Genomic DNA, 57,671 nt, shown 5'->3' on the forward strand with positions numbered 1-57,671 from the left:
AGCGTTGTGGGATTTTCGCGGCGGAACAGCACGTGCAATCGCCCGACGTCTTCGGGGTGTTGGTCTCCCAATGTGTAGTCAATCTGGTAAAAGATGGGCGGTGCTCGTTCGCCTTGAGTTTCGTTGGTCAAGGTGATGCGCGCCCGTTTCGTGAACGGCATGGGCAGCCAAATGTTCATGCCGCCGGTCGGCCCCACGGAGTGGACCGACGAGAAGTAGGGCATGACCTTGCCGTGGGCGAACCCGAAGAAGTCGCCCAACGGACACTCGATGCCGGGGTGTTCTTGGCCATCCCAGTAGGCGCGGAGGACAAGGCTGCGAAGATTCTCGGGCGCGCGATCCGTGGTCAGCCAGATGTGGCGTATTGTCCCCGGCCCTTCGATGTCGCAAAGTTGGAGAGTTTCGCCGGGCTTGATGTTACGAGCAGGCGCCCCTTTGCGCCCGACTCCCAGATGGCTTGCCGCCTGGCCGCCCTTTCCCGGCTCGCCTGTGGGGTTCTCGAACGAAATCGACCGCGAAACCAACCCGGTGTCGAGCAGATAGGGTTGATGGATCACATCCGGTTGCTGTCCCGCCGCCACCGTCGCCCAGCCGAGGACCAAACCAATGCCCAGTAAGGTGAGGCTGTTCAAAACTCGGTTTCTGGACATACGTTGCTTCATGATGTCTTCTCCATGCTCTAGGACCGACAAAAACCCCCGCTTTGCACGTTGAACGGCGGCCGGCGCCGAATCGCAGGTCGTTCGTTCGGAAACTCCCATTGAGAGCAAGAGCACCGGCCGTTGTTCAGAATCAAATTGTGGCGGTCGAGCAGTCGAATTGCAAGCAACGCGATGATCGCCAGGCAGGCGGAGAGAAGCCGAGCGGGTTCGTCCGGGACGCAGTGCGGCTATCGTCGAAAGAACCATTGGCGGCTAAAGACCAGGGCGAAGATAGCCGCCATGAGCACGGTGAGAAACAGCAGGGTCCGGTCCGGTTCGATTCCCCAAATCGCCAAAAGCAGCCAGGGGACGATGAGACAAGTGAGAAAGATTAGAACGAGAAGGATCACCATATCGCGAGAGACCAACGGCTTGTCGCCGGGGGCGAGGCGGTCGATTCCCCGCTCGACCAGGATGCGGTTCAATTGCCGCTTCTTGGCATCGCGTCGAATGGTCTCGACGACCTGTTCCGCCTCTTTGCGACCCTCCAGCAGGCGGGTCAAGGCCAGGGCCGAGTCTTCCCGGCCGCGAAGATGCAGGAACACCGCCATGGCGGCTTGGGCCTGCACGTCGTTGGGATCGATTTGCAGGGCATGCTGGAGCGATCGTTCGGCATCGGACCATTGCTTCATGCGTAGCTGGGCCTGACCCAGGATGGTCCAGGCCGCGGCATCGCGAGGGAGCAGTTCGACGGCGTGGCGAGCGACCTCCAAAGCGGGTCTGGGACCGCGATGGGTGGTCATAAATCGGGCGTATTCGCGTACGATCTCGGGGTTTTCGCGGCTCAGATCGACGGCAGCCTCCCAGGCCTGTTGTGCCCGGCCCAATCGCCCCGCCGCCTCCGCCGCCTGCGCCAGCAGGAGTTGTGCGTGGAGATCGCGGGGGGCCAGACCGACTGCGTATTCCGCCTCTTCCAGGGCCTCTTTACCGCGGTCCAACCTCAGCAAGGCGTCCGCGCGCAACAACCGACCGATCAGCAGGTCGGGATATCCCGTGACCACTTGCTCGGCCAGGCTCAACGCGCGAATGGGTTGGTTCTCGTCCAACGCGGCAATGGCCTGAAGGATGCAGTTTTCGGCATCGGACCACTCCATGGGCGATCTCCCATGCCTGTGGGGGGCTCCGTCCACCCAAGGTTTCCGCGTCCGGGCCGCTGTGGGCCGCTCAGCGACTCACTACCGGCTGCAAGTCGGGCGTATCCGCGACGCTTCCTCTCTCGGAATGCGCCAACCATGGCCGCAAATCAATAGGCCGGTACGGACCGGCTGTCACGGGCGGGCTTCCCAGGGCCAAATACAATTGCCGATTCTGCGGTTCGAAAACCATCGACTGCACGGTCAAGAATCGCATGTTGACTTCGTCCAGTTTGCGCATGACATCCGAGCGTGAGACGGTTGGTAGTTCCGCCGCCTCGCGGAGGCGGGGATAGCGCGAGCACCACGTCAAACTTCGCAACTCCGGCATGCGGAAGTGGTTGGTACAGGCCAAAATACCGTCCTCAGCTTGGCGGACGGCAAGATTTGTGGGCGTAAACTCCACCACCTGCGCCTGCCGAGGATCCGCCGTCACGATACTCAACCGGGTGCTCCGCGCCGATGCCCGCAACAGCTCGGCGGCTTCATCCACGTTTCGGCAGGTCTCCAAGACTTCCCGCAGCAGCATGGTGTAAGGGACGGCCTCGTGCGCGACGAAGGGGGAACCGTCGGAGGACAGATGCACTTCGTGCACCGCCAACGCCAGTCCCGCCTCGTTGATGCCGCTGAGACACCCCACCATGCCCGGGAAGCCGATCGAGGCGAATCGCAGTTTTCCTTCCTCGGGCAGATAAACCTTGACCACGCTGAGGCGATCGAGGACGCCCACCGAAAAGAAGTCCAAATTCCGGCCGAATCGCAGGATGCCGTCGTCGCTCTTGTCGGGTAAAACTACCAGGGATGAGCAAGCGAAGGAGCGGTAGAGATCGGGAATCACGTTGGCGGCCGCAATGTCTTCGAACACCACCCGGCCGTCCGCCATCGACACCATGCCCTCGATTTCGCGGCGTTGATGTGCGGGGATTCTGGCCAAATAGGGTCGGCTTTTTTTCAAGAAGGCATCCCAACCTCCGGGATAGTGCATCAACTCCAGCAGCTTCCGCGGCGCGCGGAGCATGCCCTCGGCACTGTTCAAGGCAAAGGCGGCCTCTTGCCGTCCCCGTTCGTCGGCCGATCCCCGCAGAATGAAGATCGGCACGCCCTCGATGTAGCGCAACTCGCCTTTGCCGTAGGTCCGCGGCGGGCCGAAGACTCCATCGTCCGCGCGGACCCGCTGCGGTGACGCGAGCGGCAACAGAATCGGGAGGGTGGCTAAACAAAGTGCGATCAAGCTGAAAGAAACGATTCGTCTGCGCCCCGGAAAGATGCCTGTCATGTCATTCACCAAAGAGAGAGCATGGATCACCGAGAAGAGTAGAGGCTTCCGCCTCCCCAATGTGATGTTAGGGATCGGAGCGGACGTTTTCAAGCGAGCGGGATGGGACGTGGCCGGAGGGCGGGCCGGGCAAGGGGAGGCCGGCCGATCACGAGTTCCCGAATGCGGCGGCGGAAGCGCTGCCGCGAGGCGAACGCAGGATCAAGAGACCGTCACGCATCGCAGGCCGCGGCGGTCGGAGGCATACTTGGACACGAGCCGAATCAGCGCGTCCTTGGACAGCGGTTTGGAGGCGAAACCGTCGCATCCCGCTTGCAGGCAGCGGCTGCGGTCTCCCGCTTCGACGTTCGCCGTCAAGGCGATGATGGGGCTGTTATAACCGGACTCACGAAGGACGTGAACCGCCTGATAGCCGTCCATTTCCGGCATTTGCATGTCCATCAAGATGCAATCGAAGGGGCGAGACTCCCGGAGTGCTTGCAGTGCCGCGCGAACCGCTTCCTTGCCGTTCTCGGCCGTTTCGACCTCGACTCCCGCGCCCTGAAGAATGTGCATGAACAGCCGCCGTGTGTCGGGGGCATCTTCGGCCAAGAGTATTCGGGCGGAGAGCCGGAGGGGCGATTCGGTTCCCACGGCGGTTTCCGACTCCGTCGCCGGTGCCGCTTCCAAGTCGAACGTCGGCGAGGTTTCCCACTCCAATTCCGCTTGATGGCCGACGGGCAGCGTAAGGCGGAAACTACTTCCGAAACCGACCTCGCTGACGACGCTGATTTCGCCTCCCAGTCGTCGTGCCAGGTTGCGGCTGATGGCCAGCCCCAAGCCCGTGCCGCCGTGGCGCCTCGCCGAACCGCCGTCCACCTGGTAAAAAGGCTCGAAAACGCGCTCGAGCTGGTCGGATGGGATGCCGATGCCCGTGTCGATGACGTCGAACTCCAGGCGGCAGTCGCCGCCGTCATCCGTCACGGCCTTGACGATCAGCCGCACGGAGCCGCTTTCCGTAAACTTGATGGCGTTGCCGACGAGATTGATCAAGATTTGCCGTACGCGGAACGGATCGGAGCGAATCAACCGGGGCAGGGGCGGCCTCGCCTCCAGGAGCAGCGGAAGCCCCTTGGCGTCGGACTTGACCCGCAAGAGGGAAAGCACGTCGGCGGCGACGCGAGTCGGCGAGAACGCCTGAGTCTCCACCGCCAATTGACCGGCTTCGATCCGCGCGATATCCAGAAGATCGTTGACAATCCGCAGGAGGTATTGGCCGTTGCGAAGAATGGTCTGGATGGCGCCGATGCGTACGGGGGGAGCCTTCGAGACATCTCCCTCGACGAGCAGGGTCTCGGCGTAACCCAAGATGGCCGTCAGAGGCGTCCGCAGTTCATGGGTCACGTTGGCGAGGAATTGATCCCGGACGGCGAGGGCGCGTTCAGCTTCCGCGCGGGCCGCTTCCAGTTCCCGATTCACCCTTTCCAAGTATGCGGCATGCTCGCAGACGGCCGCTTCGGCTCGCTTCTTATCCGTGATATCGCTCAACAATCCCAAGCCGCCCACTTGCTTTCCGAACCGGTCGTACACGGGGTGCACCGCCGCCAAGAGGACGCGGATTTCCCCGTCGGGCCTCGCGACACGGAGTTCGTACGCCCCGGAAATGCCTCGTCGTCGCCGTCGGAGTTGTTCCCGAAAGGATTCGTGGTCGTCGGGCGGGATGAACTCCCAAGCCGGCCTTCCGAGAACTTCACCGGGTGTGCGGCCCAGAATGCGGCACAGATGGTCGTTGATCGTGCGCACGCGCCCGTTGCGATCCACCATCGCCATGGCGGCATCGGCGAACATGACGGCCTGCTCGCCGGCGCGGACGTCGAGGGCATCGAACAGGGTAATATCGGAGTGTGCCCCCTCGCACAGCCGTCGTCCGACCAGCAGAATGGCGGCGAATACGGCAAGCCAAATCAACCCCAGACTGGAGACCGCCGCCGGGGAGTTCAGGCCGGGATCGGCCAGCGCGATCCCCAGCATCGCAGCGGCGACCAGGCAGGTCCAAATCAGGGCCGTCGCCCAAATGAACCTTCGCCCAAACAATTGCCGGGGCAGATTCTCTTCGTTACTAGCAGAGCAAGCGGAGCCGTTGGTCAAAGAATTCCCCCCTCTGAACCTACCTCTCCCGATTCCGTTTCACAGGTGGCCCGAAATCACGAGCCGCGCAACTTCCACAATCAAATGTCCGCAAGACCTCGGCACGCCGGCTTGTGTAATCCGCCCTCATTGCCAAAGCATTCCGGTATCTTCCGAAAGTATAAGTTCTAAAAACGGGTATTCTCGCTCAAATTGCCGGATAAACACCGAGGAGAAAAAGGTGAATCGCGAAGACTTGAACGCTTCGGCAAGGAAAGAGGGTTTTAAGAGTCGTGCGGGTAATTCCGATATAGTATTCCGATGCGGCTAACTCCTTTGGCTGACGATTGAATCGCGCCGATAGGCCGGTTTCCGGTATCGGTCAGCGGTGGGGAGACGCGTTTTCCCAGATGCCTTGCCGCACGGATGAGCACGGCACGTCACCGGCCGAGAATCCATGCTTGCCGGTGCTGAATGGAGGGACGGCCACTCGTGCGACTGAAGACGAAATTGCGACGGATGCTCACCGGCGCGACGCTGCTGGGTGTTTTGACGCTGTCCTGGCACGGCGAAGTCAAGGCTGCGGAACCACTATCGCCGAGTTCCTATTCGCGGCCATGGCTTTCGCCGCGCGACAGTGGTGTCGCTCGGCCGCAGCCTTGGTACGTGCTCCCTGCGCCTGCCAATCCCGTTTTCCGAGGAGCGCCCCGATTCCGGTGGGGCGACCTCGGAGTCGAACGCTCCGTCCCTCAATGGAGCAGTCGAAGCGACTATTACGGTCGCTGGAAGCAGTGGCAAGGCTTTTGACGACGGGTCTGCGGGAACGCAATCGAAGGCCTGCCGCTTGCCGGCCGTCTCCAGCCGCCGATCGAGCCGCCGCCGCCACGCGATGCGCCGCCCGAGCTACTTTCGCTCTTCACGAACCGGCAGCCTCGGAACGCGGCCGTCCCTCGGTCGCCCCGAACCGGCTCAGGTATTCTCGGGTTGCTTGGCGACCTTCACCGCGCCGCCGCTTCGGGCATAAAGCAACCAGTAGACGGTCGGAATCACCACCAGCGTGAAGAGCGTGGAGGCGAAAATTCCGAAAATGATGGCCCAGGCCAATCCCGAGAAAATCGGGTCCAGGGTAATCACCCAGTTTCCCAGCAAGGTCGTCGCGGAGGTCAGCAAGATCGGCCGCAATCGCACGGCCACGCTCCGCACAATGGCCTCGCGGAGGTCCAATCCGTCGGCCAAACCATGGTGGATGAAGTCGATCAGCACCACGGAGTTCCGCACCACGATGCCGGCCAGGCCGATCATCCCGATCATCGCCGTGGCGGTGAAAAAGACCGGGTTGGCGAACCCGTCGATCGGGCGGTTGACGATCCAGTTTAACAACAGGAAGCCCGGCATGATCCCGATCATCGTGAGTGGAATGGCCAGCATGATGATCAAGGGCAGGGCGCGGGACTGGGTTTCGAACATGAGCAGGATGAAGATCACGACGAGGGCGGCGCCGAACGCGATACCGAGATCGCGAAAGACGTCGAGCGTGATCTTCCATTCGCCTTCGCCGTTCCAGACCACCTGGAATCCGTCGGGCACCGACCAGCGATCACCGCCGCCCGGCCGAAACCACGTTCGCGACTCGATCGGCCGAATCTTCGCGGGCGCAGCAGCCTGGTCTGCGGCGATTTCCGCGGGCGAGACGCGATCCATCTCCATGTCGATGATGGCGTCGGCGGGGGGGCGACCGGCGACTTCGCCGAAGACGTAGGCCACCCGTCGCAAGTTCTTGCGATAGATCGTCTTGTCCTCGTGGATGGGCGTTCCGTCCGGGTGCGTGGTCGTGAAATTGCCGAGCGCGCCGAGCTGAACCATGCGGCCCGTCCGACCTTGGATGTACAGCGACCTAAGGTCGTCCTCCGATGATCGCTCCGATCGCCGCAATCGCAGCACGACTTGCAAGGGATTCACCTCGGAGGGGATTTGCAGCTCGGTAGCGGGATAGCCGGACAACGCCAATTGCAGCAATTGGGCGATTTCTTGTTTCGCCACCCCGGATAGCGCGGCCTTCGGCTGATCCGTGACGAAGACCAGTTTGGGTTGATCGGCCTCCGCGCTGACGTCCACGTCCACGACTCCCGGTTCCCGCAACATCCGGGCTTCGACCTGCTTGGAGGCTGCGATCAGTTCGTCATACGTCGCGTCCGGCGGGCCGTACACTTCAGCCGTGATGGTCGAGATGACGGGCGGTCCCGGCGGCACTTCCACCAATTTGATGTTGGCGCCCGTCGCTTGCGCGATGGCCGCGATGTCGTTGCGAATGCGCAGGATCAACTCGTGCGATTGCTGCGCGCGATGATCCTTGTGCAAAAGATTGACGCGGATGTCGGCGACGTTGCTTCCCTGCCGCAGAAAGTAGTGCCGCACCAACCCATTGAAGTCCATGGGAGAGGACAGGCCGGTGTAGATTTGGTAGTCGCGGACCTCGCGGAGCGACGCCAGGTATTCGCCGATCCGCCGCGCCACGGCGTCGGTCGTTTCCAGCGTGGTGCCCTCCGGCATGTCGATCACGACCTGGAATTCGTTCTTGTTGTCGTAGGGGAGCATTTTGAGCGGCACGACCCGCCACCCCGGCAAGAGCAGCGATCCCGCGAAGAGCAGGGCCGTCAGTCCCACCACGGCCCAGGCCGCCGCGCGATAGCGGAGGATCGGGCTGAACAGGGCGCGGCTGAAACGATAGACCGGCCGTTGGGTGACATCGAATCCGCACTCATCGTGCGAGGACAGCGTTGCTCCTCGCAGGGCGTACATGGCCATCCAGGGAGTTATTACCAGCGAAACAAGCAAGGACGCCAACAGAGTGACCGGCACGTTGAGCGCCATCGGCGCCATATAGGGGCCCATCATCCCGGTAATGAAGGCCATGGGTGCGAAACTGGCCACGATCGCCAAGGTGGACATCACCAAGGCGGGCCGCACCTCTTGCACGGCGCGAAGCACCGACTCCCGAGGCGGCAAAACCTTCATCGAGAAGTACCGGGCGATGTTTTCCACGTCGGTGATCGGATCATCCACGAGAAGCCCCAAGGCCAGAATCAGCGCGAACAGCGTGACGCGATTGATCGTGTAACCGAACATGTAATTGACGAAGAGGGTCATGCTGTAGCAGATGGGCACGGCCAACGCGATGACCACCGCCGCCCGCCATCCGATCGTCAACCAGATCAGACCGATTACGGTCAAAACGGCCACGACCAGGGCCTCGACCAACTCGTTCACCTTTTCGTCGGCGGTTTCGCCGTAGTCGCGGGTGATGCGGTAATAGACGCCGGTCGGAAGAATCTGGCCGGCCAGCTCTTCCATCCGTTTCTCGATCGCTTGGGCCACCCAAACTGCGTTGCTACCCTTTTGCTTGGCCACGGCGATCGTCACGGCCGGATGCACGGACGTCGGGGGCGACGCTTCGCGGGCCTTCAGTTGCTCCGCCGTGACATGATCGCGGGGGGCCGTGCTTTCCAAAGCCGCCGGACCGAAGCCGATCCAGGTGTACGAGGTCGCCTCGGCCGGACCGTCCGTGACGTCGGCCACGTCCTTCAAATAGACGGGACGCCCGCCCGCTACGTTGACGACCAGGTTCTCCAGCTCCAGGGCGTCGCGGACGAAAGTGCCGGCGTCGACCACAAACTCGGTGTTCTGTTGCTCGAATCGTCCCGCCGGGACATTGACGTTTCCCGCCCGCAACGCCTGCGCCACCTGCAAGGCGGACGTGTTTCGCGCCGCCAATCGAATGGGATCGATTTCGACCCGAATCTGTCGCGGCCGGCCGCCCACCACCGTCACACGGTTGGTTTGCGGCACCGCCTTCAACTCGTTTTGGGTCTGCTCGGCCAAGCGGCGCAGCTCGTAGTCGCTGATGTCCTCGCGCTGCGACCATAGCGTCAACGTAACGATGGGCACGTCATCGATCTCGACGGGCTTGATGACCCAGGCATCGACGCCTGCCGGCGTCTCGTCGATGTAGGCCGAAACCTTGGTATGCAGCTTGACCAGCGAGTCCTCGCGGTTCTGACCCACGTAGAAGCGGACCGTGATGACGGCTTGGCCCGGGCGCGACATGGAATACACGTATTCCACGCCGTCGATCTGATAGACGATCCGCTCCAAACGGCTGGTGATCTGCTGCTCGATCTGTTCGGCCGAAAGTCCCGGCGCCGAGACGAAGACGTCGGCCATCGGCACCACGATCTGCGGTTCTTCCTCGCGCGGCGTGATGGCCAGTGCGCCAAGCCCCAAAAGGAGCGATACCACGGTCAGCATGATCGCGGAGTCGCCGCGGAGAAAAACATCCACGACTCGCGTCAGAAAGGGAACTTTTTGCGTCGTATCCGTCACGGCTGGATCTCTCCTTGCTGCAAGTCGGCATGCCCGGGGATCGCTCGACGCTCGTCCCGGGTTTTCTCGGGGGCCGAAAACGTTCCCGCGAAGCCCTTACCCGCTGGAAGCACTTGATGCGGCAAAACAGGCTTTCCCATCCGCCTCAACCGGCGGCCGTGATCTTTTGGATTCGCGAAATGGATCACGGTTGAGGCTCGGCCGTGCCCGCCGACGAAGTCTCCGGAGCAGTAGGACCGGAGGCCGGCATGATATCGCACGCGGCGCCGACCGCACCCTTGGGCACGGCCACCTTTTCTCCGCCGCGAACGCCGCTGAGCACCTCCGTGTGGCCCGGCCGTCCCAAGCGTCCGGTTTGAATCAAGCGGCGTTCCTTCGTCCCGTCTTCGCGGACGACTTCCACGAATTCCAGTTGCCCGACGCGGCGTATGGCCGCCACGGGGATGCACAGGTGGTCCCGCACGGCCGCCTCCAGCTTGACTCGTCCGAACATGCCTTCGACCAAGCCGGGTGTCTCCGGCAAAGCGATCTTGACCAAGACGGTGCGGCTCGCGGAATCGGCCTGCGGGACCTTTTCGTCGACCGTCCCGTCGATTTCGCGGTCCAAGGCGTCGATGTACACGCGGACGCGGTCGCCGATGGCAAGCTGCGTCGCCAGATTTTCCATGATGGGAACCTCGAGCCGAAGCGAACTCGGATCGTACAGCGTCAGCAGGGGCACGCCCGGCGAAACCGTGTCTCCCTCCTCCGCGAGCCGATCGACGATCTTGCCCTTCCGCGCGGCCGTGATGGTGCAATAGGATAAATTGACCTCGATTTCCGCCACGGCCTGGTGTGCCTTCTCCACGTTGGCCTTGGCTTGCTCCAAACGCGTCTTGAATTCTTGGAACTGCTGCTCGCTCAAAGCGCCGGGGTTTTGCTGCCGCAAACGAACCGCCCGGTCGTAGTCGTCCTGGGCTTGCTTCAGCGCCGCCTCCGCCGCAGCCAAGGACGCCTGAGCTTGATTCAACTGGCGCTCCACGGCCGCCCGATCCAGTTCAATCAAAACGTCGCCGGGCGATACCTCGCTGCCGGCTCGCACGTGGATCTTGCGGATGGTGGACATGATGCGGCTCGAGATCGTCGTCCGCTCCGCCGCCCGGACCGTGCCCACGGCCTCCTCCACTACCGGCTTGCGAATGATGTCCACCGGCTCAACGGCCTCGCTACCGGGATCGAATTTGGCGACCGACAGTTCGGTCCGACCCGGCGGAACGGTTTCGTTGAAGAAGCCGGACAGCCAAAGCACCACGCCCACCAAGACGACGATTCCCACGAGGAAAGGCACGACCTTCTTCACGAAAACTACCACGCCCGCTATCTTCATGACGCCGCTCCTATTGCTCGAAAAGACGTTAAACGATTATCTCGTTAGAGAATCGGATGGGGTCCGGGGTTACAGACCGGCTGCACAGGGTTGCAACTTTTCGGCCCACGACGGCGGAGTTTTCGGCAAGGCGAATCGGGCCGCGCGTGATTGTATCGCCTTGAAACACAACTGAAAAGATAAAGTATTCACGATTTCGATTTTCGGGTTCTCGGTCGGGTGATTACCACGCGGAAGAAACCGGGACCATGAAGGGAGGAACGTCGCCCGCGGTACCACCGGCGCGCGAAGCAGCCGACGCAACAAAAACGACCGAGCCGAAGGGGCCCGGTCGTGCACGCTGACTCGTCAGCGGCTGGAGGTATCTTCCTTAGGGCGAAGAATCCCGCGCCTCAATCGGTTGCTATAAGACGACTTTCAGGAGCCGCGGCGAGCACCTCGTCCGGGAGCGGTACCCGGAGCGCCGGGATAACCGGGTGGAGGACCGGAGGCGCCCGGATAACCGGCTGGCGGTTGCGAGGTTCGTGAGCCGGTGCCTCGGGCACTACCGGTTGTTCTGCCAGGGTTACGGCCTCTAGGGGCGGAGCCGGACATATACGCCTCGTATTCACTGCCGTACTCGCTGCCGTACTCCGATCCGGTCGTGGGATAGCCGTACATCCCGCCGTACGGAGTCTGCGGCTCCGTGAATCGCTTGTACTCCGTCTCGTCGGCGATCTCATCTCGGACAAAAAGATTGCCTTCGGGATCGACGAGAACGACGGAGGCCGGGAAGGCATCCTTGGTGGGCAGCGTCTCTCCGCCGGAAATGTCGAGGATCATCATGCGGGAGAAGAAGTCCAGTTCCGGCTCAGGCTTGGCCGCGGCGGGACCGCCCATGCCGTAGCCCATCTCTCCGCCGTAAGGACTCTCCCCGCCGTAAGGACTCTCAGGGCCGTAACCCGGCGGGCCGTAGGCCGAACCGGTGACGGTTCCCGGCGTCGATCCCATTTCCGCGGAACCGGTGGATCCCCTTGTGCCACGCCGCCTCTGGCCGGGCATGGCTCCTTGATAACCCTCCTCGCCGTACATGTATTCCGCCGGATACGGACTTGCCGTCGCCGGCGTCTCCTTCTTCGGCGGCGTCAACTTCTTAACCTCTTCGGCGGTGAAATCCACCACGGTGCCGCGGATCATATCGGCGAATTCTTGGAACTTCTTTCGGCCGCTACCCGGTTGAAAGACCGTCACGCCCAAGGTGATCTTGGGATCGGATGTGGGGATGCGGCCGGGCTTGGCAGGCCCCGCCAAAACGCTGACGTCGGCCGGCACGCGAACCGTGTTACTGGCTTCGCTCCATTGGGTAATGAGGAAGGGTTCCTGAGCGTAGGATTCATCTTGGAGGTATTGCGGCGGCACCCGGTAGTTAGGATTGGTCAGATACAGTCGTACCCGATAACGATATTTCTTGCCCGGCTCCACCTGGTAATCGACAAACCGGAAGAGTTTGAGCGGGGCCTCTTTCATCGCCGCCCGCAGCGGGATCGCCCCGCTAGGGGCACCGTAGCCGTACGGCGTAGAGCCTTCCTCCCCCATGTAACCCTCGCCCATGTAGCCCGCAGGCGGACCGTACGGCGACGCAGCCCCGTAGGGCGAAGCGCCGTAGCCCGGCATCATGCCGGGAGCTCCGGGACGTACTTGGCTCGGGTCGATGGGTGCGTCGGGAATCTCCGGAGCGGGAGGCTGCGCCGCGGGACCGGGTTGCTCGGCCGCTCCCGCCGCCCCCGGTTGTAGCGGCAACATGGTCGGCATGACGCTGCCGGACCCCATCGGCCCGACCGACCCCGACATCTCGCTGCCGTACATGCCGTAGCCGCCGTACATTCCGCCCATGCCGGTGCGCGGTCGTTCGACGAAAGGAATTTCGGGGTCATGCGCGACCTCCGGCCCCCAGGTATCGCCGGCGGCAAGCTGAGCCAGCGGCCAGGTCAGAGGGACCTGGCCCGGCGGCATCACATATTCCGGGCTGACGTAGTTGAAACCGTCGCGTTGGATTCGGGAGGCCTCCGCCCAACGCACGCGCGCATTGATCGCTTCCCACTTGAGGGAATCCGGCGATTGATCCTCGTCGGTGATTTCGGCACGTTCGATGTTGTAATACACGTATTGAGGGCGTTCACCCAGTGCGGTCGCGGCCGTGCCGTAGGCCGTCCCGCTTGTGCCGTAACCCGGGTACCCCGACGCGCCCGGGTAGCCGCCCATTTCGCTCCCATATTCGCTACCATAGGCGGATTCCGGGCCGCCATATCCGGTAGGCATGGCGGTGCCGTAACCCATCGCGGAGGAGGCTCCACCGGCCATGCCGGGGACCCGAACGGCGTTTTGAAACACGTCGCGGAAGGCTTGAATCTGCTTTTCCCATTCAATGAGGCCGGTTACCACGACCCAGCGTCGGCCGTGGGTCACGCCCCCTGAGTAACCGCCGTAGCCGGCCATTCCGTAGGCGGATGCTTCGCTGCCGTATTCCGATCCGTAAGCACTCTCTCCGGTCATGACGGGCATGGGCGGGGCGCCCATCGGCCCCGCCGCAATACCATATCCCGTTGAACCCATGGCTCCGGGATAACCGGCGGCTCCCGCCGTCGTACGCAGGGTGCTGGGATCAGCCCCCGCCACCGCCCCGTGGCCGGCGCTCGCTTTCAGGCCCGTCACCGGAAACACCTCCGGTTGCCCACGCTTTTCCAATTGCGCAAACAAAGGCGGATCGAAGGGGGCCGCCAATTGGTATCCGGTGGAAGAGACGGCTTCCTTGATCCGTTTCGCCACTTCAGAGTAACCCGGCACTTCGCGAGTCGGAATCGGTTCCGTTCTCTGGAAGTTCTGCTCCGCCTGCGAGGCCAAGGTGGTAAGTTGCTCGGGCGTCAGGTCCACAGCCTTGGTGCCGGTGAGCGACATCCCGACGAGACCGAGCGCGGCCAGGACCGCTAAGGCCAACACGATCTTTTCCCAGTTTTCCGCCAGAAGTGCCTGCGCGCCTTTGCCTTTGGTTGCGGCCATGACTCGTTCCTCGCTTTCGACTCGGTTCAACGGCTGGTGCCGATCCCCTTCACTTTCGGAGTACCTTCCGGCGTCACCGGTTTAGCACGAAAGCCCCCAACGTTCTCGCGGTCCTGTGCGGCTCCGCATGGGTCCCGTTGTTCCCATTCCCTGATTTGCAGGCTCGGTGGATGATTGCCTTTTTTCTTTTCCGCGCTCTAAATGAATTTCGCTCGGGTAATCCTGACCAACGGCGGCGTCTCCACGATCAAGGCTGGTTGCTCGCCGGCGCGCCGGGCGCGGTACCGGCGGGCGGAACCGCCGGCGCCCCCGTTGCCGGTGCAGGAGCCGCCGGCGACGTCCCGGGAGCCGCCGTTGCGGGTTCCGTGGGGGGCGCGGTCGCAGGGGCTTCCGCAGGCGGAGCCGTCGGCGGAACAGCCGGCCCCGGCGCGGCCGTTTCCGGCGCCGTGCTCGTAGGTTGAGCCGCGGGGGGCTGAACCGCGTCGGCGGCTTCTCCCGTCGGCTGCTCGCCCGGGGTCTCCGCCGCGGCGGTTTCGGGCGGCGCCAGGGATTGACCCGACACCAATTCGCGTCCGCCTTCCTTGCCCAACATGCTGAAGTCCGGCGGATTAAAGATGTAAATCACGCCCTCGATCAGCACGGGAACGTCGTTGCTTCCGGTCTGGCCTTGGGTCATGCCCGGGCCTGCGGCCGAAGATCCGCCGGACCCGTACGCAGCGGCACCGTATCCGGCGCCGGAGGATTCCGGGCTGTAGCCTTCGCCCGTGCCGTAAGACCCGCCTTCACTGCCGTAGTCGGATCCCATGGTACTCATCGGCGACATGCCGCCCATCATGCCGCCGGTTTGTGTGCCTTGACCCGGGCGAATGAGCACGCGAACGATCTTGATCGGCATATCGGAGTTGGCGCAGTTGACGAGCAACTTGTCGAGCTTCCGCTGATCGACGGTCAGCCGCATGCGGACGGGCATCATTTTGAATTCGGCGAACGGTTGAGTAGCGCTAGGCGGCAAGGGATTGCCGGTCGCATCGACGTACCGGCCGAACTGGCTTCGCCCGCCCCCCATCATTCCCCCGTAGCCGGCCCCATATTCCGCCCCGTATTCGCTTTCGCTCTCACCCATGACGCCTCCGGGGTAGGAGCCGCCCGACCCCATGGGCGAGCCGGAGCCCATCGGCGACCCGGAACCCATTGGTGAGCCGGAGCCCATCGTCCCCACGGCGTAACCGCGCCGTGCTCCGCCGAAGCCGCGTGCGGCGTCCGGTCCGATTTCCAAGGCGTCGATGCGTTTGACGACGGCGTTATGTTGCCCCGACGCGCCCTCATTGGTCTTGCGGATAACGCGTAGCAACGCTTCGTAAACCCACAAGTCCTCTTGAGCGTTCCAGATCTCATCGGAAGTCGGTACGCGGATCCAATTAAAGCGGGACTTGAGCTGGGCGATGCTCTGCGGGTTCCAATCCACGGTACCGACCATCTCGACTTGCTGGGAAGCACCGGGAGCCCCGCCGTAGGTGCCGCCGATTCCGGTACTCAGCGCGCCCGCCCCGGGGTATCCGCCGTAGGCTTCGCTGCCGTACTCCGAACCGCCGCCCATCCCAGGATAGCCCATCATACCTTGGGTGCCGCTCCGCAAGCTGCCCAACTGCCGCAAGTCGGCATCCTTGGGCCGGCGCAGGTCCACGATTTCGAACAAGGTGGGAAAGTGCTGTTCGATGAAGTTCAAGTAGATTTCGCGAAATCTATCGGGGATGGGATCGCCGGGCTTGCGGTTCGGCGCTTCGACCCAGGTCAAAAACTCTTGCCCCAGCGCGGCCGGCCATTTGTTCTTCTCTTTTTGAGCCGCGTACATGGCGACCCAGGCCTGATAAACATCGTTGCGCAGCTCGTCGATCTTGCTTCGCGTGGCATCCACGACCTGCGGATTCGGTGCGCCGACCTTGATCTGGCTCAACTGCGAACGCAGTCCCTCCAGTTCCGTCCTGCGGGCTTCGATGTTCTTGCTAACGGAGGCCTGCGCTACGAACCAGGCGGAAAGGCCGACCACGACGGCCAGACCGCACACGACCCAAAAGAGATGCTTGTAGACACCGGCGAGGATCTGTTTGAGTTGATCCATGAGTAATTCCTCAACAGCAGGGCGACTGCCTTTCGAGGCAACCGGATATTTCGGATTCGGGGAAAGCTCCTAGTGCAAAAAACTCAAGGTTGCGGCTGAACGGGCGCGCCGTTCGCGGGCGGCGCGGCGTTTCCACCATCTGCCGCCGGAGCAGCGGGGGCCGCCGGGGGCGGCACCGGGGCGTCCGGTAAGTCAGCGGGATCGACCGGAACGCCGGCGTCCGGGGGAACGGGCATGGGCTGCGGTCCCGCGCCCGGCACTGCCGGAGGTACCCCGGCCGGACTGGGTGCCGGTGCCGCGGGTTGACCGCCCGGGATTCCCGCCGGGGGGATCGCCGCGGGCACCGTGCCTGCCGGTCCGGGAGTCGCGCCGGGAATCGCGGCACCCGGTGCCGCAGGACCGGGGACGCTGCCGGGCACCGGGGTAGCGGGAACTGCCGGCGCACTCGGTGCGGCCGCAGGGCCGCCCGGCTCGACGTTCGTTGGACCGCCGGTCGCCTGAGCGGCCGCTTCCGCGGCCTGTTGTTGTGCCTCTTCCCGTGCTTGCTTCCGCTCCGATTCCGTCTTGGGTTGCCAGACGAACTCGATCACGAAATCAAATCGCTTCAGTTCGATTACCCCCGGAATCGCCATGGTTGCGGAAGAACCCGGCGCGCCCGTCCCCAAGGCTCCGGTTGCTCCGCCCGGGATCAGGCTGCCGGTGGGAATGCCGGTCGGTCCCAGGGTGCCGGCGCCCGGCGCCAGGGTGGAAGGCCGCACGTTCGGGTCGGTCACGCGCACGGTCCGAATCCGGCCCGGGTTGATCAGGCATGGAAAACCGATGCCGAGTTCCTTGGGGGACAACCATTCGCCGTTGACGAAGAACGGGCCGGTCTCGAGATTCTTGATGAGGGTGTTGCGAACGTACTCGGCACCTTGATTGGTCTGTGCCGTGTCGCTGTTGTGGTAATGATAGCCGGTCAAGCGGATGACGTATCCGGCACCCGTCGGCCCGGGTACGGACGGCGGGGGCGCAGCCGGAGCAGCGGCCCCGTACGGCGACGTGCCGGGATACATCGAATCGCCCTCGCCGTAGGGCGAGGACGTTCCGTAAGGCGACGAGCCCGCTGCTCCCATCGGCGACGCTGCCGGGGCGACCGTCGCAGGCGCGGCGGGCTGGGCAGCCGCGGATCCGGCCTGGCCTTCAGCTCCCTCCGCGCCTTCGGGGACCTTGTACCAACCGCCCGTTCGTTGCCACCACATCGACAGATCATCCAAATAGTTGGCGTCCAAGCTCGTGATGTGGATTTGCTCGCGGGCCTCCAGCACTTTGGCCTGTTCCTTGGGATCTTGAGTCGCGGCGGCTTCCGTCTCCGCGGCGATCTGAGCGGCCGCGGCTTGTGCCTGCAAACGGTATTGCGGCAGGGCCTGATTGATGGCGGTCAGAAGTTCCAGCCACAGCAACCGGCCCTCCACGTTTCCCGTCAAGTTTTGACCGATGGCCTTGATCCGGTCGAACTCGCTTTCCACCGACGACAAATCTTGTTGGTGACGCTTGGCCGTATCGACGACCTGTTTGGCGCGCTGCTCGGCCGAGCCGAACCGATTGGGCGACACGCTGCTCAGCGCCAGGGATGAGGCCGCGAAGCTCACCGTGCAACCCAACAAGAGCGTGGCCGCGGCCGCCAAGGCCCACGGCTTCTTGGCGCGGATGAAGCGGTCCTTGACCACTTCGTCGGGCAACATGTTGATCTTCATGTATGCCCGATCGATGCCTTGCAACGCCAGGCCGTAGACCACCCCGAAACACGAGAGGTTTTCCCGGAAACCGGTCGCATCGACGACCTCATTGCCGACCAGGTGCGGGAAGGCTTCGACCCGCTCGATGGGAAATCCCAGACCTTTTTCGATATAGCCTCGCAGGCCCGGCAACTTCATCGGGTTCCCCAGGGCGATGCCGCGGGCGATCTCCGCCGAACGCTCGATGCTGCCGTAGTAGCTGATGGAGCGTTGCAGCTCCGACAGCAGTTCCGAGAAGACCGGCCGCATGGCCTGGAAAACGGCCTTGGAGTCGGGGTGCGACGTGGGATTCTTCTTGAGGTGCTCCGCCTTCGAGAACGTCAGCTTCAACTCTTTGCTTAGCGCCTTCGTGAAGTGATTTCCGCCGAGCGGGATGTTGCGTTGCCATACGCGGTAGCCGTTGGTGATCACCAGGTCCGAGCTGTCCGTTCCCATCGAGAAGACGCAAATCGACGGCGGCGGATTGTCCGGATCGTAGTCGTCCGGCGAGGGCAGATCGTCCATCGCGTCGAAGCGGGCATAATTGAACAGGGCCAAGGGGCTGAGCTGGATGACGTCGACCTCGATACCGAGCTTGCGGAACGGCTCCAAGGCGGCATCGATCTGATCGCGCTTGAGCGCGAACAACCCAATCGTGGAACCCAGCGCGAAGCTGCTTTCCTCGCTTCCCACGTCCATCCGCTGGTACCGCCAGACCACGCTGTCCAGATCGTAGGGAATCTGCTGCTTGGCTTCGAATCGGACGACGTCCACCAATTTGCTCAGCTCGACCGGCGGCAGCTTGATAAAGCGTGCCAGCCCCGTCGCCCCGGAAACGGAGATCGCGACCTTGTGGCCGCGGACCTCATTGCGGGACAGGAACTGCTTCAACGCCGTCTCGATCAAACTGGGGGGATCGGCCGCCGGCTGCGTCAACAGCATCGGATATTCGATGTAATCAAACGCGTCGGCCTGGACGATGTTGGGGGTCTCGGTCGGCCGAAGACGCAGGGCCTTCAGCGACGCATTGCCGATATCGATTCCCCACGCGGATTCCTGTCTTGCCATAATCTGCTACCTCAGCCCTTCGACGGCGCAGCACGGATGGAATTGCCTTAGCCGGATCGGCCCTGTTTGGCTGTGGGCCTTGTAATAGATTTCCCCGATCGTGATTTCCAGCGTCCCGGCCGAGACGGTGCGTCGCGGACCGAACCGGAGACCGTGCGAGCAGTTCGTGTTACGGAACGGTTCCCCGACACCTGTCTTCCGCCGTACGTGGAACCTTGTGTGAAGTGCAAACCGGACCGAAAATGTCTACCAAAATGTGATGAGAATACGGTTACCCCACACCCTAATTTATCCCCGATTACCCCGGGGTGTCAACTTTCAAATCGTCCAAAGGTGGGGAGCCTGTGCGGCGGCTCCGCGGCGAGTGCGTGAACGGCGGATCGAGGGATATGCGACCGTCCCGAAGTCCGCACTGCGGGGGTATCTTGCAGGGGCTCCGGCCGACCAAGGTCCGCCAAGCCGAAACGCCGCGTTCGCGATACGCGAAACCGTGCGCAGGCCGGCGCGAAAAAGGCTCAGCGGCCGGTCACTCGCCGGAAACCAGGTCTCCCGGATTGGACGGCCGGTAGATAAACGAATCCCAGTAAGCCCGATCCACGGCGTAGGGGTCGATGGCAGCATTCGGTGCGAGATCGACCGGCAGAAATCCAAACCGCTGCATCTCTCGGATATAGTGCGGGTTGGGCCGGAAGCCGGGCATGTCGAACCGCTTTCCCTCCTGAAGCCGCCGGTGGGCGTCCTCGATCGCGGCCAGTGTTTTTTGGTATACCGCGTCTTCCTTATCTTGGAAGACCGCCTTGCCGCATAACTCCAGTCCACCGGCCGCGCGGGCCAGCGGCGCGCGGAGGATATAGGATTGCTCGGGCCGATCGAGATTCATGAGCGGTTCCGTAGCACCGGGCCAGCCGCCGTTCATCACAATGCGTCGTTGCGGGCCTTCCGGCGTCGGCACCTCCTGCGAATGGCACGACCCGCATCGCCCCCCGATTTCACCCCAAGGCAAATTCACGGGATAGAAGCCGCACCCCAACGCGGCATAGGTGCCGGGATAGCAGGCGCTGGTTTCGATCCACAGCCGAATCGTCTTGACTTCCAGCGGGGAAGGCTTGGCGCCGTAGTGGCTGCCGTCTACAAGCTGCATCAACCGGCTGGCGGCGCTGCCGTAGCTATACGGAGGGCGATTCCCTCGCGGCTCGTTCCGCCCGTCCGAGACCAGACCTCGCACCGTCATCGTCCAATAGCTGATCGAGTACCGCGCCGTGTGATCGCCCGTCAAATCGATCTTTCCCTCGCGTTTGTCGGGGTTATGGCAGGCGACGCAGTGGCGGTCTAGGATCGGCTGGATGTCGCGAGGATAATCCAGCACGGAAGGCACGTCGGTGATGGGTTGCACTTGCGACGGGCGGCGGCGCAAGGCCATCACGTCCGTCACAGGGTGCGGGGCATGGTGACGCGGTTCGTGGCAGCCCACGCAACTGGTCTTTTCCCCCGGCTGCATCGTCACGAAGCTGTGCATGCGCTTCACGGCGATATCGTTCTCGTCGAGCGCCACGAAGAAAAGGGATTGCAGGGCGGGCACATCGAAGTTGGCCGAGCCGTCCGGTTCCACCGGCACCTCTCCCACGATTTCCGCCAGGGTGAATGAGCCGCCGATCGTCAAAGGCTCCATCCCGCCCGAAAAATTCACCGGCTTGGGAAGCTGTTTCAAAATCAGCAGTTTCTTGACCGATCCGCGCGGTACGCCTTCCATGTTGCGACCGCGGTAAATGTCCTCCAGCACCAGCGTGCCGGTCGGCTTGGAGAGATCCACCCGCGGCGGAATGATGCGCTCCCGCGGTCGAGCCGTCAGCGGTCGCGGTTCGTGACACTGCAATCGCCCCCGCTCTTCCTCCGGCAACTGGTAGATCAATTCGCTCCGCCCTTGCGAGTCCAGAACGTGCAGCCCCTTCGGGCTTGCGACGAAGAAGCAATCCTCATTGACGGCGTAAGGATCCTTGAAATCGCCGCTTTTGCTGATAATTCGGACCGCTGCTTGATGATCCGGACCGAGGCTGGGATCGACCACGGCCACGGGTCCCAGGTGCTCCGGCCGACCGTGACCCGGCGACCAGGAGACGACCACTTTGTTGGACTCGGGAATCGGCTTGGCGTCCAGCATCGCCACGCCGCCGTACATGTTGCCGAAGAAAACCGTCTGGAACGTCCCGTCCGGGTTCGCCGTCCAGAGATGGTGAAAGTGGACCTGGCTGCGGTCCACATACTCCCAGCGCATGTAAAGAATCCGGCCGTCGGGCAACATCCAGGGCGTGTTGTCGTGGTCATTGTTGCTGGAGATCGGCCGGATGTTGCCGCCGTCGGCGTCGCAGCGGTAGAGCACCGCGACCCGGGTATACCAACAGTTCACGAAACGCCGGCAGCGCGATGAGCAGAAGATGATGCTGCCGTCCGGGCAGTAGGTCGGCTCGATGTCGTCGTCGGGGCCGTCCGTCAATTGCCTTAGACCGGTGCCGTCGACGTTGATTTCGTACAAGTGGAACGGATGCTCGCCGCCCTTGCGATACGAGAACAGGATTTTCCTTCCGTCGTAATGGATCTGCGGATCACGGATTCCGCCGCGAGGATCCTCCAAGATCACCCGGATGTTCCCCGTCCGGAGGTTCAGGGCGCACAAACGCGCGCCCTCGCCGTATCCCCAATACACCCCATCCTCGAACTTGAATCCGAGGTTCTTTGGGTAATCCGAGTGGTCGGCGTAGTTGGCAAAGGTGACGTACCAGTGGTCGCGGCCGGGTACCCGGACGGCGAAGACGATCTCTTCGATGTTCGCCAGCGGACCGGACAACATCTCGCTCAGCAGGGGGCCGGGCTTCCATGAGGATGCCGCCGTGTCATCGGCCCGGATCCGCTCGCTCCAGCCCCAAAACGCGATCCCTATCGTCAGAAGCGCGAGGAACGCACGAGTGCACGATTTCCAGTCACGGCGCTGCGGGAGAGAAAACCGAGCGCGCGACGAATGCGTCGGATGGGCATGATACGACATGGAGGGCCTCCCGGAGCTCGGCGGTCTTGGTCCATCCCGGTTCGTGGAATGAATCCCAGCACTTTCTTGGAAGGGCGACAATCCCTTTCGCTCCCTCAGTCTGAATCCGGCGACGGCGGATGTCAACATGAATCGCCGCACTCGGAGCCGGCGGCCCGGATGCAGGAGCTTGCAAGGGCAAGGCTTACTCCTCCGCCGCGCAACCTTCGTCGAGCCGCTACCGGAGGGGCCCGCTCCGTCGCCTCCGCAGCGCAAAGCGCGGCTCCGCGCACGGCCGCGATGGCCGGGTTGCTATTTGCGTCGCTCGCCCCAGAGGGTCAAGACGACGTGCCGGCCCGACGCACGGCGGCGGTGTTCGCACAAGAAAATGCCTTGCCAGGTACCCAGGGCGGGGCGACCGTCGCACACGGGAACGGTGACGGAGCTGCCGAAGAGCGACGCCTTGCCGTGGGCCGGCATATCGTCCGGACCCTCGATCGTGTGCTGATAGGGAAACGTCTCCGGGGCCAGGCGGTCGAAGAGATTCTCCAAATCGGCGGGGACGTCGGGGTCCGCCGCCTCATTGATGGTCAACGAAGCCGACGTGTGCTGAATAAAGACGTGCAGGATGCCCACCCCGAATTCCGCCATCTCGGGCAAGGCATCGCAAATATGGCGCGTGATCGGATGCAACCCTTTTCGCACGGCGGGAAGTTGAATCCGGCGTTGAACCCATTCCATCTTGGAGTAATTTCCTTTTCCAATCGCATCGTTCGATCGATATAATGTCTTCAGCCGCCGACAAACGGAGGCTCTCGGAGGCCCCGTCGGGCGCCGCGGGCCGCACGAACCGGCCACGGTTTGGGGAACGGCCTTGTAATCGTGGCGGCTCGCACGGGGAAAAGCAAGCGGGGTCGAGAGCGAACTTCCACCGAAGACCGCCTGTCTTCACAAATGGAGGTCGTTCTCCTACGACACGTGGCGGAAACCGACGAGGGACGAGGGAGGACCAGGCGTGCCTTGTACGCACCTGCAACAATTGTACACCCTGTGCGAACAGCACGGGCTGAAGCTGAGCAGCTCGGAAGTAATCCGATTGGTTTGTCCGACTTGCGGATTGGAGGATAACTGTCCGGACAACCTACTGGCGGAATACGACAAGCGGCACGGCGAGCAGCAGGAAAACGGCGTGACGGGCGCGAACTCCCAAGGTGCGGGCGGCGTAAAATGATTTTCACGCCTTGGGGGCGGCGCGGATGGCGAAAGGGGATCCTTTCCGTCACCGTTTTCGGCGGAGCGGGCCGTCGAGGAGCGTGCATCAAAGGCCCCGGCTTGCGACCGGACCAAGGATTCTCGGGATTCGCTGAGAAGACCTATTGACGGATTCCGATTAGTTAGTAAGATGTAAAGTTTCATTCATCCCGCCCCATACAGCGGCGCCTTGAGTCTTCCTACCGAAAGCCTGGGTCGGGGATGAACGTCGGCTAGCAAGTTACGGCAGTCGCTCGACGGCTGCCATCGCGGACGGGTTTTCTGCAAGTTCAGCCGACATAAAGCGAGTCTCCGCTGCGTTTCGGCTTTCGGTCGCCTGTCGCGTGCCTATCCAACCCGCTGTGGGTACGTCATAGGCGCGGCGAGGCATCCCATCGTTAAAAGCACGGACTGCGTACGCCGTGTTGCGTGAAGCGTTGTGAGAATGTTGGTTTGTTGTTTCAGACTCTGTTGAGGAGTAGAAAGCGAGGTGTACCATGCGAAACGTCTTCGATGCCATTACCGAGTTCGGTCACGACGAGGACTTCACTCCGGTGGAAACCGAGGAGTTCCTTCCCACGGATGCGCCGGCGGGTTCTCGGGCGAAGTTGGAGGTCTTGGCGGAGCGAGTTCGAAAAGGCCTGCCGCTCTGGCACCCCTTGGATCGCAGCGATTACAGCGGCTTGACCGGAGCCGTGCCTCCGCAAGAGTGATTCTCTTACTGTGACCGAGCGCCCGCCGGGGACCGCAAGTCGCATCTCCTTCGCTCTCAGGGATTAAGAATCCCTGACCGTGGTTCAAGGAGATCGACCTCCCCGGCGGCAAACGGTTTTCTTCCCACCCTTCGCGTCTCGCATCATTTTGCATCTCTAGGCGAGGGTGTCCCGGCTCTCCGAAAACCGCGGGTCCGCGAACCAGCGCGCAACGGGCCCAGGCGTGGCAAGACCGATTCGGATCGCGGCGGCTGCCGAACCGCTTTTGACAGTAGCGAGGCACGTCGTCGGTGTTGTGCGCGAGACGCTTTCGGCCACAATTGGTCTGACTGGAAAGTGTTTGTGAATAGCTGCGCGCGGACGCCAAGGGCCTGCGAGGTCGCAGGTCCGTTCAACGGTGTCCGCGGCTCGGCCGAGACTGTTTGCGTCCCAATTCACGTCCCAATCGAGGCGATTGCTCCGCGCGGTCCGCTACCTAGCGAGTCCTCATCGCAATCGCGCGGATTCAATTCCTCGCGGACGATGGGGATGGTCTTTGGGGCGTCGATACCCAGCCTCACCTGGTCGCCTGCCACTCGCACGATCGTTATGGTAATGTCGTTACCTAGTCTTATCCGTTGGTTTTCTTTGCGAGAAAGAACCAGCATCGCTGCATACTCCCTGCGTTCAAGCATCTGTAGCCGGTCGGCTGTTGAAAATTCAATGCCACGGTGCGATCGACGCTGAGTCGATCGGCTTCGGTCGTCTCTCTGTTGCTTGCTCCGTTGGCGGATTCGCCCAAGTCGCGTCCTGCCGTCGGATCCGTCGGGTTACCGGCCGAGTCGGCGGCACGGTCCCGAACGGTCCGCCCGACGCCCATCACGGCACGCCGGGCGCGACCCGTTGTCGCTCAGGCAGCTTCGTCACCATCTGCGGGCAGGACGGGGGCTTCCGCCAAGGGAACGGTGAGATATCGTTCGCCGGCTGAATCATAAAAGAGGACTTGCCGACGGTCCGCGTCCCAAATGGCCGTCAAACGCACTTGACGTGGGCCGGATATCCAAAATAGCACCCCTTGGGGCCTACCCCCGCGAAGCAGGATCCGTTCGGCCATGGGGAATTGATCTTCTTGCAGATAGTTCGAATCGCATAACGTCTGTTTCACAAATCCACGGAGATCGCGCAAAGTACCCAATCGCAACGATTGGTATGCCGCCACGGCTTGCCCTCCCAAAAATAGGTTCTCTGAAAATATAAAGAAATTGAGATGTATGCGTAGTTTACGTTCTCTTGCTGTAATAAGAAGTATCGGATAAATAGGCGTGATTATTTGGCGGATATGGTCAATCTGAGCCATCTTCTCGGGGGCTCTATCAGGCCTTTCAGGCCCTGTCCGGCGTTGCAGCAAGAGTCAGCTCGTGATTTGATTGCGTGGTACCCCGGCAGGCCCCCTCGCGCTTTCCTTGGTTTTGCACGAGGACAGGGCCGGCGTAATTTCGCCCGTTTCGACTGCGAGGGTTGCGTTTCTCCTAACCGCTCGCATGAATCCAGCCGCGCCGGAATCTAGCAGGTGGTCCTCCAACCAGCAGCCCGCTTTGCAAGGGCGAGGCGCCGGGCGGCATTGCCAGGTGGATTGCGGTCCGACAAGCGGGTTAGGCCGCGTTTGCGCCGTGCGTGTGCCGCTGGTTCACGCGGGCGACAATTCCGCTTGTGCCGATCGAGCACATGGTCTTGCCGACCGTATTCCTGCGGATAACAGAGAAAAGCAGTTCTTACGGCGGGGTTGCGATCTGCCCGTTTGTGTGGTCTTCCCGAGAGCTGATCGGGCGACTGCGTTTCGTGGGGGCACCGAGTGGTTCGGCAAACGCAGCGAACGGCTCGTACCTGGGGTCGCTCGTTTGAGCGGGGCCCCGCGGCGGTCACCGTGTTGGTGCTTGCCGATCCTTAAACCGGGCCGGCGAGTCCGATAGACCTTTTGCGATGCGCGGCCGGCTGTTCCGCCGTTTCGAGAGGAGGAGAATCTCAAGGCGCCCAAGTCGGGGTGGCCGGATTCGAACCGGCGACCCTCTGCTCCCAAAGCAGATGCGCTAGCCAGGCTGCGCTACACCCCGCGTCGGCATCGCGGCTCCGTCGCTCCATGCAACCCGCTGTCGCTCAATCGCGCACGGTTGAGGATGCTCGGAGTCCGCTCGTGCCCTCGGCCTTTTTCAGGCCAATCGTTATCGTAACGTGCCGGTGTGAGGCGGACAACGCCCGGTCCACTTCCCTGCCGGCTCGGAACGAGGTTGGCCCGACGTTGAACAGACCCTCCGCCGCGGCGGGACTACATCGCGTCGGCGCCGAGGTCCGCTTGGCCGCAAATGTGTTCGCGAATGCGTTCGAACTCCTCGTGGGAGCGGAAGTGGATCACGATCTTTCCGCGTCCGCGTCCGTTGTGCGAGAGGACCACCTTGCTACCCAGGGCGGCGCGAAATTCGCGTTCCAGTGCCTCCAGGTGTTCGTTGGCGGCCGGCCGGACCGGTGCGGCCGTGCCGTCACGGCCGACGACGGACAGCAACGGGCCGGATTGCCGTCGCCGCTCTTGGACGAACGCTTCCACCTTTCGAACGCTCCAACCCTCCGCTTCGGCAAGGCGGCACAGCTCGATCTGCTCCTCTTCCGATTCCAGCCCCAAGATCGCCCGGGCGTGTCCCTGCGTGATGCGATTTTCCCGTAACGCCTGTTGCACCTGCGGCGGCAAGTCCAGTAGGCGGAGGAAGTTGGAGATGGTGGACCGGTCCAAGTCCAGCCGCGAAGCCAGTTCTTCCTGGGAAACATCGTAGGTCTCGATGTAGCGCTGGAAGCATTCCGCCTTTTCCAGGGCGTTCAAATCCTTCCGTTGGAGATTCTCGACGATCGCCAATTCCGCCATTTGGCGGTCTTCGGCCTCGACGACGCGCACCGGGACCTCGGTCCAGCCCGCTCGAATAGCGGCGCGGAGGCGTCGTTCGCCGGCGATCAATTGATAGCCGTTTCCGGCGCGGCGGACCACCAGCGGCTGCAACAAACCGTGTTGTTGCAGGCTGTCGGCGAGTCGCCCGATTTCTTCCTCATCGAAGTCGCGGCGAGGCTGGAACGGGTTCTTTTCGATCTCGAACACCGAAACGCTCCGCAGCTCCGTTCCCGGCCGGCCTCCCTCCTCGACCTGATCCTGCGTCCCGGCCGTTCCTACCCCGACGGCGGCGAGCTCTCGCTCGAAACCGGCTTCCGGCGCACCGACACGGCCCAATAAGGCCTCCAAACCTCGTCCAAGCCGTTTTTCTCTAGTCACGTTCCAAGACCTCCATGCACAGCTCGACATAGGCCCGGGTGCCCCGGGAACGCGGCGCGTAGTCGATGACGGGCTTGCCGTGACTGGGAGCCTCGCCGCAGGCCACATCCCGAGGAATCACCGTGGCGTAAACGATTTCTCCGAAAAAGTCCCGTACTTCCGCCTCCACCTCCCATGTCAGCTCCAGCGACGGATCGTGCATGGTGAGCAGGATGCCGCCGAATTGGAGCCGGCGATCGCGTTCCTCCATGACTTGGCGAATGACCTCAATCATTTGGGCCAGCCCCTCCATGGCGAAGTATTCGCACTGGATGGGCATCAACACCTCCTGGGAGGCCGTCAGGGCGGTCCGCGTCAGTCGTCCGATGGAGGGTGGGCAATCGATCAACACGGCGTCGAAACCCGCCGCACCGCTTTCGAGATGCTCTCGAAGTCGGGCGCCGTAAGTGCCGTCGTCCCGGGCGAGGGCCTCCACGTCGCGAAAACTTCGGCTTCCCGGTAGGAGGAACAGCCCGGCGACTTCGGTTTCGAGTACTCCGTGGTGGAGCGGCGTGCCGCTTACCAACGGATGTCGGCCGACCGGTTTCCTGCCCAAGCCCGAGGTGGCGTTGCACTGCGGATCCAGATCGATCAACAGCGTCTGCATGCCCGACTTGGCCAAACATGCGGCCAAGTTGATGGCGGTCGTGGTCTTGCCCACGCCCCCTTTCTGATTGGCGATGCAGATAACCCTCGCCACGCCCGATCCCTCCTCACCGGCGCTTGCGTGCGGTAATTCCAGCGACTGAACGGCGGTCGATTGTAGCAACGCCCCCAATCCGCGGGAACGTCATTTTGAGCGAAGTCCGTTTGTGCGAGGTCAAGTTGAGCGAGGGCCTTCGGCGGACGGCGTCGCAGCGTAGGATGCCGCACGGCGCTCGTATGCTACGCGCCGACTTGCAACAGAGGTGGGGAGCGCGGACAAGCAAGCGTTAGGAGCAATAAGATTCCGCGGACCGCCAAGGTTTCACGTGAAAAGTCGCCCTCGGAATCCCCTGAATACGAGGCAAGAGAGGGTTCCTGCTTCCAATCCTGGGATGTTCCGGGCGGCAACCCCTGAGCGAATCGCCCTGTTTCACGTGAAACGCCGGGCGGACGGCGGTCTCATTCCAGCGGATTGATGACCAAGCCGGAGCAGAGTTTGGGATAGAAGTACGTGCTTTTGGCAGGCATGCGCTCGCCTTGCATGCTGACGTCGCGAATGTCTTGCACGGTAGCCGGCGCCACCAGCGCGGCAAGCGGGAATTCGCCCGAGCGCAGGCCTTCGACGACTTCCGACACCAAATGCACATACTTGGGCTCGGGAAGCTCTTGGATGCCCAGCAAGCGCTGCAATACCAGGCGATGCAGAATTGCGACGTCCAAACGCCGCCATTCTTGCGTGTGGTCGGCCGCCGCTTGGTCCATCATCTCCCAGCCCTCCGCTCGAATCCGCGCGATGGACCAGGTTTGATCCTTCCGCGTGAATAGCCCGAGCGACCCCTTTGCCGCGGTTTCTTCCAGCATCCGCCAAACGTCCGCGGCCGCCTCCGGACCTTGGGCGACGTTCTCGACGCCGAAGGCCGGGCTCAGGCGCTCGGCCAAATCCTCGGCCGACCAATCCGGCAAGCCGCGGAGCAGCCGATGCGTGGGCAGAACGATCAATCCTGGGTCTTCCATCGCCACGCAGTGCATGAGCACGTAGTGTGCCGGATGATCCGGCCGGAGTAGGCCCATGTCGCGAATCTGTTCCCGGTATTCCAAGGCCGTTTCGTAACGATGGTGACCGTCGGCGATGAAGATGGGTTGCGGGCCGATCAGCTCGGCCAGCCGGGCGACCAACTCCACGTCGGAGATCGGCCACAGGCGGTGCACGACGTCGAGGTGATCGACGGCTTCCAGCGGAGTTTGCCCCGCCACGGCCGCGCTGAGGATGTCTTGCGAACGGTTCTCCGGGTCGGGATACAGGCCGAATACCTGGCTCATATTCGCGCGGCAAACGGTCATCAGCATCAATTGGTCCATTTTCGGACCGCGCAGCGTCTCTTCGTGCGGGAAGATTTGCCCCTCATGGAAGTGCGAGAGCTTGACCCGGCTCATGAACCCGGTGCGCACATAGCGGCGCCCCTCGACTTCGAACTCCTGTTGATAGACGTACACCGCGGGGTCGGCGTCCGGTGCCAAGATGCCCTCCGCCAGCCAACTGCGATAAAAACGCTTCGCCCGAGAATAGCGGTTGTTGGTTTCGTCGTCGCCCGGCTCGATCCGATTGAGGATCAGGCGAATCACGTTGTTCGGGTGGCGGCGGTACAGCGCTTCCTGCAATTCCGGGGAAATGACGTCATAGGGCGGAGCGATCACGTCGCTCAGAGCGCCAACCTTGGCCAGGTTGTAACGAATTCCACGAAAGGCTTGGATTTCCGGCATATTAACGGGATCACAGTAAAGGTTTTCGGTCTGAGCCTCGGTCTCGCAGCCGCCGGACGCAAGGACCACAGCCCCGGCAACGCCCCTCAATTCGCTCCCGTGCGGGCACGGCTCGGATACGGCGAGGTCCGCCGGCGGTAAACGCGTGAACGGCCGATTCCTACGATCAGTAACGGTAATACTCGGGCTTGAAAGGCCCGTCGACCGGAATCCCGAGATACTCGGCTTGTTCCGGTGTCAACCGGGTGAGTTTCGCCCCGATGTGCTCCAAGTGCAATCGGGCGACTTCCTCATCGAGCTTCTTGGGCAGGCAATGGACTCCCAACGGGTACTTTTCCGGCTCGGTCCACAGCGCGATCTGGGCCAGAACCTGGTTGCTGAACGAATTGGACATCACGAACGAGGGATGGCCGGTGGCGCAACCCAGATTGACCAATCGCCCTTCGGCCAGAAGGACGACGGACTTGCCGTTGGGTAGCGTGAAGCGATCGACCAACGGCTTGATGGTGGTGCGTCGCGCGCCGGACTTGTGCATCAACCAGTCCACGTCGATCTCGACGTCGAAGTGACCGATGTTGCAAATGATCGCGTTGTCCGGCATCTGCTGGATGTGTTCCGCGCGAATCACGCGGCAGCACCCCGATGCCGTGACAAAGATATGGGCCTTGGAGCAGACCTCCTCCAGGGTATTGACCTCGAAACCTTCCATCGCCGCTTGCAAGGCGCAGATGGGATCGATTTCGGTGACGATGACCCGGGCGCCGTACGCCCGCATCGACTGCGCGCAGCCCTTACCCACGTCCCCGTAGCCGCACACCACCACGGTCTTGCCGGCGACCATGACGTCGGTCGCCCGTTTGATGCCGTCCGCCAGGGATTCGCGGCACCCGTAAAGGTTGTCGAACTTACTCTTGGTGACCGAATCGTTGACGTTGATGGCGGGCACCTTCAATTCACCCCGCGCGTGCATTTGGTACAGGCGATGCACGCCGGTCGTGGTTTCTTCCGATAGGCCGCGGATACCGGGGAGGAGGTGGGCGTACTTGGGACCGTGAACCATGGCCGTCAAGTCACCGCCGTCGTCCACAATCAGATTGAGCGGCTCACCGTCGGGGAAGATCAGCGTCTGCTCGATGCACCAGTCGTACTCTTCGTCCGTTTCGCCCTTCCAGGCATAGACGGGCACGCCGCGGGCGGCGATGGCGGCGGCCGCGTGGTCCTGCGTGGAAAACTTGTTGCAACTGCTCCACTGGACGTCGGCCCCCAACTCTAGCAGCGTCTCGATGAGCACGGCGGTCTCGACGGTCATGTGCAGACAGCCGGCGATGCGGGCGCCCTTGAGCGGTTTGGAAGCCGAGTACTTGCGGCGAATCGCCATCAGCCCCGGCATCTCTTTTTCCGCCATCTCGATTTCACGGCGTCCCCAATCGGCCAAGCTGATGTCGGCGACTTTGTACGGCAGTTTCTTACCGACCGCGCCACTATTCTGAACCACCTGCGCCATCGCAAGTCTCCTAGGATTTCAAAAGAGAAAAACTCGCATTCGGAGGTATCAACCCCCATTCGTAGGGCCCGATTCCGGGGCAAGCACGCAACAACCTTCGCGAAGAGCACAGCTTCACGGCGAGAAGGGGAAATTCCTGCCCGCACACCCCGTTCGGGCCAGGCTCCGGCAATCAAAGGCTACCCCGCCATCATACGACGTTTGCCCCTCCGCTGACAAGCACCGGAAGTAACGGCCCGGAATGTGCCGCTGCCGAGACCCCGGGGCGCCGATTACGGTAAGCGGTCTTGCCCCGTCCTTGGGCGGAAGAAACACGAGAGTTAAAGGGCGTTTGTGCGGCCCAAGAAAAGCGGCCTAAGAAAAAAGGAACCCGGAGTCAGCAAGTCTTGGAGTAGGTAACGCCGCCGGAGGACTCTTTGAAGCGGTGGAAGCGACAGGCCTCGACCAAAGCCGGTTCGTCATCGCCGACTTGAGCTTCGACCAGACGGCAGCCGCGAAAATCGGCAGTCTGGTTGGTACGGAGCCACTCTAGCGCCTGTAACAGCACAAAGGACTCCAGCCCTTGGTCCCGCCAGTCTTCCGTGACCCTAAAGCATACCACCCCGGCGGTGGGGATGGAATGTGGATTGGGGAAAACCGTACGGAGCTTGAGCCTCGCCACGGCCCTGGAACTCGAGACCTCCCGCGCCACGAAGTCCACGTACTCGTGATGAGCCAGGCACGCCGCCGCCCACCAGTTAGGCAATACCCCAACCTCGGGGGAGACTTGGACCCGGGCATGAAGTCGGGCCATGGCGGCGCTGTGCGGAACGAGGTACTCGTTCAGGTCCAAACGAAACAGCGAGTGTTGGCAGGCGGGGTGATACCCGTTTCGGCTAAGAACTTCGGCGATGCCGGGATCCATCACGCCGGGGACGTGAAAACCGCCGAACAGTCCGAAATAGAAGGGCGGCCACGGGCACGGCGTGCCCACGAACAGTTGCGTCGCGCCTCGGCTTTGCAAATAGTCTTCGCAGGTGTGCAGCAGCGACTGGACGACATCCAACCGATTACTTTGCTGAGGCACGGCAATCAGGCAAGTCACGCCTTGAGCCGGATTAAGCTCAGCATCCTCGCCGAGGGTCGGGCGCGGCGATGCGTGGGCGAAGGCGACCGGCACTCCGCCTTCACAAGCGACGAAAAACGACCGTGGGTCGAAGTAAGGCTTGCCGAAGACGAATTGTTCGAGTTGTTGATGAGTGACGGGGCCGAAGAACCCGGGCAACCCCTGACATCGATTCCAGATACCGGCCAGAGCAGGGGGATCGGAATTCTTAAACGAACGAACCGACATGGCTCCGGGGTCGGAACCGACGGAGGTCTTGATCGCATAACTCCCGCAGGGATTCTGAGGCACAATTAGCCTCCGATCTTAAAAACTGTGGCGAATTACAGCTCGTATGCGCCACCTTCTCAGCACGCTGCCCTGCTTTAGCTCAGCGAACGAAATTCTCTCCTCCTGCGGCATGGATTGTACCGCGCAAGCCCCGATTTTCTTCGCACGATTGTCCTCGCGGCTCCCACACGTAACAAGGATCGGCCGCATGATGCAATCCGTTTCACGGAAATGCCATCTACCTTATTCTACGGCGCACGAGGGAGATTTACCAGCGTTTTTCGAACTGTGGCGCAGAACGCAGGGGCGATCAGGAGACCTAAGCACCCTCGTCGCGACGATCTCCGAAGTTCACGACGAGCGGGGCAGTCCTCGATTGTTTGATGTCAAAATTCGAGGGAAAGGCCGTCATAGGCGATTGTTGTGGGGACCGCGCCGTCCGCCGAATCCGAAGTCTCGAGGCTGAATTCCCCTGCCGGGTTATGATGCAGCAGCACGAGCCGCTTTGCCTCTGCCTGAGAGGCGATCTGTTCGGCTTGGGCGCGGCTTACATGCCCGGTTTGGGCCGCCAATTCTTCCCAGCCGGTCGGAAGATAACATTCATGCAGCAACAAATCGACGCCGCGGATATGCGGAAGGTAGCTCTCCGCGGCGCGGACCGTGGTGTCCGTCACATAGGCAAGCGAGCGGTCGGCCCAATTGAAGCGATAGCCGATCGACCCGCCCGGATGATCGAGCGGGAAATACCGCACCTCTACCGCGGGCCAACCCGCTCTCTCTAACAGCAAGCAAGGATTACCGTCCAGCGGGGCAAACCGATACGGCGGCATCTTGGGAAAAAGCGGTTCGGCGAACAGATGCGTGCGTACCGCCTCCAACTTCTCGTCCAGCGCATGGACGACGATTTCTCCCAGCGTCGTCTGCCGCTCAAGACTCCAGTAATAGGTCAAACCGATAATGTGGTCGAGGTGGGCGTGCGTGAGAAAGATATCCCAACGCCGTCGGTCCAAGTAATCGGCTAAACGGAAAAAGGCGGTGCCGGCATCCAGAATCAAGCCCGCCTCCGGAAGGACGAGGCACAAAGTGTGGCGTTCGTTTTGCGGGTGGTAGCCGCCGCTCCCCAAAATGGTGAGCCTCATGCATCGGCCTCCTCGGAACGGGTTTCCGTCGGGGTTGAACGGGCGTAGCAAGATCGCAGGAACAGACTCGCCCCAAAACCGATTACGAGGACCGCGATGGCCCAGACCGCCTCGTAGGTGCGGTGTTCGACGGCGTACGAAACGCTGGAATAGATCATGAAGGCGCACGAAGCGCAGAAGATCAACGGGACCAGCGGATACAAATGGACCCGATACGGACGCTCACGATCGGGCTCGCGAGCGCGCAACACGAACAAGGAGAGACCCACCAGGCCGAAGAACGTCCAAAAGATGGGAGTCGTGAAGTTCAGTAAATTGATAAAGCCGCTTTCGTACCAGCCCAAAGCTGCGATCAGCCCCAGCGAGATAACGGCCTGGATCAGGAGAGAGCGAATCGGGGTGTTGCGATTGGGGTGCCACTCGGCGAGCGTGCTCAGGATTGGGTGGTCGCGGCCCATGGCGTAATACACCCGGGCCCCGGTGAGGATTTGCCCGTTCATGGACCCTAGCACGGAAACGCAGATGATGAGGGCGATTGCCCTGCCGCCCCAGTCGCCGAAGGGTATTCGCAGCAGGTCGCTGGCCACCGCCTTCGACGCTCGAACACCATCGAAGCCCAACCCACGGGTGAAAGCCAGCGTCACGAGGACGTAGATGGCGGTGACGGCGAGCGTGCCCAGGATCAACGCGCGGAGGATGTTGCGATGGGGATTCTTCACTTCCGCCGCCACGTATGCCATCTCATTCCAACCACCGTAGGTGAACAACACGAGGATCATGGCCAAACGAAAATTGGACTCGAGGGGAGCCGCGGTCGCTTGCACCGCCTCTCCGGCACTTGCGCTTGTTCCGGGCACCAACACCATGCCGACGAAGAATATCAACGCCAGGCTGAGCACCTTCAGCGTCGTCAATAGATTCTGGGTCCACTTCCCTTCGCGTATCCCCAGGACGTTGATGAACGTGAGCACGGTCACGGCGGCTCCGGCCAGGAGCATCTCCGCGATGCGCGAGTGCCGCGATAACCCCGGCAAGAGTTCGCAGGCGTACTGAGCGAAGATAAAGGCCATCATGCCGATGGAGCCGGGTCGAACGATCCAAAGCTCCGACCAGGCGAATAGGAAGCCCATGCGGCGACCGTAGGCCCGGGTCAAGAAGACGTAGTCCCCGCCCGCGTGCGGGTAGGTTGTTGCCAGTTCGGCGTAACAGAGTCCCCCAAGCAACGACAAAAGCCCTCCCAGCAACCATACCGTGACTAGGGCGGAGGTGGAAGGCACGCAGGAGGCGATGTCGGGAGTGGTGCGGTAAATACCCGCCCCGATAATGATTCCCACGATGATGCAGACCGAGTCGAAGAGCGTCAATTGGCGAGTCGGGCGCCCTGGGATGGGATCGCCCCCGACGTGCGATGGGGCGCTCGCTGGCGCTGCCGTCCTGCGGCCGTTTGATGCCGGCTTGTCGGAATCCCGGGCCATGCTGTAATCCCTGCCATTAGGTCTCGTCACCGCTCTCCTCGTGTGCGTGCCGTGTTCGCCCCCGCTCTCTTAGCGGGCGGAATACGGCGGCGCCTTGCCCTCCCCGCGGGTCGCCCGATCCGAACGACGCCTCTGTGCAAAACCTTATCGTCCCAGAATACTCGATGGGTATCCGGCTTTCCACGTAACAGTGCGCATCGGGTTCCACAAACCGTATGTCCGCCCGCTCGGGATCTCAGGCGATTTCCGCCTTGTGAAGCCGACCTGCCGGGACTGTTCGTGGAACACTTTGTATCGCCTCCACTTTGGGCTGAAGCCCGAGGCTCTCGTCGTCGCGACGGAGGCGCGCGGTCGCGCGACCGCATGCGCCGGGCTCCCACTGATTGCGCAGTTTCCGCGCCGCGGCCGACCCGGTATGATGGGGAGCTTAGCGAGCGGTTCCGCGTCATTAGAACTTCCCGCACCGCCGGCGAGTTCCGACCATGCAACGTTGCCATGAGTAACGGGAGCCATCCAAAGCGACTACTTGCCGGGGCGACACTCTTGCTCGCCTTGTCGGGCGTGGTCGTCGCGTTTTCCCTCGTTCGGCCCGACCGAGCCGACTTCACGTTCTGCAACGGTACGGAAATCAAGACGGTCGATCCCGCCTTGGTCACCGGTCAGCCGGAGGGCCGCGTGGTGTGGGCGATTTTCGAGGGGCTCACGTCATACCATCCCGAAAATCTCGAACCCCTGCCCGGAGTGGCCAAGAGCTGGGACATATCCCCTGACGGGAAGACCTATACCTTTCACCTCCGCGAGGAGGCTCGCTGGTCCGACGGCCGCCCCATTACCGCCGAGGATTTCCACTGGTCGTTCCAAAGGCTTTTGCACCCGGAGACGGCGGCCGAGTATGCCTACGAGATGTGGTACGTCGTCCATGCCAAGCAATATACGTCGGGTCGGGTGACGGTGGGCGACCCCGTGGAAATCGAGTTGCGCGATCGCCCGCCGGGCGCGCCCCCCTTTGCACGTGGCATCGTGCTTTACGGGCGACTGCTGGCCGTGGAACCCGCCGGTTCGTCGGTCGCCGCCGAAGACGGCACGGCGGGTGCCGATGCGGCCTCCTCCGGGGAGCCGGTCTACGTGGTGGAAGTCGATGGAAAGACGCGGCGGTTCCAGCGGGCCTCCGCCGTGCCCCGCGATTCCACGGCCGAAGATTACGCGTGGTTGCTGTACGATTTCCGGCATGTGGGCATTCGCGTGGTCGATTCCCACACACTGCAAATCACGCTCAATCACCCGGTTCCCTACTTCCTCGAAATCGTAGGCTTCTATCCCACGTGTCCGGTACCTCGGCATTGCGTGGAACAATACGGCTATCCGGCCTGGACCAAGCCCGAGAACATCGTCTGCAACGGCCCCTTTGTGTTGAAATCGCGGCGCATTCGGGATCGCATCCGGCTGGAGAAGAATCCGTGCTATTGGGACCGCGATCAGGTCCGCCTGAACACGGTGGACGTGTTGGCGGTGGAATCGGCCGTGACGGGTTTGAATCTTTATCTCACCGGGTCATCGGACTGGATTCCCTCCGTACCGAACGAGATCGTTCCCGACCTGTTGCGATCGGGGAGATCGGATTTTCGGCCCGCGCCTTATCTGGCTACGGAGTATTACATCTTTAACACGCAGCGGAAGCCGCTGGATGACGCCCGGGTCCGCCGCGCGATCGCTATGGCTGTGAACAAGCAGGAAATCGTCGCGCGGGTCCTGCGTTCCGGTCAGATTCCCGCCGAGAGCCTGGTGCCGGCGGATATCGCCAAGTACGTGGAATATCAACCGCCGCAATGCGAGGCCTACGCTCCCCAGCGTGCGGCGGCATTGCTGGCCGAGGCCGGCTATCCCGGCGGTCGCGGCATGCCGCGGCTGACGCTGCTTTATAACACCCACGAATCTCACCAGGCCATCGCCGAGTTGTTGCAATCGCAGTGGAAAAGGAGTCTGGGATTGGACGTGCGGCTGACGAATCAGGACTGGGCTCGCTACCTGGCGTCGCGGCGTCAAGGAGAGTTTTGGATTTCTCGGGCGGGCTGGATCGCGGATTACATCGACCCCAATACGTTCCTGGAAATGTTTACCACCGGCAACCCGAACAATCACGGCGGTTGGAGCCATCCCGAATACGATGCCTTGGTGGCGGCGGCCCAGGTGGAGGCACGTCCCGATGTCCGGATGCGGCTCTTTCGCCGCGCGGAAGAGATCCTGCTGCAAGAGATGCCGCTCATTCCGCTATATTGGCCGGTCACGCGCAATATGGTACATCCGCGCGTCCGCGGTTTTTACCCCAACATCTTGGATATTCACCCGTTGAAAAATATTGCGATCGGCGGCGACGCCCCAATCGCACGCGAGACCTTGATGGGAAATTGACGCGGCGCCGACTCGTTCTGGAAACTTGAGTCCGGCTGCGCGTCCGGACCGCCACGAAATCGGGAGATTCCGGCGAAACATGATTCGATTCATCGTCTCGCGGAGCATCTGGCTGGTGATCACGCTCTGGGCGGTGTTCACCGTCAGCTTTTGCCTGATGCGCGCCGTGCCGGGCGGGCCCCTGGATCGCGAGCGGCGGCTCGACCCCCAGATCGAGCGGAATCTTGCCGCCCGCTACCATCTCGACGATCCCTTTTGGAAGCAGTACGTTCGCGAGCTGGGCAACGTCGTTCGCTGCGACCTCGGTTACAGCTACCGCATGGCGGATTTCACGGTCAACGAGATCATCGCGCAGGGACTTCCCATCTCGGCCGCCTTGGGCGGGGCGGCTATGCTCTTCGCCCTGCTCCTGGGCATCCCCGCCGGCATCGTTTCCGCCGTCCGCCGCAACGGACCGGCCGATCGCATTCTCATGACCGCGGCAACGCTCGGCATCGCCTTGCCGAACTTTGTGATCGCGGGCTTTGCGATCATCTTGTTTGTGTTTTTGGTCCCGGTTTTCCCCGCGGCGGGATGGGGCACGCCGGCCCACATCGTCTTGCCCGCCTTATGCCTGGGCGCACCGTATGCCGCATACATCGCAAGGTTGACGCGGACCGGCATGTTGGATGTTTTGCGGGCGGACTACATTCGCACGGCTAGGGCCAAGGGACTCTCCCCCTCCGTCGTCATTTTTCGCCACGCCCTGCGCACCGCATTGACCCCGGTCGTATCTTTTTTGGGGCCGGCCGTGGCGGGAATCGTCACCGGATCGCCGGTGGTCGAGAAGATTTTCGCGATTCCCGGCTTGGGAGTTCACTTCGTCGAAGCCGCCGTCCAGCGCGACTACACGTTGGCGATGGGGCTTGTCCTGCTATTCACCCTGCTGCTCTACGGCGCCAACGTCCTGGTGGACGCCGCCTACGTGCTGCTGGATCCCCGAGTCAAGCTCCGGTGAATCCGGCTGCTTGCGGCGCGAATCGGGTGTTCGAGTCGAGAACGCGGCCAGGCTCCGTCACCGGGAGAACCCGCAGGAGAGCAGGGCCATCCCACGGCTCCGCTCTGCGCGGTCCGTGCGACGGAGGCTTCAGGAGGGCTTTCGAAGGGCAATCGCCGGGAACGAAGGATTGTTGATTTCGTCCGACTCCGTGATTTGCACGATGTCGTCCTTGGCGTGGAAAAAGGCGTCCACGACGGCGGGGTCCCATTGTTTACCGGCGCCGTGGCGGAGGATTTCCTCGATTTTTTCCAACGGCATGCGATTGCGGTAGGGCCGCGTACTGGCCATGGCATCGTATGCATCGGCGACGGCGACGATTCGGGCCACGGGCGGAATCCGCTCTCCCGTGAGGCCGTCCGGGTAACCGCGACCGTCCCACGACTCGTGGTGGTGCCGAACCACCAGCTTCACGTCGTCGAGATTCCGCAACTCGGAGAGAATCCGGAAACCGGTCGTGGGATGCATCTTGATCTGGTCGAATTCCTGTTCCGTCAGCTTTCCCGGTTTTTGCAGGATTGCGTCGTTCACGCCGATCTTGCCGATATCATGCAGCAATCCGCCCAGGTACACGCGCGTGAGGGCTTCGGCGGAATAGCCGAGGTCTTGTGCAAGCCGCACGGCAATCCGGGCGACGCGGTCGCTGTGACCGCACGTGTACGGATCCTTGGCGTCGATGGCCGAGGTGAGCGCCCGAATCACTCCCGCCAACAATTCGGCCTGTTGCCGGTATAGCTCGATATTGCCGCTGTGGACGCCGAGAATCGAAGCCACCGAGTGCAGCATGTTGGCCTGCACGGTGCCGAATTGTCCGCCCCGCGCGTGATTGACGGCCAGGAAGTAACCGAACAAGTTCTCGCCCTCCGTTACCGCCACACCCATCCAATTGCGGATGTGCGGATAATCGGAGGCTTGCGCTTCGTTGGGAGAGAGATTGCGGACGATCGGGCCGCCCAATTCCGCCAATCGCATCTTCTCTCCCCAGCGAAGCACTTCTTCGGCGGAAAAGGGGAAGCGGCCGACGGAAAGCAATTCCGGCTTGGTTCGAGTGACGGTCCCGTGTTCCTCGGTTGTTTCCGCCACGGGCAGAAAGAGCAGTCCCAGACCCTCCGCTTGGATGACCTCGGCCAGCCAGTCCAAGGCGGATCGAGCCAATTCCATATCGCTTTTAGACAGCCGCAGGTTTTGGGTCAGACGGTGCAGCAGGCTGATCTCTTCGTAGACGGAAGAGAGGTGGAACGAGAGTTCATCGGTTTCTCGTTCCACGTCGGCCAAGCGCCGCACTTGGAAATCGTGCTCCAACGCCAATTGCGCGACGCGGAGGGCCGCTTCCGGGTCCCAAATCCGTTGTCGCGCGGCCCATTCCGCAAGCGTTGCGGCGGAGCATCCCGTCACCCTGGCCGCCGCGTGCCAATCCGCCTGCGACTCGGGACGCCGCGTCACCAGCGGGGCCGCCGCCACGCACGAGCGGGACCGACCATGCAAGGGTACGGCCAAGACGCAGACGGGGTCTTCCTCCACGATCAAGAGCGGAGTCCGGCTGCCGGTCAGGGGGCGTGCCATCGCGGCGAATAAATCCCAGTCCATGTCGGGCAAGTCCGCCGGCCGTCGCAGGCATGCGCCGGCCTCGGCATCCAACAGCGAGAACGACACATCGAAGACCCGCTCGAACAGGGCAACCGCCGATGCGACGTCCCCGAGGCGAACGGAATCCGTTTCCGTCTCGCAGCCGGCTCCTTGTCCTGCCTCCGACTCGGCCGTCAGGTCCGGCGTTTGGGGCACGTACTCGCAGAGGTTTGTCACCGGCTCAAAGGTGGGATTCATGCCCGGACACTCCAGAGAATCGAAACAGCACTCGTTACCGCACGACGTTCCCATCGACGGCGAGCCCGGCCCGGGCGTCGCATCGAGGAAAACCGTGATCGTCGGCCGCTCGTGTCTTGCAGAATCGGTTCATCCTTGCTCTGCGGGTGCACGATATCGCGGCTAGGCCGGATCGGTATCCCTCTTGTCGGTATCCCTCTTGAAACTCTAGGTCACCCTTCGGGAATGGGCAAATCGTGCCGGATGCTGCGAGGTGACCTGTGGAGGTCGCGTTGCCGTCCAAAACGTGAGAATTACAGCGGCTTCGCTCCTCTCGCCCATCCATAACCCCAATACCATTCGATGCGGTCTGCGAGTAATCTGGTGTGATTCCGAACCGGTATTGCCGGTGGCGGTCAGCTCGCGATCCAGTCCACGCCGGTCGGCGGGGTAACACCGGGGCGATTCCACCGGAATTCGCGAGGAATTTCCCCGAATCTCAGCCGGTCTTATTGAGGCGGCTTGTATGTCCCGACCTTTTCACGAAGAATCCTTGCTCCGCACGACCAAGTTCGAAGTCCTCCGCAAGACGTACCCGGATGAGCCTCAAGGCCTCTCCCGTTACGTGATTCGGCACCACGGCGCGGTGGGGATTCTGCCGATTTTGCCGGATGGCCGGATTGTGATGATTCGCAATTACCGCGTCACCGTGGACGAGTGGCTGCTGGAAATCCCGGCCGGCACGATGGTCCCCGGCGAATCTCCCGACCGGACCGCGCACCGGGAGCTGGAGGAAGAGACCGGCTACACGGCCGGTCGTATGGTAATGCTGACGGAGTTCCTTCCGTCGCCGGGTATCAGCGACGAGCGGATGACGCTCTATCTGGCCGGCGATCTGGTTCCCGGCCCGGCCCGCCCCGAGGCCGATGAGAAGCTGGAGGTCGCCATCCTCGCACAAGACGAGGCCTTGGCCGCATTGGCATCGGGGGCCGTTCGGGACGCGAAGACCATGATTGCCTTGCTCTGGCTCGAAACCGGTCGAGCGTCTTGGTAGCGACCGCATACAGGGTGCCTCGGCGTTTCCTTCCTTCGGCAAAAATGCGGGGACGGGTTGAAAAACGGTTCAACCCAAGCGACGCGGCGGACTTGCCCGGCATTCACCGTGCTTGGACAATGGTGTTTCGTCCCCGATCAAATGTCGGGCGGTGGGAAAAACGGTACGCATTCTGAAGACGAAATCCTGTTCCTGAGGCGGCCCACGATGAAGCGAAAGAAAACGGTGCGATGCGGTTTGATCGGTTGCGGCTTTTCGGCTTCATTCCATTTCCACTCGCTTAGCAAAGTCTCGGGCGTGGATGTGGAGGTCGTGGGCGTCTATTCTCGGAATACGCAGGCGGCCGAAAAGTTCGCGCGCGATCGCGACATCCGTGCGTTTGCCCGCATGGAAGACTTGATCGACGCGGTGGAAGTCGTCCACGTTTGCACGCCGCCCGTCACTCATGCGCCCTTTTCCATCGAGGCCCTGCGCCGGGACAAGTTCGTGATTTGCGAGAAGCCTTTGACGGGCTACTTCGGCGACGATCGCCCCGATTTCCACGGCGATCGGTTTCCCAAGCAGGCGGCCCTGGACGCGGCGCTGGCTCAGGTGGAGCGCATTCTCGAGGCGGAGTCCGCCAGTCGCGGCCGCCTGTTGTACGCTGAGAATTGGGTTTACGCGCCGTCCATCCAAAAGGAGCGCGAGATTCTGGAAAAGACCCACGGCCAGATCCTGTGGATTCACGGCGAGGAGGCCCACAGCGGCTCGCACTCCGAGGAATACGCCTTTTGGAAGTTCTGCGGGGGAGGCGTTCTGATCGGCAAAGGCTGCCATCCCTTGACGGCGGCATTGTACCTGAAACGGGTCGAAGGGAGGTCGCGTCTCGGCAGGCCGATCCGGCCCGTCGCCGTCTCGGCCCGCACCCATGCCATTACACGGTTGCCCGGCTTTCAAGACTTGGGGCACATCCGCTGCGATTACCACGATATCGACGACTTTTCCATGATTCACGTCGAGTTCGACGACGGCATGATCGCCACGGTGTTCGCCTCGGACATCGTCCTGGGCGGCGTTCATAACTGGTTGGAGGTGTGCGCCAATAATCACCGCTCGATTTGCAACATCAATCCCAACACGGCCATGATGACGTACAACGCCAAGGAGGAATACTTCCGCGACATTTACACCGTGGAGAAGATCGGCACCAAGCAGGGCTGGACCTGCACCTCGCCGGACGAAGACTGGATGACCGGCTATCCCCAGGAGATGGAGGCCTTTTACCGTACCATTGCCTACGGAGAGCCCTTGGAGAGCGACAGCCGACTGGCGGCCGAGGCCGTTTCGACGATCTACAGCGCTTATGTCTCGGCGGAAAAAGGCGGCCAAGCGGTCCCCGTACGGACCTTCGATTGAAGGGCTGAACGAAAAAGCGGCGTCGGACGCACGGCCCGAACGCCGCCTTGGTTCCGTGAGATACGCTCGAAACATCCGCCGCGCGGGTCACGGCCGATGATTCAGCCGCGCCGGCAGGATGCTGCGGCGATCATTCGGCCGGCAACTCTTTGATGCGGATATTCCGCCAGCGAATCTGACCTTGCTTGCCTTGGTGTACTTGTAGGGCGATGAAGCCTTCCAAGTCGGCTTCTTCGCCTTCATCCACGAAGTGCGCGCAGGGAACACCGTTGACCCAGGTTCGCAGGTGTTTGCCTTTAGCCTCGATCGTGAACTCGTTCCAATCATCCACCTTGAAGGCCTTTCGGGCCTCTTCCATGCCTTCCAACTTGAAGAGCCAGCCGCGTCGGGCCTCATCATAGATACCGCCGGACCAGCTCCGCTCCGACGGATCGATTTCACACTGGTAGCCGTAGACGCGGCCGTTTTCCCGCTGATGACTGCGGAACTGGAGGCCCGAGTTGCCCGGCACGTCGAACTTGGCCTCGACCTTGAAGACGAAATCGCGGTAAGTCTTTTCGGTGCAGAGGAAGGTGTTGGGGCCTTTGCCGACCTTCCCCACGATGCAGCCGTCCTCCACCCAGTAGCACGATTCACCGCCGGCTTTGCGCCACCCGGTCAGCGTCTTGCCGTCGAAAAGCGGTACGAAACCATCCGCATCCGGTTCCGCGACCGGGCTGGGGAGCGGGCCCATGACGGCTGCGATGGAAGGCTCCAGGGCCGCCGCCCAGATCGCGTAGCCGCGCGGGTTGGGATGCAGCAGATCCGGCATGATGTCCTTGGGCAGAGTGCCGTCGGGCATCAGGAAGGCTTCGTTGATGTCCACGTATCGCACCATGTCGCCGTCGTCCAGGCCCTTGATGATTTCGTTGACGGCGGCATTCTTTTGACGCAAGGCATCCTCGGGGTTCTCTCCCCGCGGAAAGATCGCCAAAAGCAATATCTTGGTTTGCGGCAATCGCGAACGGAGTCGTTCGACGACGGCCTTGACGCCCTCGGCCGTCTGCTCGGGTGCATAACCCCCGGCGTTGTTCGTGCCGATCATGATGATCGCCAATTTGGGAGAGATGCCGTCGATGTTGCCGTTGTCCAGCCGCCATAAGACGTGTTCGGTGCGATCGCCGCCGATACCGAGGTTGACGGCATTGCGGGAGCCGTAATAGGTGTCCCAAACGTCTTTGCCGGCCCCTTCCCAGCCGTGGGTGATGGAATCCCCGATCCAGATCATATCGACGTTGCCCTGCTTGACCCGCTCATTCATCGACTGATGGCGTTTCATCCACCAATCGTCGTTTCGCGGGACGGGAACCACGGCCCGGTTCTCTGCCAACGCCCAGGAGGCGGTCAACCCGACCACCAATTGGGCGGCGCATGCCGCAAACAAGCCGATTCTGCGTTTCATCATTTGTTACCTCCCATCCAAAAGGCCACGGATGCGACTCCTCGAAAACGACCCCTCATCCACCGAGGCATTGACCGCAGCCGCCGCTGCCGCGGAAACCGCGAGGTGTGCCTTGGCCGAGGACGACCGAGCTTGCCTCGTGGCTTCTTCCGAAGCGGGGGAGCAGTCAATTCCGTCAGCATATCCCCGCCGCCGCCGTCAAGCAATCAGCCGAGGTCCGCCTGGAAATTCGAACGGCTCGTTCCGCCCGAAGCAGTTCCGTTGTGCCAATAGGCGGATCCGTGGTGGGATGCCCGGAAGGGACACACCGCGTCCTTCCTGGGGACGCAATGCGACGGCCTGCGTCTTGGGCGGATGGTGCGCCGGAGGAACCCGTAGAGATGCGCGGAGAGCGTGGACGGTCGCGATGCGTTGCGGTTCAGAGGGACATCGCGGGCCAGGGTTGTCGGCCCCACGACACCCAAATCCGTCTTCCTAAATTGCAAAGTGCGAATAAGGGATGTGTGCGCAGTGTGGGTTATGTGGTGCGTTTTGGTTGACTTTTACGGATTTTTGTTTTGGTCGCGAAGGTTTGTGAAAGTTTAACGATTCCGAAGACGATAGCTATTCCGCGGACTTTTCCGCTTTGTCGCGGGAAATCCGACTATCCGCTGCACGGCAGACGGGGAATCCCCTCGAAAGGGGATACCAATTTCCTCAAGGATGGCCGACATGAAACGATGGACCTGCTTACCGTTGATCGGTCTGATCTCCGCGGCTCTGCTGTCCGGGTGTCAGCCTCAACAGCCGTTCTACCTACATGAGGACGGGGATCTTTCGCATTATGTGGAAAAGGCCACCCAGATTGAGTACCCCGACGTCGAGGCGGATACCCTTGATGAAGTTCGCGGCGCCGCTCCGCCCTTGACGCTTTCCAACAGCCAGGTGCGCGAATACTGGGACTTGAAATTGGAAGAAGCGGTCAGCATCGCCCTGCAAAACAGCAAGATCATCCGCAGCCTCAATCAACCGGACGTCGGGGCGGCTCGCATGCCGGAAACCAGTTTGACGCTGGCTCCAGACGCCGTGGCCTCCGTCTACGATCCGGCTCGGCAAGAGTCCAACCCGCGGAGCGGTGTTGAGGCGGCGCTCTCGGCTTTCGACGCCCAATTGAGCACCCGGGTATTTTGGGAGAAGCGCGACACGCCGCAAAACGTGGCGGGCTTCGTGACGGCCTTCCGCCCCAACGCCTTCCAGCAAGATTTGGGATCGTTCCAGGCACAACTCTCGAAGACCTATGCCACCGGCGGCACGTGGTCCTTGACGCACAACGTGAATTACGAGTGGAACAACGCCACGGCCAGCCGGGCGTGGCCGAGCGATTGGTCCGCCAATCTGGAAGCCGGGTTCCGCCAACCGTTGCTGCAAGGGGCGGGCGTCACCTTCAACCGAATTGCCGGGCCGGGCGGCATCCCGGGGTTCAATAACGGCGTGCTGATCGCCCGGCTGGAAAACGACCAGCGCTTGGCCGAGTTCGAGCAATCCGTCTCCGAACTGATGCTGGAGGTCGAGAAATCGTATTGGACCCTGTACCTCAGCTATCGCCAACTGGATACCGTCATCGCGGGGCGGGACGCCGCCTTGCAGACCTGGCGCCAAGTCCGTGCCAAGTACGAAGTCGGCGGGCGCGGCGGCAGCGCTCAGGAAGAGGCCCAAGCCCGGCAGCAATACCTGGCCTTTCGTGCCTCCGTGGAGCAGGCCCTCAGCGCTCTTTACAAGGCCGAGAACAACTTGCGCTATTTGATGGGCTTGACCGCCAGCGATGGCCGATTGATTCGTCCCGCCGATGAACCGACGCAGGCCAAGGTGCAATTCGACTTCTACGATGTCCACGCCGAAGCCTTGGTCCGCAATCCGCTGCTTCGCCGCGAAAAGTGGCGGGTCAAAAGGGCCGAACTGGAATTGATCGCCGCCAAGAACTACCTGTTGCCGCGGCTCGATGCCTTCGGTTTCTATCGCTGGAACGGCCTCGGCGACGACTTGATCGATCCGGACGACAGCAAGTCCAACGCCTACGGCTCGCTGACCTCCGGCGACTTCCAAGATTGGCAGATCGGATTGGACTTGCGCATTCCCATCGGTTTCCGCAAGGAGATGGCGGGAGTTCGGAACGCGCAGCTCAACCTCGCCCGAGAACGCGCCATTCTCCAGGAACAGGAACTCGAGATTTCCCACCAAATCGCCTGGGTCTTGCGCGAGCTGGACGAATACTACACCTTGGCCGAAACGAACTACAACCGTACCGTCGCGGCGGAAAACGAGGTTCGGGCGGTGACGGCCATGTACGACGCAGGCTCGGCCACCTTGGACCTGCTTCTCAACGCGCAGCAGCGCCGTGCGGAAGCACAGATCCAGTACTACCAGGCCATCACCAAGTACATGTTTGCCATTAGTCACCTGCACTTCCGCAAGGGCTCGCTGCCGGAATACAACGGCGTCTATTTGACGGAAGGCCCCTGGCCGCACAAGGCCTACTTCGATGCTTTGCGGCGTGCCCGAGCCAGGGATGCCGGCATCTACCTCGATTACGGCCGGACCAACCCGCCGGTCTTCAGCCGGGGAGAGTACGACCTCCACGCGGGCAAGGCGGACTTGAAGGAAGGGCTGGAAGGACTGCCCGATTACTCGGTCTCGCCCGACGAATCGCCGACGGATTCGACGCCGTCTCGCATCGAGGTCATCCCGGCCCCGGATCCGATCTTGCTGCCGAACGAATCCTCCGGCGGCCGGCCGGAGCGTGCCGATCCGTCGGCGCGGGTCTTGCCGCCGAAACCGCGAACCACGGTGGCGGAAGGAACGGCCGGAACGGAAACCTCCCAACCCGGAGCGACGGCGCCGGAGGCAGTGGTCGGACCGCAATTCCCCGACTTGGCCCCGCTCGGCAAAATGGTCGGCAAAGCCGACATGTCCAAGACGCCGGAGCCGGTCGGCGATCGCCCGGTCGTTGCCGTCGCCGCGGATGAAGCCCCACGTCAACCGGTCACGCCCGCCTCGTTGCAGACGCCGGACGACGGAAGCGACGGCTGGCGGCCCCGCTGGTCTTCCGGTGCGACGCAGCGGCGCTAGAATCGTGCGGGCGCCGGCCCTCAGGGACTCCATTTCTTCCACGGCACTCGCCCGGCGCGAGGCGTTCCCCTCTCGTCGGGCTTGCGTTTTCCACCCCTGCTACGATCAGCCTGCACCTCGGACTCTACGGCGTTGCCCCTGGGTCCGGAAAAGCCCGGTCGCGGCTACAATTGGGGGTCTCCGGGAGAAGCCGTCGACGCTCCGGCACGGCACCTCCCCGGCGATCGTACCGCGGTTGGTATCGACGTTTTGACCGCCCATCCGCATCGGCGCAGACGTATTCACCACGATGGCGACCCAACACCGGCCAGGCATATTCATCTGTTTGGAAGGCGGAGACGGCACGGGAAAGACGACGCAGGCGGAACGGCTGGCGAGCCGCCTCCGCGAGGAGGGCCGCGAGGTCGTCCTCTGTCGGGATCCCGGGGGCACGGCCCTCGGCGAGGAAATCCGCAATATCCTGTTGCACCGCCGTGAAATACCCCTCTGCGCGGCGGCGGAGATGCTGCTGTACATGGCGTCTCGGGCGGAGCTGACGGAGGAGGTCATTCGGCCGGCCCTGGCCCGAGGGAGCGTCGTCGTCAGCGATCGATTTCTGACATCCAACCTCGTCTACCAAGGTTATGCGGGCGGATTGGACGTCGAAAAGCTCCGCCAGGTGGGGCTGTTGGCCGTGGGCGGGCTGCTGCCCGACATCTCCATCGTCCTCGACATGCCGGCCGCCGAAGCCGTTCGCCGCATCGAGCGCGGCTTCGACCGTCTGGAGAGCCGCGGAATCCCGTTCCTGGAAAAGGTCCGCGACGGCTTCTTGCAGGAAGCCGCCCGCTTCGCCGACCGCATGACCGTGGTGCGAGCGGATCGCACGCCGGACGCAGTCCATGAGTCGATCATGCGGATCGTGCGGCCGCTCTTGGCATCACCGCGAACGCCTTGACGGAGGGCCTGACTCGATGGCCTGGCAGGGAATCGAAGGACACGATGCGATCGTCGAGTTCTTCCGTCGCGCGGCGGTGAAAGGTCGCGTATCCGGCAGCTATCTCTTTGTAGGTCCCGCCGGCATCGGAAAGCGCACGTTCGCTCTGAAATTGGCTCAGGCTTTGCTGTGCCAAACGAGGGACGAAAGCCTGATGGATCCTTGCGGTACGTGCTCGGCCTGCGTTCAGGTCGCGGCGGGTACGCACCCCGACGTGATGCTGGTTTCGCGGCCCGACGACCGAGCATTCATCCCGGTCGAGTTGTTGATCGGAGAACGGGAGAATCGATTGGGCAGCGGTTTTTGCCGCCATGTCAGCCTCAAGCCGTACTCCAATCGGCGGCGCGTCGGCATCATCGACGACGCCGATTATCTGAACGCCGAGGGCGCCAACGCCCTCTTGAAGACCCTGGAAGAGCCGCCTGCCGATGCCGTGCTGATTTTGATCGGGACTTCGCCCGCCAAGCAACTTCCGACCATCCGCTCGCGGTGTCGCCAAGTTCGCTTCTCCCCCCTATCGATTGAGACGGCGGCGAAATTGCTTTCGGCTCTGGGCTGGGCTTCGGACGCCGAGGAAGCGGAACGCCTGGCGCGCTGGAGCGGAGGCAGCTTGACCCAAGCCCGGGAACTGGCGGATCCGCTACTTTGGGAGTTCATGAAGCGGTGGCAAGCGGCCTTGGCGCGGCGGAGCTTGGATCTGTTTTTTTGGAGCAAGGAACTCCGCCAATTTGTGGATGCCGCGGGAAAGGAGGCTTTCCCGCGCCGCCGGCGTTTGCAGCAACTGGCTTCGCTTTCCGCGGAGTTCTTTGCGAGTATGGCCCGGGCGGAAATCCAGGGTCGGCTCGATGCGGCGCGTGATGTCCCGCGGCTTGGCGGCCCCGCGGCGAGCGAGCAATCGATGCAGGCACTCTCAGCGGCCTGGCAAGGCGGCGCGGAGGTTGCCGTCGCTTGCGCCGAGCTATGCCTGGCCGTCCATGCGGCCGTGGATCGAAACGCGAATCTGGCCACGCTGATCGACGCTTGGGCGCACAAGCTCCGCCAGGCCATGCGCAACGAGCCGGTCGTCCCAATCCTGCCGTTTTGAGCCGTTTCAAGGCGCGGTGAGCCGGGAGGGGCGGGCGTCTCCCCAGTCCTTCTGCGATGTCACAAGCCGAAACCGACGTAGCCTCCCTTGGCGTGCGTTTCGGCTTCCAGCTTCTGAAGCCGCTCGATCGTGCGTTGCAAATCGCCGGCCTCGATGTAACGGTCGAATTCCACCATTACCGATCGGCGTACCGTCTCGGTGAACCAGCGGACGATCGGTTCCGTGGCCCAATCGCAAGTATCGCCCGAAAGACGCACCTCCAGGTCACAGGCCGCCGTCTTGCGATCCTCGGGATCGGTCATCACACATCCTTCGAAGGCGAAGGCGAGCATTCCGACCTCGGGCCGGTTTGTCAGGTAGTAGATGCATTGCCCGTTGAAGAGGTAATACGTGTTGTGCCGTCCGTGCTTTGCGATGGCCGCTTGGACTCGGTTCCACAACGCCAAGAAACCGGGGGACGCGTCGAGCGGGGGATCGTTCCGCGTAACCGTGCGGAGAGGGACGCAATCGAACGTTACCTGAACTCCCGGCTTGGCCGAAGACTCGTCTTGCGCATTCATGTTCCGTATCTCCCGCTCCGTTGCACCCTCGGCATCCACAGGATTACGGTCGGAGTGCGGATGTCGTATCGCCCATTACTCATTAGGCACCAACGCCACGGAGCGCAGATTGATGAAGTCCTGAGGCGTGGTAGCCATAACGTACAACACGATTCTCATGTGCTCATTCTCTGGTACGCGAATTCGTCCGACGCGCATGGTGCGATATTCACGCCAGGCACCGGATGATTCCACGCGAAACACATGCTTGACGGTACTCTTCGGCGCGGAATTGCGAAAAAGATCAAGGGCATAGGAGACTGTAACGCTTGGGCCGAGCCCCGAGTACGTCACATCGATATAGTATTCTCCGGCATCGATATGTGCCTTCCATTCCATATATTCGCGATGATCCCTCCAAAAGCAAATGGAATCAAATTCCGAGGCATACGTCGCGCGGACTGCATGCAGTATCGCATCCCTAGCCTTTAAGATGACGGCGCCTCCGATTCGGATTTGTTCCATGCGCGCGTTCCATTTCGAGGCCATCAATGGGGACTGAGTGCCTGATCGCAGCCACAATTCCGCCGCTTCCAGGCGTTGCGCGAGCCGCTGTTCGCCCCGCTTGCGCTCCGCATCACCCCATAGCGTTTCAGCCCGCGCCAGCAAGCCATCGGGATCGCCGTCGGATTCAGACGCGAAGGATTCCACTTGCGCGGCGACCACATCGAGGGCCGCCGTCCCATCCTTGGCCTCAATTGCCAATCGTCGCGCCGTTTCCAGAGCGACGAATTTATTGGCTGGGTCCGGCTCCTTCCGCGCCACGGCTAGGATTTCGCGGGCCAAGGCGGCCTTCTGTTTCGGATCCCGAGCGGCCTCGAGCTCCTTGCCATACACATCCTGGATGAGCGACTGGGCTTTGACTTGGCTCGCCCAATCAGGAATGGGCATCTTGCCCTCGGCCACGAGAACGCCGAACAGGAGCGAGGCGATAAATGCGAGCATGATCGATCCTCCGCACACCTAGCCACGATTGAGCCGCCGTCATTGTAGTGCGGTGACGATGGCCGATGCAACTTAGAGAGGGTACAGCAATAGAGATTCCAGTACGATCGTCGGTACGCCTGGATCGGGAACGCCTTTATTCAAAAGAATGAGTCGCACACGATAAGTACCCTCCGCGCGGATGGAGAAGGTACCGATTGCGAACTCATTGCGAGTCTCCCATGTGCCCGTGGTATCCGGTCGAAAGGCCGTCTGAATGACCGGCTTGGAGGCTCCATCGCGCACTACTACGAGTGCAAATAAGGAGCGTCCGGCATAATCTTTAATGCTATATTTGATCGCCGCGGCATATTGACCAGCCGTTAATCGGGCATCCCATTCGGGGTAGTCTGTGGGCAGAAACCAGCCCGCAATTCCGCCGAGATGTGCATCATAATGAATCCGTGCTCCCACGAGCCGGACATCTTTCGCGGCAAGCACAATCGCCCCGCCGCTCTTGATCGTCGCGATCCGGTCGTTCCACTTGGCGGCCAGCAGCGGCGATTCTTTCCCGGCTCTCATCCAGATTTCCACCGCCTCGATGCGCTGCGCAAGCCGCTCTGACCCTCGCTTGCGTTCCGCCTCGGCCCAGAGCTGGTCGGCCTTCGCGAGCATAGCATCCGGAGCGGATTCGCGCCCGGACGCGAATGAGGCCACTTGCGCCGTGAGCACCTCGAGGGCCAGGGCGCCATCATTGGCTTCAACGGCCAGCCTTCGCGCCATGGCCAGCCCGACGAACTTGTTGGCCGGGTCCGGCTCCTTCCGCGCCACGGCTAGGATTTCGCGGGCCAAGGCGGCCTTCTGTTTCGGATCCCGAGCGGCCTCGAGCTCCTTGCCATACACATCCTGGATGAGCGACTGGGCTTTGACTTGGCTCGCCCAATCAGGAATGGGCATCTTGCCCTCGGCCACGAGAACGCCGAACAGGAGCGAGGCGATAAATGCGAGCATGATCGATCCTCCGCACACGTAGCCACGATTGAGCCGCCGTCATTGTAGTGCGGCGGCATGCGCCGACGCAACATTCAGAATCATGCTTCGTGCACCGCCCGACATCCCTCGGGAATCGCGAGGCGGAAGGACCAGTAGCGGCCGTGGCGGCCGGGCTGGTGCTCCGCAGCGAGAATGCGGACGCGGCCCTCAACATCCCATTTCGCGGAATCCCGGCGCACCACGCGGCCGACCTCGGAGCCATCGGGCGCGATAACGCGGATCGCCCAATCCCAAAAGCCGTCGCGCATTTGGCCGAGCGTGGGGTGGCCGAAGCAGACGGTCACCACTTCTGCCCCGTCGTCATCCGCCGGAGCGTCGGCAGGGCAGCCTACCGCCACAAGATCGCCCTCGACCTTGTCGAGTTCCTCTGCCGCCCGCGGCGGGCCTCTTGCCGGATCTGGAGATCTGATTTGAGCCCCGACTCCTTGCCGTATTGTACTGTCTCGGCCACGGTGGGCTCCATCGGGGTGCTGCCGGAGTTCCACGTTACGATGCGCTTTTGCTTGCGGATTGAGGCGCGGAGCGTCCTTCCATCGCCCGTCGTCGGCGTTGGTCCGAGATCGCTACCGGGCGAGTCGAATATCCCGATGCTTTGGTGAATTGAAGCAGGGTCGCATACGGCGGCATCTTTCGCGCGTGGCGGGGTCACGCGTGGAAGTGATTGACTACTCCCTCAAGATCCTTTGCCACGTACCGCAAGCGCACCGCTTCCTCCGAAGACCGTCGTGCCGCCTCGGCATTTTGTTGGGCTGTATGGGCTACATTCTCGATTTTCGAGGTAACGTCGTGAATCGTGGCGGTGCTCTTCAACAACGCCGCGCTGATCATTCGCATCGTCTCACCGGCTTGCACCACCGATTGTTCCACCGAAGTGTTCATGTTCTCGCCTTGCGAGATGTCCGCAGTGCCTCCGCACATTCGGCGATTGCTTTCGGCCACCTCATCGGCCACGGCATGACTGACACTTTGGACCCGTTTCACCATCGCAGCGATTTCTTGCGTGGAGCTGGCGGCGCGCTCGGCCAACTTGCGGACTTCGTCGGCGACGACCGCAAACCCCATTCCTTGCTCACCGGCCCGGGCGGCCTCGATCGCGGCATTCAGGGCCAGCAGGTTGGTTTGGTCCGCGACTTCCTTGATGACTACCAGCACGCGGCTGATGTCATCCGCCGTTCGCAGAAGCTCGGATACATGCTGTTCGGTTTGTGTCACCGTCTCCGCGGCGCTGCGCGTTACCGCAATAGCTTGGTCGGCGGCTTCTCGCGCCTTGATCGCATGCCGGCTCATCTCGTCCGCCGAAGCCGAGACCTCCTGAATCGCGGAAAGCACATTGCCGACTGCGGATAGCTGCGTTTCCGCGGCGGAGAGTGTGTCGCCGCTGATCGTGCTGATCTGTTCGCCCGAGCTGAGCAGCGTTGCGGACGCTTGACTTATCAGACTGATTGCCTCGAGCAGCAGATTGCGGAAGATCACGATGTTGGCGAGCAAATCGCCCATTTCGTCTTCATCGACGACATGCACTGCTTGACCGAGTCGCCCCTCGGCCATCCCCTTTACGACGTCCAGAGTGTGCCGAATCGATCTTTTGATTTTTCGAACGACGGTCCACGTGATCAGGACGCCCAGCGCACCGATTGTAAGGCTCGTTGCCATGGTGCGAGTGCGCCCCGACGATGCCTGCGTGCGCAGTTCGGTCATCAATTGACTTTCGGCCTTGTCCAGTCGCTTGATCTCGTCGAGCAAAATCTGACGAATCTGACGCCATTTGGGAGTCTCTTGCTCGTTGAGAAGGGTCTTTGCTTCGTCAGCCCGCCCGGCCTGGACCAGTTGGAGGACTTGGTCTTGGATGTTCTTTTGCTCATCGTGGAGCGCCATGATCCGGACCGGGAGACCGGTTTGGAATACGGATACATCCTGCTCTTGGGCCTCCAAAACCGCCCTTTGGAATTGTTCCAGCGCTGCTTCCCGATTCTTGTAGGCCTTGGGGTTGTGAGGATCGAGAATGATGTTGCGAAGGGCCTGCCCCATCTGGAGTCCCTGCGCGTACATGCGGTAAAAGTTCGATCGCCAGCGGCTATCCTGGGCAATGTACTTCTGATATGCGGCCTCAATAGCTCGGTTCGATTGCATACTTTGGAAAACGACGAAGACGAGTAAGCCGAGGATGAGGACCACGACGCCCGTCAAACGTGCGGAGATGGGCAAAGAGCGGAAGTATTGCCGAATTTTGGAAGCCGCAAACAGCCTCCGTCGTTGAGGCACGCCGTTGCGAAGGCTCCATGAGTTGTCCTGACGCATGAGGCGGTAGAGCTTTTCCGCTTCTTCGATTTCCTTCCGCTGCGGCTTAGTGCGAACGCTCGTGTATCCGCCCTCTTTCTGAGGCGTCACTGTGGCTAGAACCCAGTAATGATCACCGTTTTTGCGGCGATTCTTCACAAGACCGCACCACGGCCGGCCCCGCTTGATGGTTGCCCACAGGTCGCGGAAGGCCTCCGGCGGCATGTCGGGATGCCGTATGATGTTGTGGGGTTTGCCGATCAGCTCCTCAGGAGAGAAACCCGAAACCGTGGCAAAGTGATTGTTAACGTACGTTATGATGCCCTTGGGGTCCGTCCGCGAAATCAGAACCATATCGGCGGGAAAATCATATTCCACGCCGGTCACCGGCTGATTATTGCGCATGAAATCAGTCTCCGAACTGGGGCGAAGGTTGCCCGGGGGATCTCTCTCTGCCGCTTCCGAAACTCTCCGTACTGCGGTTGCGTGGTTGCGGGGCAAGGTTGGGCGTTGTATCCGATTCCGGACGCGGCGTATCGGCGCCTCATCAAATGTAGATCATGTTTTTTTCTAGGCAAATGCGGGATAATTCGAAGCAAGGTCCGTGGATTGCAAGACAGGGCTTGTAGCGTACAGCTCACCATTCCCCCAAGTTCGAGCCCCCGCTATCTCCGATATTCCCGCTGCCCAAGAGCAGCCCTCAGCGTGGACGGAAAGCCATCCGGCTACCCGCTTGCTTGGCCCCCTAACTTTCAAGCATGATGAAGGGACGTCACGATTTCCCGCTTTGAAAGCCGTCTCTAGGAGTTGTGGGGAGTGCTTTCCCGAGCGATTCCGCGCCATGCCCATTACCATGCTGAGCCTCTTGCCGACCCATCTCCCAAGTTCGACGGTACCCAGGGGCGCTCCCTATTTGTGGCGGACCGGTGATTCGGCTCGCCACTACCTAAGCATATTGATGGATACACGTGCGTTTCCGGCGTTCGTCGCGGTAGTCGTATCGCTCGCGGTCATGGTGCGATTCTCGCTCGCGGAGTCGTTCCCCGAGCGGAACCGCCAATGCCGAGGCCAAGCATTTGAAGCCGGAGGGAACGGGGCCGAGGGGGCGGCGCAGCCGTTGCAGCGCGTGGTTTGGGAAGGGGAGGAGATGGCCGCGCCGCTGCGGATCGTGTGCTACCACGCATCAGCGGAACACGCGACCGCGGCGTGTCGGCAAGCGGCTTCCCGCATCCGCGATCTGAATGCCGTTTTCAGCGATTATGAGGAAGACAGCGAGGCGCGGCGTCTGTGCGAAACGGCAGGCCGCGGTCAAGCGGTACCCGTCGGGCCCGACTTATGGGAGCTGCTGTCCCTCAGCTTGGAGATTTCGCGACAAAGCGACGGCGCGTTCGATGTGACGTTGGGGCCGCTGATCCGGCTGTGGCGCCGTACGCGGACCCTCGGAGAGCTGCCTCCCCCCCGGCGATTCGAGGAAGCCCGGCAAGCCGTGGGATTCGACAAGGTTCGCCTGGACGCGGCGGCTCGTACCGTGGAATTGACCGTGCCGGGAATGCGGCTGGATTTCGGAGCGATCGCCAAGGGTTATGCCGTGGACGCAGCCCTCCAGGTGTTGCGGGAGAACGGCGTCTCCCGCTCGCTGGTGGACTTGGGGGGCGACATCGGTTTGGGCGATCCGCCGCCCGGCCGCGAGGGCTGGGTCATCGCCGTCGCGCCGTTGGAACCGGACAAGCCGCCCCGCTTGTTCGCAACGTTGCGTAATTGCGGCACGGCGACGTCGGGCGATCGTTACCGATTCGTCATCATCGATGGAGTGCGATACTCGCACATTCTCGACCCGAAGACCGGCTTAGGCATCACGACGCCCCGCGAGGTCATGGTCATCGCCCCGACGGGAGCCGCCGCCGACGCCTGGGCCACCGCGATCAGCGTACTCGGGCCGGAGGCCGGCTTGCCCCTCATCGACACCTTGCAGGATACGGCCGCTTTGATCCTCCAGACGGAGCAAGAAAAGACGGCAGTCTATCGCTCCCGACGCTGGTCGGACCTGTCTCGTGAATCTCTCGCTTCCGCTGCGGAGGCGACGCCATGACCAAGACGATGGGGCGGCTCAGCGTCCTGGCGGCCGCCGTCTTGTGGAGTTCCAGCGGCATCTTCGCCAAGGCGGATTTCTTCGCCGACTGGCCGCAGGAATGGCGGGGGTTGATCTTCGCGTTCTGGCGGGCGTTCTTCGCGGCGTTGATCTTATTGCCGGGCGTGCGCGGCGCGCGGTTTCGGCCCCTTTTGGTGCCGATGGTGCTGTGCTTCGCCGGCATGAACGTGACCTTTCTGACCGCGATGGTACGCAGCACGGCCGCCAACGCCATTTGGCTACAGAACTTGGCCCCGTTCTGGGTCCTTCTGGCAACGCTGTTGATCTTTCGCGAACCCATGGATCGCAAGGACGCCTTGCCGCTGGTCTGCGCCGGCCTCGGCGTTTTGCTGATCCTGGGTTTCGAGCTGGGCAGCGGTACGACCGGCTCACGGGTCGGCGTCTTGTCCGGCATCCTATCCGGCGTCTTCTACGCCGGGGTGGTGGTGACGTTGCGGCAGCTCCGCGGCGAGAACGCCGTCTGGCTCACGGCGGTCAATCTCGGGGCGGCCGCGATCTTGTTGGTGCCGGTCGTGCTACGATTGGGTGTCGTGCCGGACGCCAAACAACTGCTTTGGCTGGCGGCCTTCGGCGGCCTGCAAATGGCAGCGCCTTATATCCTCTTGTCCCGCGGCTTGCGCGTCGTTTCCAGTCAGGAGGCCGTGGCGATTGCACTCACGGAACCCATCCTCAGCCCCGTCTGGGCCTTTTTGGTCTGGGGCGAGCGGCCAGCCTGGTGGACGTTGTCGGGCGCCGGCCTCATCCTGGCCGGGCTGTTTTTGCGGTACGTCGTTTGGGAGTTTCTTTCCGCGCGTCGGCGTTACCGTTCCACCGGCGGCGGGACCGGTGCAGCCGATCATGGTTCCCGAACCTCGGAGAATGCGTTGCGATAGACCCGCACCACCGGGGCATCCGCGGTATCGTGCGACGGCCAGCACACCGTGACGACGTCGAAGCGTTGAGAAAAGCCCTGCAAGTTCTTTTGCCGAGCGTAGGCCCGAGCGGCCCGGAGCAGGAAACGCCGCTTCTTTTCATCCACGCGCTCCCAGGCCGCGGCCGATTCTCCGAGGCGACTTTTGACTTCCACGAAGACCACGGTTTTTTCGTGCAGAGCGATGATATCCAGCTCGCCGCCGGCGATGCGGATATTCCGAAACAGGACGCGGTAGCCCAACGCTTCCAAGTGTGCGGCGGCCGCGATTTCGCCCCGCCGGCCCACCTCCAGGTGCGCGGACCGC

General features: G+C 62.2%; 40 protein-coding genes and 1 tRNA gene (2 of these 41 running past the window's edge). 12 read left to right on the forward strand and 29 right to left on the reverse strand.

From position 1 onward, the window contains the following. The 4 genes from ACZ5B4_RS16165 to ACZ5B4_RS16180 form a co-directional block, all read right to left on the reverse strand. A protein-coding gene (locus ACZ5B4_RS16165; RefSeq protein WP_464912263.1) for a glycoside hydrolase family 172 protein crosses the window boundary here: on the reverse strand, window positions 1-662 show its 5' portion. Its footprint begins 457 nt before the window's first position; only the first 662 of its 1,119 coding nucleotides appear in the window; it begins with the start codon at window positions 660-662; its stop codon lies beyond the left edge, outside the window. A 227-nt stretch (window positions 663-889) separates the two neighbouring features. Next, on the reverse strand, window positions 890-1,795 hold the full coding sequence (locus ACZ5B4_RS16170) for a tetratricopeptide repeat protein (protein ID WP_464912264.1): 906 nt from the start codon (window positions 1,793-1,795) through the stop codon (window positions 890-892). 70 nt (window positions 1,796-1,865) lie between these two features. Next, window positions 1,866-3,110 carry a C45 family autoproteolytic acyltransferase/hydolase gene (locus ACZ5B4_RS16175; RefSeq protein ID WP_464912265.1) on the reverse strand — a complete coding sequence of 415 codons (1,245 nt, stop codon included), beginning with the start codon at window positions 3,108-3,110 and terminating at the stop codon, window positions 1,866-1,868. A gap of 201 nt (window positions 3,111-3,311) precedes the next feature. Next, a complete protein-coding gene (locus tag ACZ5B4_RS16180; RefSeq protein WP_464912266.1) occupies window positions 3,312-5,237 on the reverse strand; it encodes an ATP-binding protein in 1,926 nt (641 codons plus the stop codon). A 471-nt stretch (window positions 5,238-5,708) separates the two neighbouring features. Here ACZ5B4_RS16180 and ACZ5B4_RS16185 point away from each other — a divergent pair, with 471 nt between their 5' ends. Further along, the gene (locus ACZ5B4_RS16185) at window positions 5,709-6,023 is read left to right on the forward strand and encodes a hypothetical protein (protein ID WP_464912267.1); all 315 of its coding nucleotides are present in this window, start codon (window positions 5,709-5,711) and stop codon (window positions 6,021-6,023) included. A 162-nt stretch (window positions 6,024-6,185) separates the two neighbouring features. On the opposite strand, the gene ACZ5B4_RS16190 is transcribed toward ACZ5B4_RS16185, so the two are convergent. From ACZ5B4_RS16190 to ACZ5B4_RS16220, 7 genes are all read right to left on the reverse strand, one after another. Continuing rightward, window positions 6,186-9,596, reverse strand: a complete 3,411-nt coding sequence (locus ACZ5B4_RS16190; RefSeq protein WP_464912268.1) for an efflux RND transporter permease subunit — start codon at window positions 9,594-9,596, stop codon at window positions 6,186-6,188. A gap of 184 nt (window positions 9,597-9,780) precedes the next feature. Next, entirely contained in the window at window positions 9,781-10,962 is a 1,182-nt protein-coding gene (locus ACZ5B4_RS16195) for an efflux RND transporter periplasmic adaptor subunit (RefSeq protein ID WP_464912269.1), read from the reverse strand. Window positions 10,963-11,379: 417 nt separating this feature from the next. Beyond that, window positions 11,380-13,998: a hypothetical protein gene (locus ACZ5B4_RS16200; protein ID WP_464912270.1), complete on the reverse strand. Its 2,619-nt coding sequence runs from the start codon at window positions 13,996-13,998 to the stop codon at window positions 11,380-11,382. A 247-nt stretch (window positions 13,999-14,245) separates the two neighbouring features. Further along, the gene (locus ACZ5B4_RS16205; protein ID WP_464912271.1) at window positions 14,246-16,117 is read right to left on the reverse strand and encodes a hypothetical protein; all 1,872 of its coding nucleotides are present in this window, start codon (window positions 16,115-16,117) and stop codon (window positions 14,246-14,248) included. 83 nt (window positions 16,118-16,200) lie between these two features. Then, on the reverse strand, window positions 16,201-18,942 hold the full coding sequence (pilM, locus tag ACZ5B4_RS16210; RefSeq protein ID WP_464912272.1) for a type IV pilus assembly protein PilM: 2,742 nt from the start codon (window positions 18,940-18,942) through the stop codon (window positions 16,201-16,203). A 526-nt stretch (window positions 18,943-19,468) separates the two neighbouring features. Next, entirely contained in the window at window positions 19,469-21,982 is a 2,514-nt protein-coding gene (locus tag ACZ5B4_RS16215) for an HzsA-related protein (protein WP_464912273.1), read from the reverse strand. A 291-nt stretch (window positions 21,983-22,273) separates the two neighbouring features. Next, a complete protein-coding gene (locus tag ACZ5B4_RS16220) occupies window positions 22,274-22,702 on the reverse strand; it encodes a secondary thiamine-phosphate synthase enzyme YjbQ (protein ID WP_464912274.1) in 429 nt (142 codons plus the stop codon). Between the two features lie 274 nt (window positions 22,703-22,976). Between ACZ5B4_RS16220 and ACZ5B4_RS16225 the strand changes: the two genes are divergently transcribed. Then, window positions 22,977-23,192: a hypothetical protein gene (locus ACZ5B4_RS16225; RefSeq protein ID WP_464912275.1), complete on the forward strand. Its 216-nt coding sequence runs from the start codon at window positions 22,977-22,979 to the stop codon at window positions 23,190-23,192. Window positions 23,193-23,709: 517 nt separating this feature from the next. Then, window positions 23,710-23,925 carry a hypothetical protein gene (locus ACZ5B4_RS16230; RefSeq protein WP_464912276.1) on the forward strand — a complete coding sequence of 72 codons (216 nt, stop codon included), beginning with the start codon at window positions 23,710-23,712 and terminating at the stop codon, window positions 23,923-23,925. A 434-nt stretch (window positions 23,926-24,359) separates the two neighbouring features. Here the strand turns inward: ACZ5B4_RS16230 and ACZ5B4_RS16235 are convergent, their stop codons facing one another. The 10 genes from ACZ5B4_RS16235 to ACZ5B4_RS16280 form a co-directional block, all read right to left on the reverse strand. Then, window positions 24,360-24,572, reverse strand: a complete 213-nt coding sequence (locus ACZ5B4_RS16235; RefSeq protein ID WP_464912277.1) for a carbon storage regulator — start codon at window positions 24,570-24,572, stop codon at window positions 24,360-24,362. A gap of 242 nt (window positions 24,573-24,814) precedes the next feature. Continuing rightward, the gene (locus ACZ5B4_RS16240; RefSeq protein ID WP_464912278.1) at window positions 24,815-25,123 is read right to left on the reverse strand and encodes a hypothetical protein; all 309 of its coding nucleotides are present in this window, start codon (window positions 25,121-25,123) and stop codon (window positions 24,815-24,817) included. 817 nt (window positions 25,124-25,940) lie between these two features. Next, window positions 25,941-26,015, reverse strand: a tRNA-Pro gene (locus ACZ5B4_RS16245). Between the two features lie 212 nt (window positions 26,016-26,227). Further along, window positions 26,228-27,214, reverse strand: a complete 987-nt coding sequence (locus tag ACZ5B4_RS16250) for a ParB/RepB/Spo0J family partition protein (protein WP_464912279.1) — start codon at window positions 27,212-27,214, stop codon at window positions 26,228-26,230. Then, on the reverse strand, window positions 27,207-27,953 hold the full coding sequence (locus ACZ5B4_RS16255) for a ParA family protein (RefSeq protein ID WP_464912280.1): 747 nt from the start codon (window positions 27,951-27,953) through the stop codon (window positions 27,207-27,209). Before ACZ5B4_RS16255 ends, ACZ5B4_RS16250 begins: the two co-directional genes overlap by 8 nt. 404 nt (window positions 27,954-28,357) lie before the next feature. Then, window positions 28,358-29,728 carry a DUF1015 domain-containing protein gene (locus ACZ5B4_RS16260; protein WP_464912281.1) on the reverse strand — a complete coding sequence of 457 codons (1,371 nt, stop codon included), beginning with the start codon at window positions 29,726-29,728 and terminating at the stop codon, window positions 28,358-28,360. A gap of 97 nt (window positions 29,729-29,825) precedes the next feature. Further along, complete coding sequence (gene ahcY, locus ACZ5B4_RS16265) at window positions 29,826-31,163, reverse strand: adenosylhomocysteinase (protein WP_464912282.1); 1,338 nt, start codon at window positions 31,161-31,163, stop codon at window positions 29,826-29,828. A 376-nt stretch (window positions 31,164-31,539) separates the two neighbouring features. Further along, the gene (locus ACZ5B4_RS16270) at window positions 31,540-32,559 is read right to left on the reverse strand and encodes an N-acetyltransferase family protein (RefSeq protein ID WP_464912283.1); all 1,020 of its coding nucleotides are present in this window, start codon (window positions 32,557-32,559) and stop codon (window positions 31,540-31,542) included. Window positions 32,560-32,924: 365 nt separating this feature from the next. Beyond that, window positions 32,925-33,677, reverse strand: a complete 753-nt coding sequence (locus tag ACZ5B4_RS16275; RefSeq protein WP_464912284.1) for an MBL fold metallo-hydrolase — start codon at window positions 33,675-33,677, stop codon at window positions 32,925-32,927. Then, window positions 33,674-35,182: an APC family permease gene (locus ACZ5B4_RS16280; protein WP_464912285.1), complete on the reverse strand. Its 1,509-nt coding sequence runs from the start codon at window positions 35,180-35,182 to the stop codon at window positions 33,674-33,676. Before ACZ5B4_RS16280 ends, ACZ5B4_RS16275 begins: the two co-directional genes overlap by 4 nt. A gap of 465 nt (window positions 35,183-35,647) precedes the next feature. Between ACZ5B4_RS16280 and ACZ5B4_RS16285 the strand changes: the two genes are divergently transcribed. Beyond that, window positions 35,648-37,561 carry a peptide ABC transporter substrate-binding protein gene (locus tag ACZ5B4_RS16285; protein ID WP_464912286.1) on the forward strand — a complete coding sequence of 638 codons (1,914 nt, stop codon included), beginning with the start codon at window positions 35,648-35,650 and terminating at the stop codon, window positions 37,559-37,561. Window positions 37,562-37,640: 79 nt separating this feature from the next. Then, a complete protein-coding gene (locus ACZ5B4_RS16290; RefSeq protein WP_464912287.1) occupies window positions 37,641-38,558 on the forward strand; it encodes an ABC transporter permease in 918 nt (305 codons plus the stop codon). A 129-nt stretch (window positions 38,559-38,687) separates the two neighbouring features. Here ACZ5B4_RS16290 and ACZ5B4_RS16295 read toward each other — a convergent pair whose 3' ends face one another. Further along, a complete protein-coding gene (locus ACZ5B4_RS16295) occupies window positions 38,688-40,421 on the reverse strand; it encodes an HD domain-containing phosphohydrolase (protein ID WP_464912288.1) in 1,734 nt (577 codons plus the stop codon). A gap of 505 nt (window positions 40,422-40,926) precedes the next feature. On the opposite strand from ACZ5B4_RS16295, the gene ACZ5B4_RS16300 reads away from it, so the two are divergent. Further along, complete coding sequence (locus ACZ5B4_RS16300) at window positions 40,927-41,454, forward strand: NUDIX hydrolase (RefSeq protein WP_464912289.1); 528 nt, start codon at window positions 40,927-40,929, stop codon at window positions 41,452-41,454. Window positions 41,455-41,661: 207 nt separating this feature from the next. Further along, window positions 41,662-42,849 carry a Gfo/Idh/MocA family protein gene (locus tag ACZ5B4_RS16305; protein WP_464912290.1) on the forward strand — a complete coding sequence of 396 codons (1,188 nt, stop codon included), beginning with the start codon at window positions 41,662-41,664 and terminating at the stop codon, window positions 42,847-42,849. A 130-nt stretch (window positions 42,850-42,979) separates the two neighbouring features. Here ACZ5B4_RS16305 and ACZ5B4_RS16310 read toward each other — a convergent pair whose 3' ends face one another. Beyond that, on the reverse strand, window positions 42,980-44,293 hold the full coding sequence (locus tag ACZ5B4_RS16310) for a 3-keto-alpha-glucoside-1,2-lyase-like domain-containing protein (protein WP_464912291.1): 1,314 nt from the start codon (window positions 44,291-44,293) through the stop codon (window positions 42,980-42,982). Between the two features lie 708 nt (window positions 44,294-45,001). On the opposite strand from ACZ5B4_RS16310, the gene ACZ5B4_RS16315 reads away from it, so the two are divergent. The 3 genes from ACZ5B4_RS16315 to ACZ5B4_RS16325 all read left to right on the forward strand — a co-directional run bounded on the left by ACZ5B4_RS16315 (window position 45,002) and on the right by ACZ5B4_RS16325 (window position 49,452). Continuing rightward, on the forward strand, window positions 45,002-47,395 hold the full coding sequence (locus tag ACZ5B4_RS16315; RefSeq protein ID WP_464912292.1) for a TolC family protein: 2,394 nt from the start codon (window positions 45,002-45,004) through the stop codon (window positions 47,393-47,395). Between the two features lie 289 nt (window positions 47,396-47,684). Beyond that, the gene (gene tmk, locus ACZ5B4_RS16320) at window positions 47,685-48,329 is read left to right on the forward strand and encodes a dTMP kinase (RefSeq protein WP_464912293.1); all 645 of its coding nucleotides are present in this window, start codon (window positions 47,685-47,687) and stop codon (window positions 48,327-48,329) included. Window positions 48,330-48,345: 16 nt separating this feature from the next. Continuing rightward, window positions 48,346-49,452: a DNA polymerase III subunit gene (locus tag ACZ5B4_RS16325; protein ID WP_464912294.1), complete on the forward strand. Its 1,107-nt coding sequence runs from the start codon at window positions 48,346-48,348 to the stop codon at window positions 49,450-49,452. Between the two features lie 59 nt (window positions 49,453-49,511). On the opposite strand, the gene ACZ5B4_RS16330 is transcribed toward ACZ5B4_RS16325, so the two are convergent. The 5 genes from ACZ5B4_RS16330 to ACZ5B4_RS16350 all read right to left on the reverse strand — a co-directional run bounded on the left by ACZ5B4_RS16330 (window position 49,512) and on the right by ACZ5B4_RS16350 (window position 54,710). Then, the gene (locus tag ACZ5B4_RS16330) at window positions 49,512-50,012 is read right to left on the reverse strand and encodes a hypothetical protein (RefSeq protein WP_464912295.1); all 501 of its coding nucleotides are present in this window, start codon (window positions 50,010-50,012) and stop codon (window positions 49,512-49,514) included. Window positions 50,013-50,087: 75 nt separating this feature from the next. Beyond that, a complete protein-coding gene (locus ACZ5B4_RS16335; protein WP_464912296.1) occupies window positions 50,088-50,957 on the reverse strand; it encodes a hypothetical protein in 870 nt (289 codons plus the stop codon). A gap of 111 nt (window positions 50,958-51,068) precedes the next feature. Further along, window positions 51,069-51,947: a hypothetical protein gene (locus tag ACZ5B4_RS16340; RefSeq protein WP_464912297.1), complete on the reverse strand. Its 879-nt coding sequence runs from the start codon at window positions 51,945-51,947 to the stop codon at window positions 51,069-51,071. 119 nt (window positions 51,948-52,066) lie between these two features. Beyond that, complete coding sequence (locus tag ACZ5B4_RS16345; protein WP_464912298.1) at window positions 52,067-52,366, reverse strand: hypothetical protein; 300 nt, start codon at window positions 52,364-52,366, stop codon at window positions 52,067-52,069. A 307-nt stretch (window positions 52,367-52,673) separates the two neighbouring features. Beyond that, window positions 52,674-54,710: a methyl-accepting chemotaxis protein gene (locus ACZ5B4_RS16350; RefSeq protein ID WP_464912299.1), complete on the reverse strand. Its 2,037-nt coding sequence runs from the start codon at window positions 54,708-54,710 to the stop codon at window positions 52,674-52,676. A gap of 436 nt (window positions 54,711-55,146) precedes the next feature. On the opposite strand from ACZ5B4_RS16350, the gene ACZ5B4_RS16355 reads away from it, so the two are divergent. Next, entirely contained in the window at window positions 55,147-56,394 is a 1,248-nt protein-coding gene (locus tag ACZ5B4_RS16355; RefSeq protein ID WP_464912300.1) for an FAD:protein FMN transferase, read from the forward strand. Beyond that, window positions 56,391-57,326 (forward strand): DMT family transporter, encoded by a 936-nt coding sequence (locus tag ACZ5B4_RS16360; RefSeq protein ID WP_464912301.1) that lies wholly within the window; start codon window positions 56,391-56,393, stop codon window positions 57,324-57,326. Before ACZ5B4_RS16355 ends, ACZ5B4_RS16360 begins: the two co-directional genes overlap by 4 nt. Here ACZ5B4_RS16360 and ACZ5B4_RS16365 read toward each other — a convergent pair. Continuing rightward, window positions 57,290-57,671, reverse strand: the 3' portion of a protein-coding gene (locus ACZ5B4_RS16365) for a YraN family protein (RefSeq protein ID WP_464912302.1). Its footprint extends 68 nt past the window's final position; only the last 382 of its 450 coding nucleotides appear in the window; its start codon lies off the right edge, out of view; the stop codon is at window positions 57,290-57,292. The genes ACZ5B4_RS16360 and ACZ5B4_RS16365 overlap by 37 nt on opposite strands.

The sequence above is a fragment of the Thermogutta hypogea genome, assembly GCF_055386265.1.

What these genes read in the sequence shown, in the direction of transcription:
- ACZ5B4_RS16355 (WP_464912300.1), top strand. Translation starts at nt 55,147, where the DNA reads ATGCCCATTACCATGCTGAGCCTCTTGCCGACCCATCTCCCAAGTTCG.
- ACZ5B4_RS16295 (WP_464912288.1), bottom strand. Translation starts at nt 40,421, where the DNA reads ATGAATCCCACCTTTGAGCCGGTGACAAACCTCTGCGAGTACGTGCCC.
- ACZ5B4_RS16290 (WP_464912287.1), top strand. Translation starts at nt 37,641, where the DNA reads ATGATTCGATTCATCGTCTCGCGGAGCATCTGGCTGGTGATCACGCTC.
- ACZ5B4_RS16305 (WP_464912290.1), top strand. Translation starts at nt 41,662, where the DNA reads ATGAAGCGAAAGAAAACGGTGCGATGCGGTTTGATCGGTTGCGGCTTT.
- ACZ5B4_RS16215 (WP_464912273.1), bottom strand. Translation starts at nt 21,982, where the DNA reads ATGTCGTATCATGCCCATCCGACGCATTCGTCGCGCGCTCGGTTTTCT.
- ACZ5B4_RS16275 (WP_464912284.1), bottom strand. Translation starts at nt 33,677, where the DNA reads ATGAGGCTCACCATTTTGGGGAGCGGCGGCTACCACCCGCAAAACGAA.
- tmk (WP_464912293.1), top strand. Translation starts at nt 47,685, where the DNA reads ATGGCGACCCAACACCGGCCAGGCATATTCATCTGTTTGGAAGGCGGA.
- ACZ5B4_RS16205 (WP_464912271.1), bottom strand. Translation starts at nt 16,117, where the DNA reads ATGGATCAACTCAAACAGATCCTCGCCGGTGTCTACAAGCATCTCTTT.
- ACZ5B4_RS16300 (WP_464912289.1), top strand. Translation starts at nt 40,927, where the DNA reads ATGTCCCGACCTTTTCACGAAGAATCCTTGCTCCGCACGACCAAGTTC.
- ACZ5B4_RS16175 (WP_464912265.1), bottom strand. Translation starts at nt 3,110, where the DNA reads ATGACAGGCATCTTTCCGGGGCGCAGACGAATCGTTTCTTTCAGCTTG.
- ACZ5B4_RS16195 (WP_464912269.1), bottom strand. Translation starts at nt 10,962, where the DNA reads ATGAAGATAGCGGGCGTGGTAGTTTTCGTGAAGAAGGTCGTGCCTTTC.
- ACZ5B4_RS16310 (WP_464912291.1), bottom strand. Translation starts at nt 44,293, where the DNA reads ATGATGAAACGCAGAATCGGCTTGTTTGCGGCATGCGCCGCCCAATTG.
- ACZ5B4_RS16230 (WP_464912276.1), top strand. Translation starts at nt 23,710, where the DNA reads ATGCGAAACGTCTTCGATGCCATTACCGAGTTCGGTCACGACGAGGAC.
- ACZ5B4_RS16285 (WP_464912286.1), top strand. Translation starts at nt 35,648, where the DNA reads ATGAGTAACGGGAGCCATCCAAAGCGACTACTTGCCGGGGCGACACTC.
- ACZ5B4_RS16360 (WP_464912301.1), top strand. Translation starts at nt 56,391, where the DNA reads ATGACCAAGACGATGGGGCGGCTCAGCGTCCTGGCGGCCGCCGTCTTG.
- ACZ5B4_RS16220 (WP_464912274.1), bottom strand. Translation starts at nt 22,702, where the DNA reads ATGGAATGGGTTCAACGCCGGATTCAACTTCCCGCCGTGCGAAAAGGG.
- ACZ5B4_RS16350 (WP_464912299.1), bottom strand. Translation starts at nt 54,710, where the DNA reads ATGCGCAATAATCAGCCGGTGACCGGCGTGGAATATGATTTTCCCGCC.
- ahcY (WP_464912282.1), bottom strand. Translation starts at nt 31,163, where the DNA reads ATGGCGCAGGTGGTTCAGAATAGTGGCGCGGTCGGTAAGAAACTGCCG.
- ACZ5B4_RS16325 (WP_464912294.1), top strand. Translation starts at nt 48,346, where the DNA reads ATGGCCTGGCAGGGAATCGAAGGACACGATGCGATCGTCGAGTTCTTC.
- ACZ5B4_RS16200 (WP_464912270.1), bottom strand. Translation starts at nt 13,998, where the DNA reads ATGGCCGCAACCAAAGGCAAAGGCGCGCAGGCACTTCTGGCGGAAAAC.
- ACZ5B4_RS16235 (WP_464912277.1), bottom strand. Translation starts at nt 24,572, where the DNA reads ATGCTGGTTCTTTCTCGCAAAGAAAACCAACGGATAAGACTAGGTAAC.
- pilM (WP_464912272.1), bottom strand. Translation starts at nt 18,942, where the DNA reads ATGGCAAGACAGGAATCCGCGTGGGGAATCGATATCGGCAATGCGTCG.
- ACZ5B4_RS16315 (WP_464912292.1), top strand. Translation starts at nt 45,002, where the DNA reads ATGAAACGATGGACCTGCTTACCGTTGATCGGTCTGATCTCCGCGGCT.
- ACZ5B4_RS16330 (WP_464912295.1), bottom strand. Translation starts at nt 50,012, where the DNA reads ATGAATGCGCAAGACGAGTCTTCGGCCAAGCCGGGAGTTCAGGTAACG.
- ACZ5B4_RS16170 (WP_464912264.1), bottom strand. Translation starts at nt 1,795, where the DNA reads ATGGAGTGGTCCGATGCCGAAAACTGCATCCTTCAGGCCATTGCCGCG.